54 protein-coding genes (2 of these 54 only partly in view) are annotated in these 57234 nt (G+C 58.3%); 31 read left to right on the forward strand and 23 right to left on the reverse strand.

The window, feature by feature from the left end; translation table 11 throughout:
• On the forward strand, positions 1-247 hold the 3' end of the coding sequence (gene acnB / locus BUE09_RS06935; RefSeq protein ID WP_073299953.1) for a bifunctional aconitate hydratase 2/2-methylisocitrate dehydratase. Its footprint begins 2363 nt before the window's first position; the window shows 247 of its 2610 coding nt (coding positions 2364-2610); the start codon falls outside the window, past its left edge; the stop codon is at positions 245-247.
• Between the two features lie 323 nt (positions 248-570).
• On the forward strand, positions 571-2157 hold the full coding sequence (locus BUE09_RS06940) for an ABC-F family ATPase (RefSeq protein WP_073299954.1): 1587 nt from the start codon (positions 571-573) through the stop codon (positions 2155-2157).
• A 72-nt stretch (positions 2158-2229) separates the two neighbouring features.
• Here the strand turns inward: BUE09_RS06940 and BUE09_RS06945 are convergent, their stop codons facing one another.
• From BUE09_RS06945 to BUE09_RS06955, 3 genes are all read right to left on the reverse strand, one after another.
• Positions 2230-2937 (reverse strand): DUF1294 domain-containing protein, encoded by a 708-nt coding sequence (locus BUE09_RS06945; RefSeq protein ID WP_073299955.1) that lies wholly within the window; start codon positions 2935-2937, stop codon positions 2230-2232.
• Positions 2938-3005: 68 nt separating this feature from the next.
• Positions 3006-3980 (reverse strand): alpha/beta fold hydrolase, encoded by a 975-nt coding sequence (locus BUE09_RS06950; RefSeq protein ID WP_073299956.1) that lies wholly within the window; start codon positions 3978-3980, stop codon positions 3006-3008.
• A gap of 33 nt (positions 3981-4013) precedes the next feature.
• A complete protein-coding gene (locus BUE09_RS06955) occupies positions 4014-4844 on the reverse strand; it encodes an undecaprenyl-diphosphate phosphatase (protein ID WP_073299957.1) in 831 nt (276 codons plus the stop codon).
• 277 nt (positions 4845-5121) lie between these two features.
• Between BUE09_RS06955 and BUE09_RS06960 the strand changes: the two genes are divergently transcribed.
• The 6 genes from BUE09_RS06960 (at position 5122) to BUE09_RS06980 (ending at position 9702) form a co-directional block, all read left to right on the forward strand.
• Positions 5122-6756, forward strand: a complete 1635-nt coding sequence (locus BUE09_RS06960; RefSeq protein WP_073299958.1) for a methyl-accepting chemotaxis protein — start codon at positions 5122-5124, stop codon at positions 6754-6756.
• Between the two features lie 371 nt (positions 6757-7127).
• Positions 7128-7397 carry a hypothetical protein gene (locus BUE09_RS06965; RefSeq protein WP_073299959.1) on the forward strand — a complete coding sequence of 90 codons (270 nt, stop codon included), beginning with the start codon at positions 7128-7130 and terminating at the stop codon, positions 7395-7397.
• Positions 7398-7549: 152 nt separating this feature from the next.
• Positions 7550-7831 (forward strand): hypothetical protein, encoded by a 282-nt coding sequence (locus tag BUE09_RS06970; protein ID WP_073299960.1) that lies wholly within the window; start codon positions 7550-7552, stop codon positions 7829-7831.
• A 25-nt stretch (positions 7832-7856) separates the two neighbouring features.
• Positions 7857-8144 (forward strand): hypothetical protein, encoded by a 288-nt coding sequence (locus BUE09_RS06975; RefSeq protein ID WP_073299961.1) that lies wholly within the window; start codon positions 7857-7859, stop codon positions 8142-8144.
• 154 nt (positions 8145-8298) lie between these two features.
• The gene (locus BUE09_RS20340) at positions 8299-8463 is read left to right on the forward strand and encodes a hypothetical protein (protein WP_019339186.1); all 165 of its coding nucleotides are present in this window, start codon (positions 8299-8301) and stop codon (positions 8461-8463) included.
• Between the two features lie 111 nt (positions 8464-8574).
• The gene (locus tag BUE09_RS06980) at positions 8575-9702 is read left to right on the forward strand and encodes a DNA topoisomerase IB (protein WP_073299962.1); all 1128 of its coding nucleotides are present in this window, start codon (positions 8575-8577) and stop codon (positions 9700-9702) included.
• On the opposite strand, the gene BUE09_RS06985 is transcribed toward BUE09_RS06980, so the two are convergent.
• From BUE09_RS06985 to nfuA, 3 genes are all read right to left on the reverse strand, one after another.
• Positions 9686-10639, reverse strand: a complete 954-nt coding sequence (locus tag BUE09_RS06985) for a sensor domain-containing diguanylate cyclase (RefSeq protein WP_073299963.1) — start codon at positions 10637-10639, stop codon at positions 9686-9688. The two genes, BUE09_RS06980 and BUE09_RS06985, sit on opposite strands and share 17 nt — an antisense overlap.
• Positions 10640-10641: 2 nt before the next feature.
• On the reverse strand, positions 10642-11625 hold the full coding sequence (locus BUE09_RS06990; protein WP_073299964.1) for a response regulator: 984 nt from the start codon (positions 11623-11625) through the stop codon (positions 10642-10644).
• Between the two features lie 141 nt (positions 11626-11766).
• Positions 11767-12351, reverse strand: a complete 585-nt coding sequence (gene nfuA, locus BUE09_RS06995; RefSeq protein ID WP_073299965.1) for a Fe-S biogenesis protein NfuA — start codon at positions 12349-12351, stop codon at positions 11767-11769.
• A 312-nt stretch (positions 12352-12663) separates the two neighbouring features.
• Here nfuA and metH point away from each other — a divergent pair, with 312 nt between their 5' ends.
• Both metH and BUE09_RS07005 read left to right on the forward strand, forming a co-directional pair.
• Positions 12664-16356 carry a methionine synthase gene (gene metH, locus BUE09_RS07000; RefSeq protein WP_073299966.1) on the forward strand — a complete coding sequence of 1231 codons (3693 nt, stop codon included), beginning with the start codon at positions 12664-12666 and terminating at the stop codon, positions 16354-16356.
• Positions 16357-16440: 84 nt separating this feature from the next.
• Complete coding sequence (locus tag BUE09_RS07005) at positions 16441-16773, forward strand: DUF5629 family protein (RefSeq protein ID WP_073299967.1); 333 nt, start codon at positions 16441-16443, stop codon at positions 16771-16773.
• Positions 16774-16779: 6 nt separating this feature from the next.
• On the opposite strand, the gene BUE09_RS07010 is transcribed toward BUE09_RS07005, so the two are convergent.
• From BUE09_RS07010 to BUE09_RS07020, 3 genes are all read right to left on the reverse strand, one after another.
• The gene (locus tag BUE09_RS07010) at positions 16780-17691 is read right to left on the reverse strand and encodes a DMT family transporter (RefSeq protein ID WP_073299968.1); all 912 of its coding nucleotides are present in this window, start codon (positions 17689-17691) and stop codon (positions 16780-16782) included.
• Positions 17684-18199, reverse strand: coding sequence for a MarR family winged helix-turn-helix transcriptional regulator (locus BUE09_RS07015; RefSeq protein WP_073299969.1), 516 nt, complete (start codon positions 18197-18199; stop codon positions 17684-17686). The genes BUE09_RS07010 and BUE09_RS07015 overlap by 8 nt, the downstream gene beginning before the upstream one ends.
• 154 nt (positions 18200-18353) lie before the next feature.
• On the reverse strand, positions 18354-18656 hold the full coding sequence (locus BUE09_RS07020; protein ID WP_019339196.1) for a DUF1883 domain-containing protein: 303 nt from the start codon (positions 18654-18656) through the stop codon (positions 18354-18356).
• A gap of 180 nt (positions 18657-18836) precedes the next feature.
• Between BUE09_RS07020 and BUE09_RS07025 the strand changes: the two genes are divergently transcribed.
• The 8 genes from BUE09_RS07025 to BUE09_RS07060 all read left to right on the forward strand — a co-directional run bounded on the left by BUE09_RS07025 (position 18837) and on the right by BUE09_RS07060 (position 27014).
• A complete protein-coding gene (locus BUE09_RS07025) occupies positions 18837-19598 on the forward strand; it encodes an SDR family NAD(P)-dependent oxidoreductase (protein WP_073299970.1) in 762 nt (253 codons plus the stop codon).
• A gap of 128 nt (positions 19599-19726) precedes the next feature.
• Positions 19727-20875 carry an MFS transporter gene (locus BUE09_RS07030; protein WP_073299971.1) on the forward strand — a complete coding sequence of 383 codons (1149 nt, stop codon included), beginning with the start codon at positions 19727-19729 and terminating at the stop codon, positions 20873-20875.
• A 78-nt stretch (positions 20876-20953) separates the two neighbouring features.
• The gene (locus tag BUE09_RS07035; protein WP_073299972.1) at positions 20954-22012 is read left to right on the forward strand and encodes an RNA methyltransferase; all 1059 of its coding nucleotides are present in this window, start codon (positions 20954-20956) and stop codon (positions 22010-22012) included.
• 114 nt (positions 22013-22126) lie between these two features.
• Positions 22127-23470 carry a leucine-rich repeat-containing protein kinase family protein gene (locus BUE09_RS07040; protein ID WP_073299973.1) on the forward strand — a complete coding sequence of 448 codons (1344 nt, stop codon included), beginning with the start codon at positions 22127-22129 and terminating at the stop codon, positions 23468-23470.
• 39 nt (positions 23471-23509) lie between these two features.
• Positions 23510-23944: a 3-phosphoshikimate 1-carboxyvinyltransferase gene (locus BUE09_RS07045; RefSeq protein WP_073299974.1), complete on the forward strand. Its 435-nt coding sequence runs from the start codon at positions 23510-23512 to the stop codon at positions 23942-23944.
• Positions 23945-24289: 345 nt separating this feature from the next.
• Entirely contained in the window at positions 24290-24508 is a 219-nt protein-coding gene (locus BUE09_RS07050) for a DUF2970 domain-containing protein (RefSeq protein ID WP_073299975.1), read from the forward strand.
• 363 nt (positions 24509-24871) lie between these two features.
• Positions 24872-26530, forward strand: a complete 1659-nt coding sequence (locus BUE09_RS07055; protein ID WP_073299976.1) for a nitrite/sulfite reductase — start codon at positions 24872-24874, stop codon at positions 26528-26530.
• Complete coding sequence (locus BUE09_RS07060) at positions 26514-27014, forward strand: DUF934 domain-containing protein (RefSeq protein ID WP_073299978.1); 501 nt, start codon at positions 26514-26516, stop codon at positions 27012-27014. The genes BUE09_RS07055 and BUE09_RS07060 overlap by 17 nt, the downstream gene beginning before the upstream one ends.
• A gap of 390 nt (positions 27015-27404) precedes the next feature.
• Here the strand turns inward: BUE09_RS07060 and BUE09_RS20230 are convergent, their stop codons facing one another.
• From BUE09_RS20230 to sohB, 3 genes are all read right to left on the reverse strand, one after another.
• Positions 27405-27542, reverse strand: a complete 138-nt coding sequence (locus tag BUE09_RS20230) for a hypothetical protein (RefSeq protein ID WP_156889449.1) — start codon at positions 27540-27542, stop codon at positions 27405-27407.
• Between the two features lie 118 nt (positions 27543-27660).
• Positions 27661-28650: a YhdH/YhfP family quinone oxidoreductase gene (locus BUE09_RS07065; protein ID WP_073299980.1), complete on the reverse strand. Its 990-nt coding sequence runs from the start codon at positions 28648-28650 to the stop codon at positions 27661-27663.
• Positions 28651-28661: 11 nt separating this feature from the next.
• The gene (gene sohB, locus BUE09_RS07070; protein ID WP_073299982.1) at positions 28662-29687 is read right to left on the reverse strand and encodes a protease SohB; all 1026 of its coding nucleotides are present in this window, start codon (positions 29685-29687) and stop codon (positions 28662-28664) included.
• Positions 29688-29868: 181 nt separating this feature from the next.
• On the opposite strand from sohB, the gene BUE09_RS07075 reads away from it, so the two are divergent.
• From BUE09_RS07075 to BUE09_RS07090, 4 genes are all read left to right on the forward strand, one after another.
• On the forward strand, positions 29869-30582 hold the full coding sequence (locus tag BUE09_RS07075; RefSeq protein WP_073299986.1) for a histidine phosphatase family protein: 714 nt from the start codon (positions 29869-29871) through the stop codon (positions 30580-30582).
• A gap of 59 nt (positions 30583-30641) precedes the next feature.
• Entirely contained in the window at positions 30642-30956 is a 315-nt protein-coding gene (locus tag BUE09_RS07080; RefSeq protein ID WP_045427587.1) for an SCP2 sterol-binding domain-containing protein, read from the forward strand.
• A 238-nt stretch (positions 30957-31194) separates the two neighbouring features.
• The gene (locus BUE09_RS07085; RefSeq protein WP_073299988.1) at positions 31195-32262 is read left to right on the forward strand and encodes a phosphotransferase family protein; all 1068 of its coding nucleotides are present in this window, start codon (positions 31195-31197) and stop codon (positions 32260-32262) included.
• A 27-nt stretch (positions 32263-32289) separates the two neighbouring features.
• Complete coding sequence (locus BUE09_RS07090) at positions 32290-33057, forward strand: SDR family oxidoreductase (protein ID WP_073299991.1); 768 nt, start codon at positions 32290-32292, stop codon at positions 33055-33057.
• Positions 33058-33119: 62 nt separating this feature from the next.
• Here BUE09_RS07090 and BUE09_RS07095 read toward each other — a convergent pair whose 3' ends face one another.
• A complete protein-coding gene (locus BUE09_RS07095) occupies positions 33120-33767 on the reverse strand; it encodes a hypothetical protein (RefSeq protein WP_073299994.1) in 648 nt (215 codons plus the stop codon).
• A gap of 215 nt (positions 33768-33982) precedes the next feature.
• Here BUE09_RS07095 and BUE09_RS07100 point away from each other — a divergent pair, with 215 nt between their 5' ends.
• Positions 33983-34765: a TSUP family transporter gene (locus tag BUE09_RS07100; protein ID WP_073299996.1), complete on the forward strand. Its 783-nt coding sequence runs from the start codon at positions 33983-33985 to the stop codon at positions 34763-34765.
• On the opposite strand, the gene nudC is transcribed toward BUE09_RS07100, so the two are convergent.
• The 7 genes from nudC to BUE09_RS07135 form a co-directional block, all read right to left on the reverse strand.
• Positions 34733-35566, reverse strand: a complete 834-nt coding sequence (gene nudC / locus BUE09_RS07105) for an NAD(+) diphosphatase (protein WP_073299999.1) — start codon at positions 35564-35566, stop codon at positions 34733-34735. The two genes, BUE09_RS07100 and nudC, sit on opposite strands and share 33 nt — an antisense overlap.
• On the reverse strand, positions 35566-37248 hold the full coding sequence (locus BUE09_RS07110) for a FimL-related protein (RefSeq protein WP_073300002.1): 1683 nt from the start codon (positions 37246-37248) through the stop codon (positions 35566-35568). The genes nudC and BUE09_RS07110 overlap by 1 nt, the downstream gene beginning before the upstream one ends.
• A 37-nt stretch (positions 37249-37285) precedes the next feature.
• Positions 37286-38098 carry a crotonase/enoyl-CoA hydratase family protein gene (locus BUE09_RS07115; RefSeq protein ID WP_073300315.1) on the reverse strand — a complete coding sequence of 271 codons (813 nt, stop codon included), beginning with the start codon at positions 38096-38098 and terminating at the stop codon, positions 37286-37288.
• 197 nt (positions 38099-38295) lie between these two features.
• Positions 38296-40548 carry an arginine/lysine/ornithine decarboxylase gene (locus BUE09_RS07120; RefSeq protein WP_073300005.1) on the reverse strand — a complete coding sequence of 751 codons (2253 nt, stop codon included), beginning with the start codon at positions 40546-40548 and terminating at the stop codon, positions 38296-38298.
• Between the two features lie 113 nt (positions 40549-40661).
• On the reverse strand, positions 40662-41423 hold the full coding sequence (gene dnaQ / locus BUE09_RS07125) for a DNA polymerase III subunit epsilon (protein ID WP_073300007.1): 762 nt from the start codon (positions 41421-41423) through the stop codon (positions 40662-40664).
• Positions 41424-41435: 12 nt separating this feature from the next.
• Positions 41436-41888, reverse strand: coding sequence for a ribonuclease HI (gene rnhA, locus BUE09_RS07130; protein WP_073300009.1), 453 nt, complete (start codon positions 41886-41888; stop codon positions 41436-41438).
• Between the two features lie 17 nt (positions 41889-41905).
• The gene (locus tag BUE09_RS07135) at positions 41906-42661 is read right to left on the reverse strand and encodes a class I SAM-dependent methyltransferase (protein ID WP_073300011.1); all 756 of its coding nucleotides are present in this window, start codon (positions 42659-42661) and stop codon (positions 41906-41908) included.
• 112 nt (positions 42662-42773) lie between these two features.
• Here BUE09_RS07135 and gloB point away from each other — a divergent pair, with 112 nt between their 5' ends.
• Positions 42774-43553: a hydroxyacylglutathione hydrolase gene (gene gloB / locus BUE09_RS07140; RefSeq protein WP_073300013.1), complete on the forward strand. Its 780-nt coding sequence runs from the start codon at positions 42774-42776 to the stop codon at positions 43551-43553.
• Positions 43554-43653: 100 nt separating this feature from the next.
• Positions 43654-45204, forward strand: coding sequence for a lytic transglycosylase domain-containing protein (locus tag BUE09_RS07145; protein ID WP_167369774.1), 1551 nt, complete (start codon positions 43654-43656; stop codon positions 45202-45204).
• Positions 45205-45236: 32 nt separating this feature from the next.
• Here BUE09_RS07145 and BUE09_RS07150 read toward each other — a convergent pair whose 3' ends face one another.
• Positions 45237-46679, reverse strand: a complete 1443-nt coding sequence (locus BUE09_RS07150) for an HDOD domain-containing protein (protein WP_231975523.1) — start codon at positions 46677-46679, stop codon at positions 45237-45239.
• Between the two features lie 141 nt (positions 46680-46820).
• Between BUE09_RS07150 and BUE09_RS07155 the strand changes: the two genes are divergently transcribed.
• The 6 genes from BUE09_RS07155 to fabI are packed head-to-tail and all read left to right on the forward strand — an operon-like array spanning position 46821 to position 55049.
• Complete coding sequence (locus tag BUE09_RS07155) at positions 46821-48650, forward strand: extracellular solute-binding protein (RefSeq protein ID WP_073300316.1); 1830 nt, start codon at positions 46821-46823, stop codon at positions 48648-48650.
• Complete coding sequence (locus BUE09_RS07160; RefSeq protein ID WP_073300017.1) at positions 48647-50524, forward strand: extracellular solute-binding protein; 1878 nt, start codon at positions 48647-48649, stop codon at positions 50522-50524. The genes BUE09_RS07155 and BUE09_RS07160 overlap by 4 nt, the downstream gene beginning before the upstream one ends.
• Positions 50525-50526: 2 nt before the next feature.
• A complete protein-coding gene (locus BUE09_RS07165) occupies positions 50527-51600 on the forward strand; it encodes a microcin C ABC transporter permease YejB (protein ID WP_073300019.1) in 1074 nt (357 codons plus the stop codon).
• A gap of 3 nt (positions 51601-51603) precedes the next feature.
• Positions 51604-52623: an ABC transporter permease gene (locus BUE09_RS07170; protein WP_073300021.1), complete on the forward strand. Its 1020-nt coding sequence runs from the start codon at positions 51604-51606 to the stop codon at positions 52621-52623.
• Between the two features lies 1 nt (position 52624).
• The gene (locus tag BUE09_RS07175) at positions 52625-54274 is read left to right on the forward strand and encodes an ABC transporter ATP-binding protein (protein ID WP_073300023.1); all 1650 of its coding nucleotides are present in this window, start codon (positions 52625-52627) and stop codon (positions 54272-54274) included.
• Positions 54255-55049 carry an enoyl-ACP reductase FabI gene (gene fabI, locus BUE09_RS07180; RefSeq protein WP_073300024.1) on the forward strand — a complete coding sequence of 265 codons (795 nt, stop codon included), beginning with the start codon at positions 54255-54257 and terminating at the stop codon, positions 55047-55049. Before BUE09_RS07175 ends, fabI begins: the two co-directional genes overlap by 20 nt.
• Positions 55050-55110: 61 nt before the next feature.
• Here the strand turns inward: fabI and BUE09_RS07185 are convergent, their stop codons facing one another.
• Positions 55111-56961 (reverse strand): SurA N-terminal domain-containing protein, encoded by a 1851-nt coding sequence (locus BUE09_RS07185; RefSeq protein ID WP_073300318.1) that lies wholly within the window; start codon positions 56959-56961, stop codon positions 55111-55113.
• Positions 56962-57168: 207 nt separating this feature from the next.
• Positions 57169-57234, reverse strand: the end of a protein-coding gene (hupB, locus tag BUE09_RS07190; protein ID WP_019339231.1) for a nucleoid-associated protein HU-beta. The gene runs 207 nt beyond the window's last position; only the last 66 of its 273 coding nucleotides appear in the window; its start codon lies beyond the right edge, outside the window; the stop codon is at positions 57169-57171.

A 57234-nucleotide genomic window follows, 5' to 3' on the forward strand; every position in this document is an offset into this window, starting at 1 on the left:
GGTCTCCACCTCGACTCGTAACTTCCCCAACCGTCTGGGCGACGCGACCAACGTGTACCTGGCTTCTGCAGAACTGGCAGCTGTCGCTTCGATTCTCGGCCGCCTGCCGACTGTCGAGGAGTACATGGTCTATGCCGCTCAGATCGACACCATGGCGGCTGACGTCTACCGTTACCTGAGCTTCGATCAGATTGCCGAGTTCCGCGAATCTGCGGCCAAAGCAAAGATCGACGTGGCTGCTGTTTGATGCACCAGTGACAATGCTCGCTTCGCAGGTTGGATAAACGGCCTGACGACGCAGCAGCAGATAAGCAAACGCCCCGACTGGTTCGGGGCGTTTGCTTTTGCGGACCTCATACAACTGCCGGCGCAGCTATGCGACAATAGCGACCCTGTCTGGCATGAACCCCTACCTTGGTCCCAACAGCTCGGCCCCTGCGCACGAATGCTGCTGCCAACCTACGCCCGCCGGATCAACGCTGTGGGGCTTTGGGCAAACGAGCAACGACGTTTGCACCAAACATGCACAAGCCGAAAACTAACACTCTGAAACCCGCGAGATAGAGCTTCTTGATTTCTACAGCTAACATCACCATGCAGTTTGGCGCCAAGCCACTGTTTGAAAACGTCTCCGTCAAGTTTGGCAATGGCAATCGCTACGGCCTGATCGGCGCCAACGGGTCTGGCAAGTCGACGTTCATGAAAATCCTCGGCGGCGATCTGGAGCCGTCTGCAGGCCAGGTCATGCTCGAACCCAATGTGCGCCTGGGCAAGTTGCGCCAGGACCAGTTCGCCTATGAAGACTTCAACGTCATCGACACGGTGATCATGGGCCACGAGGAGCTGTGGGAGGTCAAGGCCGAGCGCGAGCGTATCTACTCGCTGCCAGGAATGAGCGAAGAAGACGGCATGGCAGTGGCGGAGCTGGAAACCGAGTTCGCGGAGATGGATGGCTATACCGCCGAGTCTCGCGCTGGTGAGTTGCTGCTGGGCCTGGGCATTCCACTGGAACAACATTTCGGGCCGATGAGCGAAGTCGCGCCTGGCTGGAAATTGCGCGTTCTGCTGGCTCAGGCTCTGTTTTCGGATCCCGAAGTACTGCTGCTCGACGAGCCAACCAACCACCTGGACATTCACACTATCCGCTGGCTGGAAAACGTACTCACGGCGCGCAACAGCACCATGATCATCATCTCCCACGACCGCCACTTCCTGAACAGCGTGTGCACGCACATGGCGGACCTGGATTACTGCGAGTTGCGCCTGTTCCCCGGCAACTATGACGAGTACATGACCGCAGCAACGCAGTCACGCGAACAGCTGCTGTCGGATAATGCAAAGAAGAAGGCGCAGATCGCCGAACTGCAGACCTTCGTCAGTCGCTTCTCGGCCAACGCCTCCAAAGCCAAGCAGGCGACTTCACGGGCCAAGCAGATCGACAAGATCCAGCTGGCCGAGGTCAAGCCATCCAGCCGTGTCAGCCCCTTCATCCGTTTCGAGCAAACCAAGAAGCTGCACCGCCAGGCAGTCACTGTGGAGCACGTCGCGAAGGGCTTCGACGGCAAAACGCTGTTCAAGAACTTCAGCTTTACCGTCGAGGCCGGCGAGCGCGTAGCCATCATCGGCCCCAACGGCATCGGCAAGACTACCCTGCTGCGCACGCTAGTTGGTGAGCTGCAACCCGATGCGGGTTCGGTCAAGTGGACCGAAAGCGCTGAGCTGGGCTACTACGCCCAGGATCACGCCGATGACTTCGAAGACGATGTCACGCTGTTCGACTGGATGAGTCAATGGACGCAAGGTGGCGAACAGGTCGTGCGCGGCACACTCGGTCGCATGTTGTTCTCCAACGACGAAATCCTGAAATCCGTCCGCGTGATATCCGGTGGCGAGCAGGGTCGCATGCTGTTCGGCAAACTGATCCTGAAAAAGCCCAACGTGCTGCTGATGGACGAACCGACCAACCACCTCGACATGGAATCGATCGAGGCGCTCAACCTTGCACTGGAGAACTATCCCGGCACTCTTATCTTCGTCAGCCATGACCGGGAATTTGTCGGGTCGCTAGCGACCCGCATTATCGAGCTGTCGGCTTCGGGCGTGACTGACTTCAGCGGCACTTACGATGACTACCTGCGCAGCCTCGGCGTAATCTAAGGTTTCGCAACACATGAAAGCGCCCCGCTGAGCCGGGGCGTTTTTGTATCTGGTGTCGTTGCCTTTATGTGCTCAGATCTGCGGGAGGAGTTGATACATCCTCTGGAAATACAGATAGTCCAACCACGCGGCCTGATGAACGATAACGATCAGCCAGAACACCAGCTGAAATGACAATTTACGCGTCTTGTGGCGCAATGCCTGCTGAGCGATCAACGCGCCCGGCCAGCCACCCAGCAACTCAACCAGATGCAGGCGGGCCTCAGGTGTACGCCAGCCGCTACGCAGTGCGCTGCGCTTGTCGTGCACGTAGAGCCCAAAGGCCAACACGCTACCCAAGAGATAGGCGTAGAGCGGCCAGTAGCTACCGTGGCCCGCCATACGAAAAAGCCCGAGCGCCGGTAACAGACAGAGCAGGGTCAGCCCAAAGAGCTTTGGTAGCGGCCACCTTATCGCCTCGTTGCGCCGGGGCCTCGCTTTGGGCTTGGGCCGTGATTGGAAGCTTTTATTGTGCGCGGACTGAATCGCTACCGCAGGCGGCTTTCGTCGAATGGCCGGCTCGTCTAGAGATAACCCTGCATCCAGGCGGATATGCGTGGCGCGCAGGCGCCCGTCCTCGTCCCGTTCGCTGATGTAGAGTACCCGGTCGTTTTGCACCGGGCGGCGAGTGCCGCGCATGGCCGAGATATGCGCGAAGATTTCCTCGCTACCCTGTTCCGGCCGAATGAAACCGAATCCCTTCTGATCGTTCCAGCTTTTCAGCTGACCGCGTGATTCCATGGCAATTGAGCCCGCCGAAAAACCGGGGATTCTAGCGGCTTACCTTTGGCGCTACGAGCGGCTAGCCGCTATCGGGCTTGGGCGTAGCGGCGCTCAAGAAAACTCAGAAGCAGCCTGTTGACCTGCTCAGGCTGCTCGCTCTGTATCCAATGGCCACAGTCTTCGACGATGTACTGCTCAAGGTCTGATACCCAGCTGGGCATCTTCTGTAGCGTATGGGCTTCCAGCGTGCCGACCGGGTCCTTGTCGCCCAGCAGGAAAAGCGCGGGCTGCTCGATCTTGCGCTCGGCCAACGGCGCGGTGCGCTGCCAGTTACGCTCGAAATTGCGATACCAGTTCAGTGCGCCGTGAAAGCCGCGTCCCTCGAACGTAGCGAGGTAGACGGCGAACGCGTCAGAATCGCACCAGGCTGGCGGCGCGCCGGGATCTCGCATGCCTTGATAGAGCGAGCTGCCGACCGGTTTGTCCTGTAGAAAGAAATCCTTGGGGACTGCTGCCGAGGTGTTGTGCATCATCATCCGCAATGTCCGCGGGATGTCCTGATCAAGCTCGGCCTCGGCAACACCGGGCTGCTGAAAGTAAAGGATGTAGTTGAACCGATCCGCGAACTGGCTGCGGATGATCTCTATAGCAGGTCTTTTCGGACGACCACCGTAGGGAACGGCCATGGCGGCGATCACTTTGATTCGCTGCGGCTCGAGCAAGGCCAAATGCCAGGCGACCGGTGCGCCCCAGTCGTGCCCCACCACTGCTACCGAGCGCTGGCCAAGCAGATTCATTGCTGCCTGGATGTCTGCGCAGACGGTCATCAGGTCGTAGCTGGAGACATCATCCGGAGCGCTGGTCTGCCCGTAGCCGCGCATTTCAGGGACTAGCACCCGATACCCGGCCTCTGCCAGCATCCGTATCTGGTGGCGCCACGAATACCAACTTTCAGGAAACCCGTGCAGCAACCAGACTACAGGCCCATCCGCGGGACCCGCGCTGTAGATGCTGAGTGTGATGCCGTTGACTGATAGAAGCTGGTGTTCGAACGAGTGCACGTAAGCGCTCCTTGGCTATCTGTTCAAGCGTACTCAGCCAGCCGCGGTACTCCAGTCGATCAGGCTGAACTGCCAGGTTCCAAGGATGATGATGCCGAAGATGATTCGATACCAGGCAAATGCCGCATAGCTATGGTTGCCTATAAATTTCAGCAAGGCTCTGACAGCCAGCATCGCGAAGATGAAGGACGTAACGAAACCGATCGCAAACACCGGCAAGTCGGCCGGCTGAAAAAGATCTCGATACTTGTAACCCGAATACACGGCAGCACCGACCATGGTTGGCATGGCCAGGAAGAACGAAAACTCAGTGGCGGCCTTACGCGATAGCCCAAACAATAGCCCTCCGATAATGGTAGCGCCGGAACGCGATGTGCCCGGGATCAGGGCGAGGCATTGGGCGAAACCGACCTTCAGGGCCTGAGTCCAGTGCATGTCGTCGACCGTTTCGGCCTGCACCGCATGCTGTCGTTTTTCTGCCCAGAGCATTACCACACCGCCGATCACCAGCGCTGTTGCAACCGTAATCGGATTGAACAGGTATTCGTGGATAAGGTTGGCGAACGCAACGCCAAGCACTACCGCAGGAAAGAACGCGACCAGCAGATTCCCGGTGAATTTCTGGGCCTGCTTCTCCTTCGGCAGACCGACCACCACGTCAAATATCTTGCCTCGATATTCCCATACGACAGCCAGGATGGCGCCTAGCTGAATAATGATATTGAAAGCCAATGCTCTTTCGCCGCCGAAGCCGATCAGGTCGGCGACGATGATCTGGTGTCCGGTGCTGGAAATCGGCAGAAATTCCGTAATGCCTTCCACCACCCCGAGAAGCAACGCCTGAAAGGCAAGCCAAAGGTCCATTCGATCCCCCGTTAGCGGCGCAACTCACCGCGACTGAATATGCAACAAAGGTATATGTCAGATAGCCATCTGAGCGCTGTTCTGACTCGCTTGAGACAAGTAAATTCATTGGGCAGACACGGGCACCCTCATCTTTTTCCAACAACTGCCGAAACGCTATTCATGAGTCATAGCCAACAGCCACTGCCGTAGCTGGTTTTGCAAGGAAGACCATGTCGCCGCGCTCCACTGCCTATTTGAATAAGAACACAACGCATCAACAGGAGCTTACAACCCCATGAATCTGCTAAGAAACTTCCCAATCAGTAAGCGCCTCTGGCTGATTCCCCTGGTAGCAGTTGCCATGCTATTTGTGCTTGGCCTGTTGATGATTCAGCAGGTTCGTATCGACCTGTACAAAGGCAAGCAGATCATGACCCAGAACATCGTCGAGACGGCGCGCGGAGTGCTGACCTACTATCAGCAGCTCGAAGCCAGCGGAAGCATGACGACCGCTGAGGCGCAGAAAGCCGCAATGGACCAGGTTCGTTTGATTCGCTATGGCCAGAACGATTATTTCTGGATCAACGACATGCAGCCGGTCATGGTTATGCATCCTATGAAGCCGGAGCTTGAAGGTCAGGACCTTTCCAAGGTCAAAGATCCGAACGGCAAAGCGCTGTTCAATGAAATGGTCAAGGTTGCTCAACTCAAAGGTGCCGGCCTGGTTGACTATCAATGGGCGAAGCCCGGCGAAAAAGACCCCGTGCCGAAGATTTCCTATGTCGAGCTATTCAAACCCTGGGGCTGGATCATCGGTTCAGGCATCTACGTCGACGATGTCGAGGCGGAATTTCAGAATTATCTGGTACGTTTTTCGCTCATCGGTTTGGCCATAGCTGCACTGATGGCTGCCCTGGTCGCGATCCTCATCCGCAGCATTACCCATCCGCTGCGTCACTCCATGCAGGCCATGGCCAACATCGCCAGCGGCGAAGCTGACCTGACGCGTAACCTCGACGTGTCGGGCAACGACGAGCTGACCACGCTTAGCCGCGACTTCAACACATTCACCCAAAAACTACGCACAGTGATCGGGCAACTGTTCGAGACCTCTGGCGCTCTGGAAACCTCATCTAGCGCGCTCGGTGCGCTGGCCGGACAGGCGCACAAGCAAAGTCAGCAGCAGTCACAGCAGATGGAGCTGGTTGCCACCGCCGTCAACGAGGTGACCTACGCGGTGCAGGAAGTGGCAAAGAACGCCGAGCATGCTTCGAACGAAGTCGGCGATGCGGAGCAACAGGCCGGCTTGGGCCAACGGAATATTGAAGCCAGCTTGCAGCAGATCGATCAACTCTCAACCACCATCAACGAAGCTGTGGGGGTCATCCAGTCGTTAGCGGACGAGACCACGAAGATCGGATCGGTGCTCGAGGTTATCGGATCCATCGCCGATCAAACCAACCTCCTCGCACTAAACGCCGCGATCGAGGCAGCCCGCGCAGGTGAGCAAGGTCGAGGCTTCGCAGTGGTGGCCGACGAGGTTCGCCTGCTTGCGCAACGCACCCAGACCTCAACGGCCGAGATTCATACAATGATCGAGCGCCTGCAGAAAAACTCAGGTGCAGCCGTCACGGTGATCATGGAAAGCAGCCGAGCTTCCCAGGCCACGGTGGAGCAAGCGAGTCAGGCCGGGGCAAGCCTTGGCCAAATTGCCCAGGCGCTGCGCAACCTGTCGGGATTAAACGCGTCGATAGCCAGTGCCACATTGCAACAAACGCACGTGGTTGAAGACATTAACCAAAACGTCACCCAGGCAGCTGGATTGGCGCAGCAAAGTACCCAGGCAGCGGAACAGTCCAGCGCGGCGGGAGAGCGGCTCGGCGAGCTAGCCGAACAATTGAATCGTCTGCTCAAGCAATTCAAAGTCTAGCCAAGCTCTGCAGGCAAACGTTGGACATAACGGCCAGGCCCAAATCGGGTCTGGCCGTTTTTCTTTTCCGCACCGGCTGCGGCTTTTCGCCACAGTTCAACGGGCACAACGTGGTGAGTTCTGGCAGCGATTGCACCGTACTCATTCCGAAAATTCTGCAAAAACAGATAGTTAACTTGAGGTTAAGCCGAGCATCGAAGCTGTACCTAATGCTAGACCTTTGGCTAATTGCAAAAAAACCTACAAAACAAGAAACAACCCTGTGACTTAACAGTCCTCTGTGTACATCAATGGATATGTAAGGCCAACGCCGGCAGCCTGGCGGCAGGCTCAAATCCGATTTTTGGTTATCACACAGAGAGACATGCCTGATGAACAGCCCGCTTCGCTTTAACGACGCCCTCCTTATCACTGACCGCGCATTCAAGCCGTTCCAGTGCGTCGCCTGGACGCTGCTCGAAGGCAATGGCGAACTCAGCATAACGGTCCTGGATGGCAGCGAATCGCGCACAGTAGGCCATTGCAAATTGGCGAGCAATGTCTACTCCGACCCGGTCAAGCTCGGTCAGTCCCTGGAACAGGCGCGCGCCGACCTGAGTCGTCAGGGTATGCATCTCGCCCCTTGGCAGATGCCTGAGTAACACACTCCTTCTAGATAAGGCCCGGTTGCGCAAGCGCCGGGCCTTTTTCTTTGTGTTTCGCTTCGCCACCAAGCTGGCTCTGCTAGCAAAACGGACCCATTCGGTTGTTTAACGGTCCCAGCAATAAGCGAATAAACAGAAGGAGCGCTCCCATGAAAGGTGCAGAAGCCTACGTCAACGATCAATGGTACAGCAGCGGATTGGCCGATTTGCCCGAGGGCGCCCAGAGCCACTGCATTACGTTGAAGTTCATCATTGCTCGAGACACGCAGTCCACCGGGCTGATCACGCATGTCTGCGAAGTGGCGCAGCGGCGACTGAGCGATTTCTACAAAGGCCGTCAGGTGACTCATAGACCCGTTCAGGGCTCAGTTATCGGAGACGGCAGCGGCGATGGAATCAACCTTGTTTTCGAGGTCGCAGCTGAGAAATAAACAATCTTCACGGCGGAGCATGATGATGACTGCACAACGCCTTTCAATAGATGAAGCCAGGCACATCAGCGAGATGGCTTTCTTGCCTTTGCACGCAACTACTCAGGCTGATCGCGACGACAGCAGCTTCTCGCTACGCGTTCTCAACACAGCGGGTACCGAAGCCCTGTCGGTTGCGCACATTGCTCGATCCCAGTATGCAGACCCTAAGCACCTTGCTGGCTTGCTGGAGAACGCCCGGCTCCAGCTGAGCAATGATGGCGTGCAGTTAAGTGCATGGTCCCTGCCCGCGCAGCCAGGCATTACCGGCTGACCTCCAGTTCGTACACGCGACAATAGGTGACTGAGCCGGACTAAAAAAACATGCAGCCCGAACCCCTCTCGTTTGCACCGGTCTCTTATTGAGACAGGCACTGTGGCTGTGTCAGCACAATTCGTCCTGTTCCATCAAACCCAGGAGCGATTACATGATCGGTGACTATTCCTCGATAAATGACCATCTGGACACTGCGCGACGGCATGCTGATCACGCCGAAAAAAAGGCGGACCCAGCCATCTACCGCGAAGCTATTGACGAGCTGGTAGCCGCAATAAGGCTGTTGATGCGTAATAGCAAGGAAAGCGATGACTGAATCCGCGTCCGCGCCTCCCGCGAGACGCTACAGTCACTCGAGACCGGCCTGGCTGTACGTCGATGCAGCCAGGCCTCGCTGGGTTGCGCTGTGGTTCGGTGAGAAGCGCGTATGTTGATCGATCAGGGCTGTGAGACGGTTGTGCGGTTAGCGGAGGGTAGTCGCCCGCTACCGGCGGATGAGCAGCCGGATACCGGCACCGCCCTGTGCCCCGAGCTTCCAGCCGATCTTCACTATGTGGACGATCACGAGCCGGGGATCAGTCGCCGAAAAATTGGAGGCAAATTCGCCTATTTCCTGCCGTCTGGCGAGCGTATTCGCGACACACAGGAAATAGCGCGGATCAACAGACTAGCCATTCCGCCCGCTTATACAAAGGTCTGGATCTGTCCGGATCCGCAAGGCCATATGCAGGCAACGGGACGAGATGCCCGCGGCCGCAAGCAATATCGCTACCACCCTCGCTGGCGGGAAATCTGCGACAACAACAAGTACGAACGTGTTCTGGCGTTCGGCACGGCCCTGCCGCGTATGCGCGAGCGCTTACAGCAGCGACTGGTCCTGCGCGGCATGCCAAGGGAAAAAGTCATGGCGCTGCTGGTGCAGTTGCTCGAATCGACACTGATTCGTGTTGGTAACTCGCGCTATGCAAAGGAAAACCGTTCCTACGGGCTGACCACACTACGAACCCGGCATGTCGATGTCCGGGGCGCCTCGATCCGCTTTCAGTTCCGCGGCAAAAGCGGTGTAGAGCACCGCGTGACGCTCAGGAACCAGCGGCTAGCACGCATCGTCCGCCGCTGTATGGAGCTGCCCGGCCAGCATCTGTTTCAATATCTGGATGAAAAAGGTGTGCGTCACCCAGTGAGCTCCAGCGACGTCAATGAGTTCATCCAGGAGATGACCGGGGGCGACTTCACCGCCAAGGACTATCGAACCTGGGCAGGCAGCGCCCTGGCGCTGGACTATCTGCGCAAACTTGAATGGCAGCCGGAGACCGTGGCGCGACGCAACCTGGCCGAAGTGGTCGCGCAGGTGTCTCGCCAGCTCGGCAATACACCCGCCGTGTGCCGACAGTGCTACGTCCATCCCGACGTACTTGACGCCTTCGCCGCTGGCGAGCTGGCGAAACTGGGCAAGGCAAGAAAGCGAAAGTGGATGAGCAGCGAGGAAGCTACCTTACTGAAGTTCCTGAGCGCCCGCACTGCATCTCCGCATCTTCCTAGCGGTACAGGGTGACCTGATTTCGGCCAGCAGCTTTCGATGAGTACAGGGCGTTGTCGGCGCGCTCGATCAGTTGCGCATAGCCGCTGGTGGGCTCGCTAAGGTCCGCAATCCCCAAACTGACGGTGAAGCGAATGCTGTGTCCGTCGTAGACGACCTCATGTGCTTCGATGGATTGCCGCAACCGTTCGGCAAAAGTCAAAGCACCCTCGCTATCAGTGTCCGGCAGCAGCACCACGAACTCTTCGCCGCCGTAACGTCCGGCAATATCTGCGTCGCGCATGCTCTGCCGAACGAGTTCGGCAGTCTGCTGGATCACGGCATCACCGGCCTGATGGCCGTAGCTGTCGTTGATCTTCTTGAAGTGGTCAATGTCGAACATCACCAGCGCTGCGTTGCGCTCATAGCGACGATGCCGTGCATAGTCCTGACGCAGCATCTCCTCCCAATGCCCCCGATTGAACAAGCCAGTCAGTCGGTCGGTGCTGGAAAGACGCTGCAGTTCCTGATTCGCCGCCTGCAACTGACGACGGTTGGTCGCCACATCGGTGACGTCATAGATGATCAGGCAGACTTGCTCGATACTGCCGTTGAGGGCCTTCAATGGCATCAACGTGGTGTTCTGGTACATGAAATCTTCCAGCCCGGTTATCGGCTGGTAGTTCTTGAACTGCAACAGGTAGGGCCGCTGCTCCCAGATGGTGAACGACGGCGTCCCGAGCGTTGCGACATTTTCCACCTTGCGCCGAAACCAGTGCTCATCGACTTCGGGAAACAGCTCGAAGAAGGATTTCTTGCGCGCTTCTTCCGGCAGCCGTCCGGAGCGGTTTTCCATGAAGGTGTTCCATACATCGATGCGGTACTCGCGATCGAGCACCACCACACCCACGTCGATGCTCTGGACGATTGCCAGCAGCCAGTGAAGTTCGCTTAGATTGATTGAGTCGGACATGCTCAGTTCATCAGGTGGGCAAGTTTGCGAGACAGCAGCTCAACCGAGTCTTCAGTGAACAGCAAGAGCAGGTCGAAATGAACATCATGACCTTCCAGGCTGTAGCTGATTTCCACCGCCAGAGTGTTTTTCCAGCGTTTTCGGTTCACACGAATAAGCTCGTCGATCGAGGCATGCTGGCCCAGCACCTGTGGATGCCCCTGGGAAAAAACCACGTCGATCTGGTCTGCAATGCCGCTCAGGCATGCGCTGATCAGCAGGCTGGATAGGTCCAGCAGCATTTCCAATTCGAGGTAATCATCGGCGCGCATCAGACGCGCCATATCGGCAATCTCCGAATCATGGAAAATCAGCAGTGCCTCGCCGGCAATGCCGCCGCCGATATAACCCTGGCACACCGCCGACAGTTTGTCGCCTTGAGCCGCATCTGCCAGGGCCATGTGCAGCTCGCCGACTTCGAGAATATTCACATTCGGGATGGGCAGCTGCACAAATACGCCGAGCACTTTGGCAAGCAATGCTGCCGCGCGCCCCATCGCAACGTTGACCACCTCGCGAAAGGCGTCACGAAACGCGACCGGCCCTGCGTTTCGTTCTCCGAACACTGGCAGTTGGCTGCCGACCACCCCGAGGCCCGCCAGGGTCTGTTGCAAATGCGCGGGATCGGCAGGCTTGCGAATGAACGCCAGCGCTCCCAGCCCCAGCACCCGGCGCACTGCCTCTTCCTGGACGTCCGCCGAAATCACGATGACCTTGCACGCCAGCTGCTCATCGCGAAGGACAGCCAGAAGCTCGTAGCCGTCCATGTCTGGCATGGTCAGATCGAGCAGCAAGAGGTCGATGCCGCCTTCGCGAATTCTTTCAAGCGCCTCGCAACCGCTGGCAGCCTGAGAAATCTCCAGTGGCCATTCAGCCGGTAGCGCGCGCAGCAATTGCTTGCGCGCCAGGCTGGAATCATCGCAAATCAAAAGGGAAACGGCAGACATGCAGCGCTCGCTCACTTGGCCAGGCCTCTGGAACCTGGACAGCTTATCTCAGCTAACGAGCGCCGTGGGGAGGATGCGGGAAGATAGTGGCGTTATGCCACTTAACTGACCGAAACAACCATCGTTTAGGCTATTACCTCCTCAATAGTAGGCGTTGTCCCGATTGGTGTGATCGGTCACGTCGCGCACGCCCTTCAACTCTGGGATCCGTGCCAGCAAGGTTTTTTCAATCCCCTCCTTGAGGGTCACATCAGCCTGACCACAGCCTTGGCAACCACCACCGAACTGCAGCACTGCCACCCCTTCGTCCACGACATCGATCAATGTCACCTGCCCGCCGTGGCTGGCAAGGCCAGGATTGATTTCAGTCTGCAGGTAATAATTGATGCGCTCATTGAGGGGACTGTCATCGTTGACCATCGGCACCTTGGCGTTCGGCGCCTTGATTGTGAGCTGCCCGCCCATACGATCGGTGGCATAGTCAACCAGTGCGTCTTCCAAAAAGGGTTCGCTGATACCGTCGATCCAGGCAGTGAAGCTCTTGAGGGCAATCGCGACGTCGTCCGGCTTTTCCTCGCCCGGTTTGCAATAGGCGATGCAGGTTTCCGCGTACGGTGTACCTGGCTGAGTGATAAAGACCCGAATACCAATCCCGTTAGTGTTCTGCTTTTCAAGCAGATCGGCCAGGTAGTCGTGTGCAGCTTCGGTAATGGTAATGGCGCTCATGGGAACTCCTCTCATACATGTTTGGCAGTGTACGCCAACCACCGGCCCGGATAAAGTCCTAGCATTTTAGTCGGAAATAGAGAAATTGAAGAACCCCGCTGATACGCCGTGCGGGCTCAGCCCCGCTGCCGTTTTTTCTGTCCAGTCGCCGCTAATCAGCGGGCACACCGCCTGGGATTAAATGAATCGCTGCCTTCCACATCTTCCGCCAGCCTTTAACATGAATAAAATTCATGAAAAGTGGGCAGCGATCAAAAAACATGCAGCTTTGCTATCATTCGCTGTTCTCGTAAACAGCTTCAGGTAGTACTCATGCTCGACCGAAACGCGCGCCTCCAGGCACTCCAGCAAGCCCTCCAGCAGCGAATCCTGATTCTCGACGGCGGCATGGGCACCATGATCCAGAGCTATAAGCTGGAAGAGTCCGACTATCGCGGCGAGCGCTTCGCCGATTGGCCGCAGGATCTCAAGGGTAACAACGACCTGTTGATTCTCACTCGTCCGGACGCCATCAGCGCCATCGAAAAAGCCTATTTCGACGCCGGCGCCGACATCGTCGAGACCAACACCTTCAACGCCACACGCGTGTCCCAGGCCGATTACGGCATGGAGGAACTGGTCTACGAACTCAACGTCGAGGGCGCCCGCCTCGCCCGCCAGGCCGCAGATACCAAGACCGCCGAGACACCGGACCGCCCACGCTTCGTCGCTGGCGTACTCGGCCCGACCAGCCGCACCTGCTCGCTGTCACCCGATGTGAATAATCCCGGCTACCGCAACGTGACCTTCGACGAGCTGGTGGAGAATTACAGCGAAGCCACTCGTGGTCTGATAGAAGGCGGCTCGGACCTGATTCTGATCGAGACCATCTTCGACACCCTCAATGCCAAGGCTGCGATCTTCGCAGTACAGGGCGTGTTTGAAGAGATCGGCTTCGAGCTGCCGATCATGATCTCTGGCACCATCACCGATGCCTCCGGCCGTACATTGTCGGGACAGACGACCGAAGCCTTCTGGAACTCAGTACGTCACGCCAAGCCGATTTCCGTTGGCCTGAACTGCGCGCTTGGCGCCAAAGAGCTGCGTCCGTATCTGGAAGAGCTTTCGAATAAGGCCGAAACCCACGTCTCGGCACACCCCAACGCCGGATTGCCGAACGCGTTCGGCGAGTACGATGAAAGCCCGGCGGAAATGGCACGAGTGGTCGAGGAATTCGCCGCCAGTGGCTTCCTTAATATCGTCGGCGGCTGCTGCGGTACGACACCGGCGCATATCGAGGCGATCGCCCAGGCCGTGGCCCAGTACGCACCACGCGTCATTCCTGACATTCCCAAGGCCTGCCGTTTGTCGGGTCTTGAGCCGTTCACCATCGACCGCAGCTCGTTGTTCGTCAACGTTGGCGAGCGCACCAATATCACCGGCTCAGCCAGGTTCGCCCGGCTGATTCGCGAAGACAACTACACCGAGGCGCTGGAAGTCGCCTTGCAGCAGGTCGAAGCCGGCGCCCAGGTCATCGACATCAACATGGACGAAGGCATGCTGGACTCGAAGAAGGCCATGGTGACCTTCCTCAACCTGATCGCCGGCGAGCCGGACATTTCGCGCGTGCCGATCATGATCGACTCGTCCAAATGGGAAGTGATCGAAGCGGGCCTCAAGTGCATCCAGGGCAAGGGCATCGTCAACTCGATCTCCATGAAGGAAGGCGTCGAGGCATTCAAGCATCATGCGCGTCTCTGCAAGCGCTACGGTGCCGCCGTGGTGGTCATGGCCTTCGACGAAGCCGGGCAGGCCGATACCGCCGCGCGCAAGCGTGAGATCTGCAAGCGCTCCTACGACATCCTGGTCAACGAGGTCGGCTTCTCGCCGGAAGACATCATCTTCGACCCGAACATCTTCGCGATCGCTACCGGTATTGAAGAGCACAACAACTACGCGGTGGACTTCATCGAAGCCTGCGCTTACATCCGCGATCACCTCCCCTACGCCTTGACATCGGGCGGCGTGTCCAACGTGTCGTTCTCGTTCCGCGGTAACAATCCGGTGCGTGAGGCGATCCATTCGGTCTTCCTCTATTACGCGATCCAGAACGGCCTGACGATGGGCATCGTCAACGCCGGCCAGCTGGAAATCTACGACGAGATTCCCAAAAAACTGCGCGATGCGGTCGAAGACGTCGTACTGAACCGCACGCCCAACGGCACCGAGGCACTGCTCGCGATCGCCGACGAATACAAGGGCGATGGCAGCGTCAAGGAAGCCGAAACCGAGGAATGGCGCGGTTTCAGCGTCGAAAAACGGCTGGAACATGCGCTGGTCAAGGGCATCACCACCCATATCGTTCAAGACACCGAGGAGTTCCGCCTACAGTGCGCGCGGCCCATCGAGGTCATCGAAGGCCCGCTGATGTCCGGCATGAACGTGGTCGGCGACCTGTTTGGCTCAGGCAAGATGTTTTTGCCACAGGTGGTCAAATCCGCTCGCGTGATGAAGCAGGCGGTGGCGCATTTGATCCCCTTCATCGAAGCGGAGAAAGGCGACAAGCCGGAAGCCAAGGGCAAGATCCTCATGGCCACGGTCAAGGGCGACGTCCACGACATCGGCAAGAACATCGTCGGCGTGGTGCTCGGCTGCAACGGCTATGACGTGGTGGACATGGGCGTCATGGTCCCTGCCGAGAAGATCCTGCAAACCGCGATTGCCGAGAAGTGCGACATCATCGGCCTGTCCGGCCTGATCACGCCCTCGCTGGATGAAATGGTACATGTGGCCCGCGAGATGCAGCGCCAGGACTTCCGGCTGCCGCTGATGATTGGCGGCGCGACGACCTCCAAAGCGCACACCGCGGTGAAGATCGATCAGCACTACAAGAATGACGCGGTGGTCTACGTCACCGACGCCTCGCGCGCTGTCGGGGTCGCCACGACCTTGCTGTCGAAAGAGCTCAAGCCGGCTTTCGCGCAAAAGACCCGTGAAGAGTACGCGATGATCCGCGAGCGCACCGCCAACCGCAGCGCCCGCACCGAGCGCCTCACTTACGAACAAGCCATCGCGGTCAAACCCACGTTCGACTGGAGCGATTACGCACCGGTCAAGCCGACCTTCACCGGCCGCAAGGTGCTGGAAGACATCGACCTGCGAACACTGGTGGATTACGTCGACTGGACGCCGTTCTTTATCGCTTGGGATCTTGCCGGCAAGTACCCACGCATTCTGGAAGACGAGGTTGTCGGCGAAGCCGCCACGTCGTTGTTCAACGATGCGCAAGCGATTCTGAACAAACTGATCGATGAAAAGCTGATCAAGGCCCGTGCGGTGTTTGGCTTCTGGCCGGCGAATCAGGTCGACGAAGACGATATCCAGGTCTATGGCGACAATGGCGAAGCACTTGCGACGCTGCACCACTTGCGCCAGCAAACGGTGAAGACCGATGGCAAACCGAACTTCTCGCTGGCTGATTTCGTCGCACCGAAGGACAGCGGCGTGACCGATTACGTGGGCGGTTTCATCACCACCGCAGGCATCGGTGCCGAGGAGGTGGCCAAGGTCTATCGGGACGCCGGCGACGACTACAACTCGATCATGGTCAAGGCTCTGACGGATCGCCTAGCGGAAGCCTGCGCCGAGTGGCTGCATCAGCAAGTGCGCAAGCAATGGTGGGGTTACGAACCGGCGGAACAGCTGAGCAACGAGGAGCTGATCAAGGAGCAGTACAAAGGCATCCGCCCTGCCCCCGGATATCCGGCGTGCCCCGACCACACGGAAAAAGCCACACTGTTCAAGTTGCTGGACAGCGACGGAGCCAGCCAGGTCACCCTCACCGAGCACTTCGCAATGTTTCCGACTGCAGCTGTCAGCGGTTGGTACTTCGCCCATCCTAAGGCGCAGTACTTTGCGGTAGGCAAGATCGACAAGGACCAGGCCGAGAGCTACAGCAAGCGCAAAGGGCAGGATCTTGCCGTAACCGAGCGCTGGTTGATGCCCAACCTTGGCTACGATAGCTGAACAGAAACGAACATGGCCGCGCCCGCCTGACTGGCGTCGCGGCCATGACCGTCAATCAACGCCAAACTCTATGCGAAGCACGCAATGCCTACCGAAACCCGCTACCTGCTCGATGAACTGGAAACCGCCGACATGCTTGAGGTCGACGGCCTGCATGCCTGGCAATTCACCCTCAACGACGAACTGCTCGATCGCGCAGAGGCCGCCGCGATCGCCAGTGAACCCTTCTCTAGCGATGACATCGTGGTGCGCATCGAGTCGCTCGACGGCCGCGAGCGGCGCCACTGGGCGTTCAGTTACAACAGCGTGATGGAAGCGCAGCTGAACGAAGACGAACAGTACTGGGCTATCGGAGAAGCACCGCAGACACGCCTACGGTGCCTTGGCGCGATCATTGCGAGTGGTGACGACGACTGACCGCCCTCATTGCGTGCTGTCGCCACGCCGTAGCAAGAGCACGATGGCGAGCACGACCATCAAGCTACCCGGTAGCCAATGCCAGCCGATTCGCTGCGGTTGGGCAATAAACAACAACACCATTGACACGAAAGGGACCAGATAGCTATACGCGGTGACGGCGCCAGGAGTCAGCACCGCCGTGGCCCGCTGCTGCAGGAAGAAGGTCATGCCGCTGGAGAACACGCCCAGATAGATCACCAGCGCGATATCACCCAGGTTCATCCGGGCCAGTGCCGTCGGCTGTTCCCAGACCAGCCCGAGCGCGCCGATCAGCATCGCGCCCGTCAGCAGACTCCAGAACGTGCGCAAACCTGCCTGTGGCGCCAGTACGCCACGGTGCAGCCCCCACTTGCTCAACACGGGGTACAACGCCGAGGCGATGCAGCCGAAGAAGAACGCCAGCTCACCAAAGCCGAACTTCAACTGCGCGAGGTCTCCGTTGCTTTCGGCCACGGCCAGCCCCAGCGCACCCAACGCACCCAGCGCCAGAATCGCCAGCAGCCGGCCCGCAGGCTGCTCAACGCCCAAGCCGCGGCCGATGCAATAGGCCAGCAGCGGCACACTGACAAAAAGCGTGGCCATGGACAGCGCGCTGATACGGTGCGCCGCCCAGAACATGGTGCCGAAGAAACCGGCCAGACTCAGACCCATCAACGCATACAGCAGCAGGCCGGGTAGGCTCGGCCAACGATTACCTTGACGCAACAGCAGCGGCAGCAATGCCAAGGCAGCGATGCTGAAACGGATGGCAGTCAGTAGCAACGGCGGCAAGCCTTCGCTCATCAACCCCACCGCGGGAAAGGACAGGCCAACGAACAACGCCCAGAGCAGCATGCCCAGATGCGCACCTGTGGTGCCACGCTTCGCCTCAGTCATCGCCCTGCTCCTCCAATGTCCGCAGTAGTACGCGCAGACCGCTCGCCAAGGCCTGTCTTTGCTCTTTATCGAGCGGCGCCTGCACGCCATCCAGGGTCGCCAGATACTCATCAAGGCAGCCAAGCAATACGGTCTGCCCTTGAACAGTGAGGCGTATCAACAGGCTGCGCCGATCGTCCGGGTTGGGAACGCGCTGAATCAGCCCGGCCGCCTCCAGCCGATCGAGCCGGTTAGTCATGGCACCTGAACTGAGCACGGCGGCGTGTCGCAACGCGTTCGGTGTAAGCCCTTGCGGCTGACCGCTGCGATATAGCGTCGCGAGCAGATCGAACTCGCCGTCATGCAGCCCGTGCTTGCGAAATACATCGGCGATGCGCCTATTAAGGTATTTGGACAGCCGATACACGCGCGTGAAGATCGCCATCGGCGACGCATCGCCTTCAGGGCGAACGTTTTGCCATTGAGCGAGCACGTCATCGACGTGATCGCCACCTTTGGGCTTACGCATAATTATCTCCACGAAAAGAATCTTTACGTGAAGCTAATTATATAGAAAACCAAAGGCAAGCGATTACGACCCAGACGGAGTGACGAGTGACGAGTGACGTTTGATCAACCTGGAACCGAGCGGCAGCCGAAACTGCGCGGCCGGATGGACGGAGTTACTTCAGCTCGGACGGCGAATTACGGACGATCTTGATCGAGTGTGTGAGCGTCGGCTTACGCGTAACACTGATGGCCTTGCGTGTCACCGTATCGATGGTGATGTTCCAGAAGCCGGTGTTGGGCACCTTGATCTTCGCTGGAAACTTGTCGAAGGCGCCGCCGTGATAGGCATGCCGGCCGCCATTCTTGAAGCTGCGGAAATTCTTGTCGTTCATCAAACGGATATTGCAGGGCTGCGAACACTCGATGATCACGAAGTCATCTTCGTTGAGGTGTTCGCGCTGGTGAATGAACTTCATGTACCGCTCCGGACCGCATTGCTGGCAAACACGAACATTAACATGAGCACCGCAGGGTTGGATGCGCCGAGATGAAGCCCGCTGGTAATCCGGCGATGATTCGCGTCGTACCATGGCAGTGACTAGGCTTGCCGATCGACCGCAACGTTTTCCTTTCATCCTGCGACAAGAGGAAAAGACATGTGCAGCACGAGCGAATTCAGCAAGCGAACCGCCATCGTTACGGGAGCCGGCACTGGCCTCGGCGAAGCAATCGCCGAGCGACTGTTTGCCGCCGGTGCGAACGTGGTTCTTGCCAACCGACATTTTGAGCCAGCACGCGACGTGGCGGCACATCTAGACCCTACGGGTGAACGAACCCTGGCGATTGCAGCCGATGTACGCGATCACACCAGCGTGCGCGATATGGTCAAGATGACGCAGGACCGTTTTGGCGGGCTGCACTTCGCCGTGAACAATGCGGGCATTACCGGGCCGCATGAAACATCCGTGTCGGAACCGGATATCGACACCTGGCATGACGTCATAGAAACCGACCTGAGCGGCGTATTCTATGGGCTCAAGTATCAGGTGCCCGCCATTGTCGCCAGCGGCGGCGGCGCGATCGTCAACATGTCTTCCGCCAATGGCGTCGTCGGGATTGCCGGGCTTTGCGCCTATACCGCGGCCAAGCACGGCATCATTGGCCTGACGAAATCGGTCGCCCTCGAAACTGCTACGCAAGGCGTGCGCGTCTGCGCCGTTGCACCTGGCTATGTCGAGACTCCGCGTATTCGCGAGGCTGGCGACGAATTACTGCATACGATGGCAACGGCCCATCCGTTGGGACGGACCGCAACGCGGGCGGAAGTTGCCGATCTTGTCGCGTACCTGCTTTCTGACCGTGCCGCTTTTATCACTGGCAGCGTTCACCTCATCGATGGCGGCTACACCGCACGCTAGTCAGTTCAACACCAGTAGCACCATTAGGCGCGGGCAGGCAGTTTCTGCGCGTAATGTTCACAATGCGCCAGCATACTCTCGCTCCGCGGCTTAGCGCCCCTGCAACTTTCGGTCAAGGACACCCGCAAATGTCGGCGGCGCCCCACTCAATTGATGCCACATCACCCGTAGTGCGCCGCGCAACTCGGGTCGGATTCTTCATGGCCGGATTCGGTCTGTCCGTATGGGCGCCGCTGGTGCCTTATGTGCGCGAACGCATCGAGATGAGCGATGCTCTGTTCGGCACACTGTTGCTGTGCGTCGGTATCGGCTCGTTGAGCTGGATGCCGTTATCCGGATTGCTGGTGACCCGCTGCGGCATTCGTCCAGTGGTGCTGTCTAGCGTGGCGCTATTGCTTTTGGCACTGACCGGAATGGCGCTGACCGAATCGGTCTGGATTCTCGCCTTGGCGTTGTTCTGCTTCGGTGGCAGCCTGGGTGTCATCGATGTGGTGCTGAATATCCAGGGCGTGCTCGTCGAACGCGGCACCGGCAAGCGACACATGTCGAACTTCCACGGCATGTTCAGCCTGGGATCGATCTGTGGCGCGCTGGCCCTCACCGGCGCGTTGACCCTGGGCCTCGCACCGGCAACCGGCACGCTGTTGATGATCACTGCAATCGCTTTGGCCAATCTTGCCGTCGCATCTGGTTTCCTCCGAGACAGGGCACCAGGCGGCGGGATCGCTTTTATCCGCCCTACCGGCATGGTGCTGTGGGTGGGTGCCCTGTGTTTCGTTGTCTACCTGGCCGAAGGTGCAGTGCTGGACTGGAGCGCCCTCTACCTCACCGAGCACAAGGCCCTGGAAACCGCCAAGGGCGGGCTGGGTTATGCAAGCTTCGCCTTGATGGTAACCATCGGCCGCTTCGCCGGAGCGCCTGTGGTAAACAGCCTGGGGACCTCACGGGTAATCGGCTTTGGCGGCCTCTTGGCTGGAATCGGCATCGGCCTGAGCATCCTGACCGAGCACTGGGGACTCGCCCTCCTCGGTTACGGCTTGTGTGGCCTGGGCTGCGCCAACGTCTCACCGGTGTTGATTTCTTCCTTGAGCCGGCAGCACGACATGCCGGTGCATCAAGCCATCACCGCGGCGACTACCATTGGCTTTGCCGGTGTGCTTGCCGGCCCGGCCGTGATTGGCGTGATCGCTCACTATGGTTCGCTGACGCTCGCTTTTAGCCTGCTCGCGATACTGTTGTTCGGACTCGCCCTGGGCAGTCGCCGCTTTAAAGAATGAATGCCGTAGGGGCGGAGCCTGGCATTCTTCACCTCCACTACAGACCGGGCCTCGGCCTTTGGCTAGAATGCGCGCCCTATGCGTATCCAAGACCTTCATCAGCAGCTCACCGAGATCGGCGCCAAGCCCGTCCACATCGGTCGGGTCACGCGCGCCTGGCTCAACGGGCAGGCGCTGGATGTCGGAACTCGCCACCAGAAAACCGAAGACTTTCTGCCTCTGTCAGTGCGCAACGGCCTGCCTGCGGTCAGCGACGCCTTAGATAGCCTGGTACGGCTCCGCTCCGAGCATCCGGGCGCCGATGGCTCCGCCCGCTTGTTGGTGGAGCTGGTGGACGGTCAGATGGTCGAGAGCGTGCTCTTACCTCGCGATGGGCTTTGCGTGTCAAGCCAAGTCGGCTGCGCAGTCGGTTGCGTATTTTGCATGACCGGCAAGAGCGGTTTGCTGCGCCAACTCGGCAGTTCCGAGATCGTCGCCCAGGTCGCACTGGCGCGGCGTTTTCGCCCGGTTAAGAAAGTGGTGTTCATGGGCATGGGCGAGCCCGCGCACAACCTCGACAACGTGCTTGAAGCGATCGACCTGCTCGGCACCGATGGCGGCATCGGCCACAAGAATCTGGTGTTTTCCACTGTTGGCGATGCACGCGTATTCGAACGCCTCCCCTTACAGCGCGTACAGCCAGCCCTGGCATTGTCGCTGCACAGTACCGATGCTGTGCTACGTCGTGCGCTGTTACCGCGAGCCCCGGTGTTCGACCCCGGCGACCTGGTCGAACTCGGCGAGCGCTACGCCCGGCTGGTCGGCTATCCAATCCAGTACCAATGGACGTTGCTGCAGGGCATCAACGACAGTCAGGATGAGATGGACGGCATCATCCGTCTGTTGCGCGGCAGGTTCGCGATCATGAACGTCATCCCTTACAACAGCCTGGACGACGATGAGTTCCAACGCCCTGCAGCCGAGCGGATTCGCCAGATCATGCGTTATCTGCACGAAAACGGGGTGCTGACCAAAGTGCGCAATTCAGCCGGCCAGGATATCGATGGCGGTTGCGGACAACTGCGTGCGCGCGCCGAACGCATCGTGCGCGACCGCCGCCAGCCCCCGCAAACATCCAGGCCAGAGCCGTTGCGCTGAACCAGTCACGCGTGCCGTTGTCCTAGCGCGACCCAGTCGAACCAAGCCCTCGACGGGCCGATACAGGCGGCGGCGATCGCGCAACCATGCCCCGCGGCGGGCAACGAGAACAGCATGCATACAGTGGAACAATTGAAGCGCGGCGAGCTGGCGGGCATCATCCGTCTCGACCTGTCTGAAGAGCTCGACACTTTCCCACGAGAAATCTTCGACCTGGCCGACAGCCTGGAAGTGCTCAACCTGTCCGGCAACAGGCTGAGCAGCCTGCCTGATGACCTGCCGCGCTTGCACAGACTGCGCATCCTGTTCTGCTCCGATAACGCCTTTACCGCAGTGCCCACTGTGCTTGGCCGCTGCACGCAGCTGGAAATGGTAGGTTTCAAAGCCAACCGCATCCGCACATTGCCGGCCGAAGCGCTCCCTCTTCGGCTGCGCTGGCTGATTCTCACCGACAACCAGCTCGAAGCGTTGCCCGGCCAGATCGGCCAGTGCGAACACCTGCAGAAACTGATGCTGGCAGGTAACCGGCTGCGCGGGCTTCCCGAATCGCTTGCCGGCTGCCGGCGCCTGGAGTTGCTGCGAATTGCCGCCAACCAGCTCTCGGCTCTTCCCGCCTGGCTGCTGCATATGCCCCGACTGACCTGGCTGGCATTCGCCGGCAATCCGTTCAGTGACAGGATGGAGGGCGAGATTCTGGCCCAGCATCCGTTGCCGCCCATCGACCGTGCTCAGGTGTCGTTAGACGGAGTGCTTGGGCAGGGCGCATCCGGGATCGTCCATCGTGCCGAATGGCAGCGGCCGGGAAGCAGCGGGCAAGCCATGGCGGCCAAACTGTTCAAAGGCAGCCTGACCAGCGATGGACTGCCACACAGCGAGATGGCAGCCTGTATAGCCGCTGGCGAACACCCCAACCTGATAGCCGTTGCTGGACCACTGGCCGAGCGCACCGATGCGCTACCGGGCTTGTTGATGGCACTCATCGATCCGTCATACCAGGTGCTCGCCGGCCCACCGTCATTGGTGAGCTGCACTCGGGACTGCTACGCACCGGCGCAACGGTTTTCCATAGACCAATTGCTGCGGATCGCGACAGGTGCCGCTTCGGCGGCCAGTCATCTGCATGCGCTAGGCATCCTGCACGGCGACCTCTACGCGCACAACCTGCTGGTCGATTCGCGTGGCCAAACGCTGCTTAGCGACTTCGGTGCGGCCTCGTTCTTCGACCCAGACACCCCTGAGGGCCAAGCGCTGCAGCGCCTCGAAACCCGAGCGTTCGGCTGTTTACTCGAGGAACTACTGGCACGCCGCGACGCCCGCGGCCAAGCGGATTGCCTTGCATCCCTTGAGACCCTGCAGCGTCAATGCATGCAGGAAGACCCGAGCCAACGACCCAGCTTCACCCAATTGGTCGAACGGTTAGAAGAACTGACGGAGCGTTTCGGCCGGGTAGTTGCATAAGCCACCGTCCATCTCGCTTTCCGACGGCAACCTGACGCTATGCTCGCTCACGAACCCACACCCGATGACTCACCTGTACATCAAGCCAGTGCCCTGGATCAGGACCCGTTCGTGGTCGGGCTTAAGCAACGGCTTCCTGCCGAACTGCAGGAGAGTTTCACACCGCAACAGCTGGCTGCGTTACGCAATGCCTTCGCGACCCGCTCGTGGGCCAGGCACAAGCTCGATTGGCGCGGCACCTTCAGCCTATGGAGCAACCAGTACTATTTCGTATTGGTTGGCGGGCGAAACAAACGCAGCCTAAGCCGAGCCCAGCGGAGTGTTTCATTGGCGGCCAAAGCGGGCGCGGTCACCATATTTCTGTTCTTTTCTCTACTGGTTGGCCTGGTTGCGTTGTACTTGCTGAAGTCGGCACTCGGAATCAATCTGCTGCCGAACTACTCGCTGGGCTTGTGGGACTGGTTCAAGGGTTGATAACCGCTGCAAGGCCCGACGGATGTGCGATTGCAGCGGGTCTCAGTCGCCGATCAGAATCAGCTCGCCGTTAGCCGGGTCACGGTACACCTGACCGACGCCTCTCAACCCTTGGCCGCCGTCACCGTCAACGTATAGCCAGCCTCGCCTGTGACTGTGGTCGGGCCACCACGCACTTCTGTTGTCTAACCGTGGAGGGCCAAGGCCTGCCCTTTCGCGCCAGCCTGGGCACGATCAGTAACAATCTGCCTGACGACCTCATTGATGTCCCGACAACTGGATCGTTCTCTGCAGAAGCAGGAATGCTGACTAAACTTTAGAGCAGCCAGCCTTACGGAGACAGTTATGAACGAAGACAGGCAACCCAAATCGCTCACGCTACGACAGATGCTTCAAAGCATGCTGGCCGGCGCTTTAGGCGTGCAAAGCGGGAAAAACCGCGAACGGGACTTCAGCCACGGCAAACCCAGTCACTTCATTCTTCTCGGCGTCGGGTTTACCGTAGCGTTCATCTTGGTGATTCTGGGCGTCGTCAAGCTGGTGCTCTACCTCGGCGGCGTTTAATCCGGTTCGCCGAGGCCGCCTGTTACTGGTGACTCACCCAGAATACCGCTGTCGAGACCGCCAGCAGGATCAGAAAGAAGATCGCGGCGGCATCTACACGGCTGTCACTGTCATGGCGTTTAAAATGGTCGGACACAGCGGTATACCTTCTTGTTGTGGATTGCATTGATTGCAGTTAAGTCCATACGCGCCGGTCACTCAAGACTGCGTTTGAAATGCACTAAAAGCAGCGTTTCGTTCTAAACATATTCCCAAACATCACTTTTGCGCATAAACGCTAGCTGGTATCGTGCCGGCCTCCCATGAACGGGTGCGCGGCCGTGCGCGCAGAAGCTGTAGACAGCCTGAAATAACAGGACATTTATGTACGTATACGACCAGTATGACCAACACATCATCGAGGATCGCGTGCGTCAGTTCCGTGACCAGATTCGCCGCTATCTGGCCGGTGAACTGACTGACGCGGAACTGTTGCCTCTTCGCCTGCAGAACGGTCTGTACATCCAGCGCTATGCGCCGATGCTGCGCATGGCTGTGCCGTACGGGCTGTTGTCGTCTACCCAGATTCGCAAGCTGGCGGATATCACGCGCAAGTACGATAAGGGCTATGCCCATATCAGTACACGGACCAACGTTCAGCTCAACTGGCCCGAGCTGGAGGATGTTCCTGACATCCTCGCCGAACTGGCAACCGTGCAGATGCACTCCATCCAGACCAGCGGCAACTGCATCCGCAACACCACCACCGACCAGTTCGCCGGTGTGGCCAAGGACGAACTGATCGACCCGCGCCCTTGGTGCGAGATCATTCGCCAATGGTCGACCTTCCATCCGGAATTCGCGTTTCTTCCGCGCAAGTTCAAGATTGCGGTCAACGGCGCCGTAAGCGACCGCGCTGCCATCGAAGTGCACGATATCGGTCTCGAAGCCGTCAAGAACGATGCTGGAGAGCTGGGCTTCCGCGTGTCGGTCGGAGGAGGTCTCGGTCGTACGCCGATCGTCGGCAGCTTTATCAATGAATTCCTGCCGTGGCAGCATCTGCTGACCTATCTCGACGCGATCCTGCGCGTTTACAACCGCTATGGCCGTCGTGACAACAAGTTCAAGGCGCGGATCAAGATTCTGGTCAAAGCGCTTACTCCCGAAGTGTTCGCCGAGCGTGTGGAAGCCGAGTGGTCCTATCTAAAGGACGGCGCAAATACACTGACCGAGGCCGAGGTCGCACGGATCAGCAAATTCTTCGTCGATCCGGCCTACAAGACAATTGAAGATCAGGATGAGGCGCTTGCTCAGCTAGAAGCCGAGCACCCCGGTTTCGCCCGTTGGCGCCAGCGTAACGTGGTCGCTCACAAGAAGCCTGGATACGCCGCTGTTACTCTGTCGCTTAAAAGCACAGGCGTAGCTCCCGGTGATGTCACCGACAAGCAGCTCGACGCCATCGCCGACTTGGCCGATCGCTACAGTTTCGGTGAAGTGCGTAACTCCCACGAGCAGAACATGATCCTCGCGGACGTTGAGCAATCGCATCTGTTCGAATTGTGGAACGAGCTACGCGAGCTTGGCGTTGCAACGCCTAACATCGGTCTGCTTACCGATATCATTTGCTGCCCCGGCGGCGACTTCTGCTCGCTGGCCAATGCCAAGTCGATACCTATTGCCGAAGCCATCCAGCGCCGCTTCGACGACCTGGATTACTTGTTCGACATTGGCGATATCGACCTGAACATCTCTGGCTGCATGAACGCGTGCGGGCATCACCACGTAGGCAATATCGGCATTCTCGGGGTGGATAAGAAGGGCGCAGAGTTTTACCAGGTTTCGCTCGGTGGCAGCTCGGGCCGCAACGCGAGCCTCGGCCAGATACTCGGCCCGTCATTCGCGCAGGACGTCATGCCCGACGTGATCGAAAAGGTCATCAGCGTCTATGTGGAGCAGCGTACAGAAGATGAACAGTTTCTCGACACCTTCCGCCGTATCGGCATCGACCCCTTTAAGGAGCGCGTCTATGCAGCGAATCATTAAGGACGGCCAGGTCATCGATGAGACCTGGCACCTGCTGCCCAAGGACGTGACTCTCGACGGTTTGTCCAACTGTGATGATTTGATCGTGCCGTTTCAGCTGTGGCTTGATCATGCCCACGCGTTGAAAGCACGCGATGGCGGTCTTGGTATCTGGCTAGATTCTGACGAAGCCGTCGAGGAAATCGCTGACGACCTCGAGCATTTTCAGGTAATCGCGCTTAATTTCCCGGCGTTTACCGATGGCCGTCATTATTCCAGCGCCCGCCTGCTCCGCGAGCGTTACGGTTATACGGGCGAAATACGGGCGATCGGCGACGTGCTGCGCGACCAGTTGTTTTATATGCGCCGCTGCGGCTTCGACGCCTTTGCCATTCGCCCGGATCGCGACCCTTATGACGCATTGGAAAGCCTGAAGGATTTCTCCGTCACGTACCAGTCTGCCGCTGACGAGCCGCTACCACTATTTCGCCGTCGACAAGGCTGATTCAGCTGGTGTTGCAGTAAAAAAACGTACTTTTGTAGAAGTGAAAAATCTCGCCGCTCGGTGCCTAGCGGAAGACGATGCCCCACATGTATGGGGCATCCTCGTTTATGGATACATCCAGGCGAAGGGCGCGAGCAGAGCGGCCGGTCCCGCCGACACTCGATGAGTTGGCTCAGAAGTCGATCTGGTGCGAATGATCGAGGCTTAGGTGGCCAAGCTGGACCTGCGCGCGTGATTTCAGCAACGCTCAGCCCCAGCCGCAAATGCCGTCCGAGCTATGATCCGGTTGGCAAGCTCAACCGCGGAGTGCGTTTTTCGGCTTCATACACAAACAAGCGCCCCTATAAATCGGGGCGTCTGTTTGTCAGCGCGGTGTATGCAGGGAGATTTTCAAACAGCCTGTTTTCGGTGGGTCTTTGTACTTTGATACATCCAAAAGTTGGGATGCTCTACCACCTCTAGCTGTTCCATTGCGGTGATCGGGTGCCTACCAAAGGCGGCCTTGATTTTTTCTGCCAGCATTTTCATGAGCGACTCCTGCTGCGTTGAAGTAGCGTTAGCTTCACTCAATCGATACCCGTACAGAAATCGGTTTTGGCTATGATTAACAAGCAAAACGCTAATCGCCGAGAACAAGCAGACGCGGTCAGTCGAGTCGAACCAACATCCTTCCCGTCTGTTGACCAGCCAAGATTCGCTCGATCGCTTCAGGTAATTGCCCCAGCGAGACTTCCTGCGCCAAGTCGTCCAGATTAGGCAGCTTCCACTGCACCGAAAGCTTGTCCCACATAGAAGCCTTGACGACCAGAGGGATCTCAACCGAATCGACCCCCAGCAGATTCACCCCACGCAAGATGAACGGCAGCACATTAGCCTGAAAATTCGTTCCGGCAGTCAAGCCGCAACATGCCACGCTTCCACCACGCTGTAACGACTTCACCACATTGAACAAAATGTCCCCACCCACCGTATCGACCGCTGCTGCCCATTGCTCCTTGAGCAGCGGCTTCTCGGTACCAGCCTGCAGCGCGCTACGCTCGATGATTTGCGTTGCGCCAAGTTTACGAAGGTAGTCGCCTTGTTCAGCCTTGCCCGTTACCGCCGCAACCTTGTATCCAAGACGGGATAACAGGGCTATCGCAATGCTTCCAACCCCGCCGGTCGCACCCGTCACCAGAATCGGTGAGTCGGTCGGTTCTAAACCTGCCTGTTCAAGTTTGTCTATGCATAGTGCTGCGGTCAGGCCAGCCGTGCCGAGCGCCATGGATTCACGTAGCGAAAGCCCAACCGGACGCTTGATCACCCACCCGGCCGGAACACGAATGTATTGGCCAAAACCGCCCGGCGTATTCATTCCAAGGTCATAACCGGTGACGATAACTTCGTCGCCAACCGCAAAGTCGGCAACGGTTGATTCAGCAACCGTTCCAGCCGCATCGATGCCAGGCGTATGTGGGAAATTGCGGGTGACGCCGCGATTGCCGCTCGCTGACAAGGCGTCCTTGTAGTTGAGCGACGAGTAGCGGACGCGAATCAGCACCTCTCCAGCCGGCAACTCGCTTGTGTCTCGCTCGATCAGCCTTGTCTCGAAACGCTCGCCGGTCTCGTCGGTTTGCAGTGCTTTAAAGCTAGCCATCAGTAACCCCCTTATTGCCAGAAACGTTGTTCATTGAGGCGGGTCCAGCCCTTCAGCACACCGCTCTCGACGGCAACGCTTGCGGCCATACCGAATCGCTCGGGCAGACTTTTCTTTTCTGCATAATGCAGCTGGAACAAATCAGCCTCACGGGCGCGAGAAGCCAGGTATTGATCGCTCGTCTGCAGCTCATCAACCAGTTGCTTGCCGAGCGCCGCGATCCCGAGCCAAACCTCGCCGGTAGCAACATCATCAATGCACAGCTGCTGCCGATACTGAGCGACAAAGTTCTTGAACAGCTCATGGGTGGTTTCCAGATCGTCCTGGAATTTCTCCCGGCCCTTTTCAGTATTTTCACCGAAGATCGTCAGGGTGCGTTTGTATTCGCCCGCGGTCAGCACTTCGACATCAATGTCGTGCTTCTTCATCAGTCGATGGAGGTTAGGCAATTGAGCAACGACACCGATGGAACCGAGAATCGCAAAAGGTGCGCTGAGAATTTTCTGACCGATACAGGCCATCATATAACCACCGCTCGCAGCCACCTTGTCGACACATACCGTCAGTGGTACGCCGGCATCGCGAATACGCACTAGCTGCGAGGCCGCGAGCCCATAGCTGTGGACCATGCCTCCGCCGCTTTCAAGGCGCAAGACAACCTCATCCTCAGGTGTGGCCATGGTCAGCAGAGCGGTAATTTCGTGACGAAGACTCTCGACCGCCGAAGCCTTGATATCTCCATCGAAATCGAGCACGAAGATTCGAGGACGACTTTCCGGGTTTTTCCTGGCCAGTTTGGCAGCCTTCGCCTCCTGCTTGCGCTGTAATTTCAGTTGGTCCTTCTCGACGATCGATTGCTCGAGACGCTCGCGCATCGATTTATAGAAATCGTTGAGTTTGTGTACTTCGAGATGGCCACCGGTCTGTTTGGACCGGCCACGGCGAAGCGAGGCAAGCGCGATAAGCACCACCAGTACAGCCGCTACCAGCGTTACCGTCTTCGCTAAAAAGCTTGCATAGTCAGCAAGAAACTCCACAGATCCTCCTCATGATCCACCAGCGCCGCCAGCAGAACTCTGAATGGCGAAAATCACTCAAGCATACCGATTAGGACGCCGCCTCAGCCAGCAGAAGCAGATTCAAACGAACGTATGATTTATCGTTGACACTCCGGGGCGATGCCCCTACGCTCGCGAAAACTCGGTCCCGGAGCAGCGCATGGGCAGTATCTACCTGATCAGACATGGCCAGGCGTCGTTCGGCGCAGAAAACTATGATGTTCTGTCTCCACTCGGCTTTCAGCAGTCCGCAGCGCTCGGTGACTATCTGAATCAAATGGGTATTCGCTTCGACCGCTGCGTAAGTGGGGAGTTGAATCGCCAACAGGACACCGCCCGCGCAACCCTCCAGCAAATGGCTCCTTGCGGTGAAAGCCGGCTACCGCCTTTGGAGATTGACGCGGCCTTCAATGAGTTTCGCGCCGATGAAGTGATTCGTGCACATATGGATGATCTTTTAGCCATTGAGCCAAACGCCATGCTCGTTTTTGCCAATGCGGCCAATCATCGTGCCGAGTTTCAGCGACTGTTCAAATATGTCATTCAGCGATGGGTATCCGGCGACCACGAAAAACAGGACCTCGAAAGCTGGCAGAGTTTCGTAGACCGTGTACAGGCTGGACTGAGCCGGTTGCTCGAGCGGGCAGACAGAAAGGATCACATCGCAGTTTTCACATCTGGCGGCACCATTACCGCGCTACTTCAATTGATCATCGGCGTATCGCCCATAAAGGCGTTCGAACTGAACTGGCAGATCGTCAACACCTCAATCAGCCGCCTGAAGTACCGCGACCAGGACGTAGCGCTGGCTTCGTTCAATGGTCACGCACACTTGGAAGTACTGAAGAATCCGGAGCTCGTCACCTATCGATAAGCTCCAGTCACCGCGGCTCAAGCCGCACGTTTTTCCCACGACAATAAAGGGTACATCCGATGAGCAACGTCGACGAAACCATCCAGGGCATGAAGGCCAAGTTCAATCCTAGCGCTGCGGCCGGCCTGGATCTGGTTTTTCAGTTCAATATCACCGATGCCGAAAACTACTACCTGGTCGTGAAAGACGGCACCTGTGATTTTCATAAAGGCGAATCGGCCGATGCCAACGTCACGCTGATCATGGATAGCGAAACCATGCAGGGCGTCATCAGTGGTGAAACCGATGGTATGCAGGCTTTCATGGCCGGCAAGCTGCGCGCCGAAGGCGACATGATGCTCGCGCTGAAGCTGAGCGAACTTTTCCCAGCCTGATCCGCCGGGATAAAAAGCCGAAGTCTTATGACTTCGGCTTTTTTATGCGCTTTTCTTGGCTTTTTACACGCATCAGGCACCTTGATTACCCGGCAACACCCCGACCAATAACGACTGACTTCCCTTGGTTATGCCAGTTGGCCGCATTAGATTACGACGGTCGGATGGTCAGTGGCGCCGAGGTAAGACGGCGACCATAGCTGGTCATCGAGGCATCGATTACAGAAAAGGGAAAAGCATGGCGCTTACCGATCAGACCAGCCGCATTCGCGAAGGCGAAGAACTGCCCACCGAAACAATCGACCAGTACCTGAAAGCCCATATTCCCGAGCTTGAGGGTGTGCCGAATATTTCGCAGTTCCCAGGGGGTGCGTCCAACCTGACCTATCTGCTGGAATATCCAAAGCAGGAATTCGTGCTCCGCCGCCCTCCCTTTGGGCACAAAGCCAAGTCGGCACACGATATGGGCCGCGAATACCGAATTCTCAACCAGCTAAACGCTGGCTTTCCGTACTGTCCGAAGGCCTACGCTTACTGCACCGACGTGTCACTTATCGGGGCTGAGTTCTATGTCATGGAGCGGGTCAAGGGCATCATTCTTCGCGAGGACATGCCCGCCGAGCTCGGATTCACGCCAGAGCAAACCACCGCGTTGTGCAAGAGCTTCATCGACAAGTTCGTCGACCTGCACAACATCGACTACAACGCCTGCGGCCTTGGTGATCTGGGCAAGCCAGAAGGTTACGTCCAGCGACAGATAAATGGCTGGATCGACCGGTACGAGCGCGCAATCACGGCTGACGCGCCCGCTTGGGAGCCAGTCAAGGCTTGGCTGCGGGACAAGATGCCAGCCGATCATCCCAAACCGGGCATCATCCACAACGATTACCGCTTCGATAATGTAATCCTCAATCCAAACAACCCGATGGAGATCATTGGCGTTCTGGACTGGGAGATGACAACGCTTGGGGATCCGCTGATGGATCTGGGCAATACGCTTGCCTACTGGATCGAAGCCACGGACCCGCAACCGATGCAGCTGATTCGCAAACAGCCGAGCAATGCGCCAGGCATGCTGACTCGCCAGCAGTTTGTCGATTACTACGCTGAGCGTGCCGGCATTCGCATCGACAACTTCGAGTATTACTACACCTATGGCCTGTTCCGCTTGGCGGCCATCGTGCAACAAATTTACTACCGCTATTTCCACGGTCAGACGCAGGACAAGCGATTCGCTAAATTCGTACAAATGAACGCCCTGCTCGAGCAAGTGAGCCTGCAGGTTATTAACAACTCGAAGCTGTAACACAGCTCACCAAGAGGAAATCGACTCATGAGCAAGACCACCCTGTTCGACCTGGACGGCAAAGTTGCCTTCGTATCTGGCGCCAGTCGTGGCATTGGCGAAGCCATCGCCAAACTGCTGGCCCAGCAAGGGGCCCACGTTATCGTTTCCAGCCGCAAGATCGATGGCTGCCAGGCGGTTGCCGATGCGATCAACGCCGATGGCGGCAAGGCTACTGCACTCGCCTGCCATATCGGTGAGCTCGAACAGATTCAGGCCGTCTTCGCTCAGATCCGCGAGCAGTTCGGTCGACTGGACATTCTGGTTAACAACGCGGCTACCAATCCGCAGTTCTGCCATATCCTCGACACGGACGTATCGGCTTTCCAGAAGACAGTTGACGTGAATATCCGCGGCTATTTCTTCATGTCTGTCGAAGCCGGCAAGTTGATGCGTGAGCATGGAGGCGGCAGCATCATCAACGTGGCCTCTATCAATGGCGTCACACCAGGCAACTTCCAAGGCATCTATTCAGTTACCAAGGCAGCGGTTATCAACATGACCAAAGCCTTCGCCAAGGAGTGCGCCCCGCAGGGCATTCGCTGCAACGCCCTGCTGCCCGGCCTCACCGATACCAAGTTCGCCTCGGCCCTGGTCAAGAACGATTCGATCCGCGAAGAGGCACTGCGTCACATTCCGCTGCATCGCGTCGCAGACCCCAGCGAAATGGCCGGCGCTGTGCTTTATCTCGCCAGCGACGCGTCGAGCTACACCACCGGTCTGTCGCTCAACGTGGACGGCGGATACCTCGCTTGATTGGCAGAACAACATGAAAAAGGGAACCTTCGGGTTCCCTTTTGCTTTTACAAATCCAACCGCTACCAGTCTTTCATCGCCTGCTCTGCTGCCACGTTTGCCGGTATCGCCAATAGCCCGGTAGGCGCCATCTCGACTGTATAAACGGCTCCATCTGCGATCGGCAAATAGCTAACTCTGCGGGGTTGCGCCTCAAGCATCAGCGGAGCGCACTGGCAACGATGCAACCACGCCCAGAAATCTACGCCTGCCCGGCTGTGCCCCAGCTGCACATAGGGACGGCGCGCCTGATCCTGTTGCTCGACGGCAAGGTAGCGGCCGGAAAGCCGCTCCAGTCGATAACCAGGCTCCAACCCAATGAGCGCTGCAAGCCCCTTCCAGTGAAGCGCTCGCAGATCAAGCTGCCAGAGATCGCCTTCCAATGTAACGAAGCGAGTGTTTTGCCGCTCTTGCACCTTCACCTGATAACGCTGCTGGCCATCGGCCTTGAAGGTCAGCGAAGCCAGCGGAGTGCCGTGATCCAGCGGATGATAGGTGGTGACATCCCAGGCAACCAGGCCAATAAGCCCAGCCATTGAAAGTACCAGCATCCCGACGGTGCCACGTAACCAGCCCAGCAACCAATGACCACCGGCGAGCATTCTCGCCGCGATCAGTGTAGTAACGATCGCGAGCAACGCGACAACCACCGCAAGCCCTAAATATTGCATTGCACGCCATTCCCAGCGAAATTCGACGGAGCATTATCGATATGGCCGATCCCCGCAGCCAGCACCAGGGCGGCACGCTGGAGACGAGTCGACATTCTCCGTCGGACATTTCTTAAGCAATCCGTTCCGCAGCCTTACGAGCCGCTTGGCGTTGGAACGGCGCAACCGGCATCATGGTCCACCTGCCCAGCCGATTTTGCTTATGAGTGTTTCAGATGCTGACGTTTGAGCTCGCTACGGACCCCATAGTATTGGCCGCCCTTATGGTCGTCGCTTTCCTTGCGGGCTTTATCGACGCCATTGCTGGCGGTGGCGGCCTACTGACGCTACCGGCACTGCTCACCGCCGGCTTGCCGCCGCATCTGGTTCTAGGCACCAACAAACTGTGCGCAACCTTTGGCTCCGCTACGGCAAGCTTCACCTTCTATCGCAGAAAGCTGTTCCATCCGCGGCAATGGCGATCCGCGCTCTTGGCCACTGCTGTTGGGGCGGCCCTGGGCGCGGGATTGGCACATATGATCCCGGCGCGCTGGCTAAATCAGGCATTGCCGTTGGTGGTATTTGGTTGCGGGCTCTATCTGCTTTTCGGGCGGATGCCGACCACGCCTCGAACAGACGCCGCGTCATTAGCCGAAGGTAGGCAATGGCCACAAGGCCTGACCCTGGGCTTTTATGACGGCATAGCCGGGCCCGGCACGGGAGCGTTCTGGACCGTCAGCAACATGCTGCTCTACCCGCTCGATTTGCTAAAAGCCAGCGGTGTGGCTCGCAGCATGAACTTCGTCAGCAATGGTGTCGCACTTGCGGTTTTCATCGTTGGCGGGCAGGTCGCGTGGGCGCTAGGCATCGGCATGGGACTCGCCTTGATGGTCGGCGCATACCTGGGGGCACGCACGGCAATCCAGGGCGGGTCGAAATTTATCCGCCCGATCTTTATTGCGGTAGTACTGGTACTGAGTCTGCGGCTAGCTTGGCAGCACTGGTTCGGGGTGGCCTAGCCGCCGAGCCAGATACAGATCGATCAAGTAACGGGCGATGGATTTTGAAGCCGGCAGCGCGGGCAAGTCGTGAATGGAAAACCAGCCCGCATCCTCGATCTCTTCAGGCTGCATCACGATTTCTCCCGATGCATATTCGGCGTGAAAGCCGAGCATCAACGAGTGCGGAAACGGCCAACCCTGACTGCAGATATAGCTGGGCTCAGCAATCGATACACCAACCTCCTCGTGCACCTCCCGCCTGACACACTGTTCGACAGATTCACCGGGCTCAACGAACCCAGCAAGCGTGCTGTATACACCTGGAGCAAAGCGCGGTGAGCGTGCCAGTAGCAGCTCGTCGCCACGGGTTACCAAGACGATCATGCTCGGCGAGATACGAGGGTAGTGATGAATGCCGCAACTCTCACACTGCATTGCACGCTCGGTAGCATGCTGGCGCATCGGGTTGCCGCAGCTGCCGCAAAAGCGATGATGGTTCGCCCAGGTGCCAATCTGCGCAGCGAAACCGAGCATCCGAAACCTTTCGGTATCGTCATCCTGCATCATGAATTGACGCAGCCCCTGCCAATTCGCGTCAGGCACTTCGACAGGGTGCGCCAACTCCATTAGGAACACCTGGTCGCCATCGAAATAACCCAACCCCTGCTCGCTGAGCAACGGCAGGTCGAGGCGCTTCAGCCAATCTCTGGGAAACAGCACGCCATTGGCGTCACGAAGAAATCCTTGCTGGCAATGCACGACGGCCCAACCACCACCGGCTGCTGGATCGAGCAGCGCCGGCTGCCATCGCAAACTCATCAGGCAGCCACCGGCAGGCCTAATGCCCGCACACTTTCAGTCGCGAGATCCAACACGCTAATGCGCGATTCATCGCGCCGCAGTAACGCTCCGCCGTCGAGGTAGTACTCGAGGCTGGTCAACGCATCAGCCAGGGTTTCAAGCATTTGCTCTGGGGGCATTTGCACGCCTTCGAGCATCTGTTTCTGAATAAAGTCGGCACATGCTCCAATCAACTCAGCGGCGCGGTCCTGCTCGAGAAAACGTAGGCCGCCACGAACAGCCATCAAGCTGAAAGGGACGTTGGCCAAATGCAATTTCTCACCATTGGATTCCAGATAGGCTGTGATGGCGCGCTTAGCCAAGGCCAGGCCAGCAGTTGCCTCGCCGATAACGACAATACAGGCTTCGGTGAGCTGATGGTTGGCGAAAGCTTCAGCCTCTTGGCCCGGCTGCGCTATTTGAGGCCGCGAATCATAACGCTCGCCGCGCTCCAGGCTAGCAACCATGCTCTCGACATAGAGCACCGCATCAGCCAGTTTCAGCAACGCCTGAGGCTCAGGCAGCCGCTCAACGCTCCAGCCTGAAACCACTGACAGCTGAGCATGTAGGGTGCTCGATGCGGAGGACAAACCCACCATTCCCAATGTCTTTGCCAGCTTGCCAAGCAGGCTATGCAGATTTGAATAAGACTCAGCCGGTGCGGTCTGGCGCTCGATCAGGTCCAGCAAGTCTTTGAGACTTGCCAGCTCTTCGCGGATTGCCGACGAAAGGGAGCGCATCACAGCCTGCCCAGGGCCGGCCAAACGCTGTGACTCTTCCTCGAGAAGATGGTCGGTGAAGGGTAACGAACCAAGCGAGAACGTTTCCCGGACCTGGCTTGCTAACGGCCCACTGCTTTCGGCCAATGCGACGAGGTAAAGCAGTTCCTTGAGCAGAACCCTAGGCGGCTCATAGGCATCATGACCGCTGAGCTGTCGAAGCTCTCGGTCAAGCCTGGAAAACAATTGCTTGCGTGCTTGGCGCGGCAACAGTTGGCCATCCAGCTGGGCCTCCAACGCCGCGCTCCCTAGCCAACACAGGCGACCGCCGGGCGAGTTGGCAAACAGAAGATCCAAACGACCTAGCGCTCGAGCCATAAGCTTGAGGCTGGCCGAGGCATTGTCTTCCCGAATAAAGCCGAGCAAGCCAACCTGATACATCTGGCGCAACCGGCGTGCTTCGGCCGCACGCGCAACCGGCTGACGCACCGCGGCCTCAATCGGCGGACGCGCATGATCGAGGCGGGCGCTAAAAAAGAAGCTCTCAGGTAGCGGCGACTGCCCACTAACCACCCGCAAAGCATTGATCGGCGGAAGTAGCAGTTCAGGCATTTCCTGGCGACTGGCGTCGACGCTTTCCAGGTACCGTCCGAGTACATACAGCGCGTTGCTCAGCGAGGCCAGTTGACTGTCGCGGTCCTCCCCCGCTCCGACTGGGATATCTGTCGACAGCTGAAGTATTTCCTGCGCGAGCAGTTCGGCGCCGGTCAGTTCGATGAGGCGCAGGGTGCCGCGAACCTGCTTGAGATTTTCGACAGCCTGCTGCAGCAGTCCGCCGTTGTTTCTGTCGATGATGAAATGCTCGAGGCTCTGCTCGGCTTCCTCCATGGTGGCGAACAACTCATCGCGAACCAGACTGAGTGAAGTAGCTCCGGTAACCATGCCTAGCGCGCCTCCCGCGCAACGTTTGGATGATGCATCAGTCAGCGAAATCCGGTTTCTGCTTGCTCATATGCGCAGCCATGGCGACCTTCAGGTCGGCCGACTGAAGCATCGCTGCATTCCAGGTGGCGATGTATTCGAGGCCGTCATCGACACGATGGTCACGCATGTAACGGATCATCTCTTTGGTTCCGCGGATGGCAATCGGCGATTTCGCCGCGATATCCGCCGCCAGAGCGAACACACCCGCCATAAGCGACGGCTGGTCGGGGTAGGTTCGATTGACCAGGCCGATGGACTTCGCTTCCTGCCCATCAACGGTACGTCCGGTGTATGCCAGCTCGCGCATCATGCCATCGCCAACGATTCGCGGGAGTCGCTGCAGCGTGCCGACATCCGCCGCCATGCCCATATCGATTTCCTTGATCGAGAACTGCGCATCAAGCGTGCTGTACCGCATATCGCAGGCGGCGATCAGATCGATCGCACCGCCGATGCAGTATCCCTGGATCGCCGCTATGACCGGCTTACGGCAATTGTCCACCGCATTGAACGAACTCTGGAGCTTGAGGATCTGGCGACGCAGACGTTCGGCGTTGCGGCCGACATCACTGCCCATCTGGGACGCGGCTTGCGCCAGCAGTTGAAGATCGATGCCGGCCGAAAAATGCTTGCCCTCGCCGGACAACACCACCACCCGAATGTCGTCCGTATCGTCGACCCACTGGAAGATATCAACAATTTCGCTCCAGAATGCGGCATTCATGGCGTTGACCTTGTCAGGCCGGTTAATCGCTACATGGGCGATCTTGTCCTTCAATTCGACACGGAAGGCTTGGTAGTCGGTCACGCTATCATCCTCGACAGCCGAGGCACTCAGTGCCTGGATGGGTTCGACAGTCCATAGAAGAAGGACTGTTCTCAGCCGGGCAACTATAACAACAGCCAACTGAAAGTCGATGCGGGACGATGTGAAGCAGCCCACGCCCTCGCACATGATCTTCTTTGGCAACCCGCGATAGCCGCCAGGATTGGTTGAATCCTGCACTAACTTTCGAGGATGCAGTCGACCGTGTACCTGGCCCCGTCAGGATGCTCTTCGTGCTGCAGCCCATGCACGTCAGCATCGAAACCAGGGAATTGCGCGGCGAACCGCTGAGCGAAGGCGAGGTAGTCGAGTATCGATCGGGTTTCAGACGTGAAGCGCTCACCAGGCATGATCAGGGGAATTCCTGGCGGGTACGGCACCAGCATGACCGCGGCGATGCGGCCCTCCAACGCCTCGATGGAGACTGCCTCAACCTCGCCCCGCACCAGCTTGTCGTATGCATCCGCCGGTTTCATTGCCAGCGCCGGTAGAGCCGTATACATCCGTTTCATGGCTTTCGCGGTGGCGTTGTCGCGATAGCAATCATGGAGCGAGTCGCAGAGGTCTCTCAGCCCCATGCCGAGGTACTGATTGCCGCCTGCCTGCACCACGGTTGGCAATGCATCACATAACGGCACGTTGTCGTCGTAGTGTCTCTTGAACTCGAGCAGCTCGGTCAGCAGCGTGCTCCACTTACCCTTGGTGATACCCATGGAAAACAACACCAGGATCGAATAGAGACCGGTTTTCTCGACAACCAGCCCACGCTCCCAGAGAAACTTGCTCACAACTGCTGCCGGAATGCCCCGCTCGCTCAACTTGCCACCGGCGGTGAGTCCGGGCGTCACCAGGGTGACCTTGATCGGATCGAGCAGCACGTAGTCATCGGCGACATCCCCGAAACCATGCCAATCCGCTTCTGGCTGCAGCACCCAGTCGCGGGTGACCAGCTCGTCCGCCCCATCGGCCGCGGATGGCTGCCATATGCTGAACCACCAGTCATCGGGCGCCAGATGTTGCCTGAGGTTTGCCAATGCCCGACGAAAGCTCAACGCCTCATCAAAGGTTTCCTGAATCAGTGAGCGGCCTGCGGGACCCTCCATCATCGCTGAGGCAACATCTAGGGAAGCAAGGATGCCGTACTGCGGTGAGGTGGAGATATGCATCATGAAGGCCTCATTGAAGCGATCACGATCCAGCTGCCGCTGCTCACTGTCGAGCACATGGATCATCGACGCCTGGCTGAATGCGGCGAGCACCTTATGCGTCGAGTGAGTGGTGAATACCAGTGGTCCCTGTTCGCGGGTGTCCATCCCGTAACGCCCGTCGTAGAACTCATGGAACGCGGCATAGGCGTACCAGGCCTCGTCAAAATGTAGAACCTCGACGCTGTTGGCGAGCGTCCGTTTGATCAAGTTTGCGTTGTAGCAGAGGCCGTCGTAGGTGGAGTTGGTCACGACCGCCAGCTTTACTCTTGGCGAGCGTCCGCGCGTAAGCGGGTTGGCGTCGATCTTGGACTGGATCGATTCCGGCGAGAACTCATCGAGCGGAATCGGACCGATAATGCCAAGTTCGTTGCGTGACGGCGTCAGGTAAAGGGGAATCGCGCCAGTCATGATGATCGAGTGCAGTATCGACTTATGGCAGTTGCGATCCACCAGCACCAGGTCATCTCGGGCCACCATCGAGTGCCAAACGATCTTGTTGGCGGTCGAGGTGCCATTGATTACGAAGAAGGTGTGATCTGCACCGAAGTTGCGGGCCGCTCGGGCTTCGGCCGCGGCTAGCGGGCCGGTGTGATCGAGCAGCGAACCAAGTTCAGGCACCGACACTGACAGATCAGAGCGCAGCGTGTTTTCACCAAAGAACTGATGAAAGGCTTGTCCAACGGGGCTCTTGCGAAAGGCGACACCGCCTCCATGGCCCGGTGTATGCCAGGAGTAGTTGGACTCACCCGTATGCTGCACCAGCGCGCGGAAAAAGGGTGGCAACAGACCGTCCAGATAGCTTCGAGCCGCCCGAGCGACCTGCCGAGCCAGGAACGGAACGGTGTCCTCAAACAGATAGAGCAACCCACGCAGCTCATTCAGATCCGCCATGGCCTCGGCTGGCGCATTCTCGATGGTAATCTGCTCGCCAAGTGCAAAGATCGGCAGCTGAGGTGCACGCCGCCGAGCAACTCTTATCAGCCCAACCACGTCTTGCAATAGCCGTTGGTTCTCGCCGGCACCTTCAGCAGCAACCAGAATGCAAGCTAACCCGTGATGGGTGGATGCGACAATCCGGCCTTCTGCGGCACTTCCTGTGGGAAGAATGTGGAAGCCGTCCCGCTCAAGCTCGGCCGCTATTTCACGCACCCGCTCACCGGCAACGGTATCGGCTTTGATGTCGCGATGAACAATAAGGACGGGGAATTTGAGGTCTTTATACATGGGGGCTTCCTGGAGGCATTCCTCTCCAGCGTAGAGGCTCCGCCCCCCAAGCACCAAGCGAGAATTGTCACATGGTGCCCGACGCGCCCGATCCGCGCGTCGACATCACCCCGTCAGGCAGGCAGTGCTTCAGCGTCGTTGTCGGCAGATTGCTCCAACTGAAGCCAGAGCGGCGTTGCTCCTGCGGCCTTCTCGATAGCGCGCATGCGGACCTCATGTGCAGCAACTTCTTCCGCATTGGCGCGGATCACCAAGGTACTGGCACGGCCGGCTGGCAACCGGCGGATCGGCGCAGCCTGCTGACGCCCACCGCTCTCGGAGTCGGCACCCTCCCCCGCAAGAGACAGGTTGGTTTGCCCGCCTGTCATCGTCAGGTAGACGTCGGCAAGAATTTCCGCATCGAGCAGGGCGCCGTGCAGATCGCGACCCGAGTTGTCGACACCATAACGTTTGCATAACGCATCAAGGCTGTTGCGCTGGCCCGGGTGGCGTTCACGGGCCATCAGCAGGGTATCGAGGATGCTGCAGTGATCGCTCAGCTCGGCGCGGTCTTGCTGACCAAGCAGCGCGAACTCGTTATTGATAAAGCCCACGTCAAACGCAGCGTTATGAATGATTAGCTGCGCGCCCTTTATGAATTCGAAGAACTCATTGGCGACTTCCCTGAACCGCGGCTTGTCGGTCAGAAATTCATCGGTAATTCCGTGAACGGCGATTGCACCCTCATCAACCTCACGATCCGGCTGCAGATAGACATGATAATGCCGGCCAGTAAGGCGGCGGCCGATGACCTCGACACAGCCGATCTCGATAATCCGGTGACCATCGGTCACTGGCATGCCAGTGGTTTCGGTATCGAGTACTACGCTACGCATGTTTCAACTCACTCAAGCAGGTTGTCGTTTGGCTTGCACTACGCCGCGATTGGCCAGGAGATCGGCACGCTCGTTTCCAGGGTGACCGGTATGCCCACGAACCCACTGCCAGCTCACTTGATGACGGCCAACCTGTTCATCCAGCAACCGCCAGAGATCGGCGTTCTTGACAGGTTGCTTGGCGGCGGTCTTCCAGCCACGCTTCTTCCAGTTAGGCATCCAGTCATTGATACCCTGCATGACGTATTGTGAGTCGGTCACCAGCTTGACCTGACATGGCCGCTTCAGCTCTTCGAGTGCACGGATAGCAGCCATCAGTTCCATGCGGTTGTTGGTGGTTTCCGCCTCGCCACCCCAGAGCTCTCGCTCCACACCTTTGTAGATCAGCAGCGCGCCCCAGCCACCGGGGCCCGGATTGCCCTTACAGGCACCGTCCGTATATATCTCGACCGTTTCGTCACTCATGAGTAATTCTTTGCCTATTACTGTTCGGCATCGCGGCGGCTGACCTTCGCCACGGGCATCGGCAGCAACTGGCCCATGCGCTCGCGACGACTTTGGCGCACGGGTCGGAGGCCTACCATTAGCTTTCGCGCCACCAGCAGGTAGAACCCCCCAATAGGCAATTGCGACCGTTGCCCTGCGGTCTCAAGACCGGACAACCGCAGCCGCCACTGGCTCGACGAAAGCGGCGGACAATAGCATCCGAACTGCCGTTTCTCCAGCGAGAATCCAAGCAGGTTCAACCAGTCACCCACTCGCGTCGGACGAATGCAACGAGCATGGCGAAACGCCTTGCGTGACAGTAGACGAGTCGCGCCCCAGGCACTCCATGGATTGATCCCGACAATCAACAAATGCCCGCCGGGCCTTACGCTACGGGCGGCCTCGCGCAGCAGCGCGTGCGGCGACAGACTGAAGTCCAGGCCATGCTGAAGCACAACGACGTCGGCCGCATGCTCGCCGATCGGCCAGGATTGCTCCTCGCATACGATTTCAACACCCGGCAGCGGTGGCCCTACGCGAACGCTGCGCTTGATCTTCTGCGGCTCGATCGGAATATTGGCGAATGGCCCGTAATGCACCAGATAGCTGCCGAAACACCGCGAAAGTTGCTGGTTGATCACGCGCTGTTCATGCTCAAGCAGCTGTCGCCCGGATGGGCCGTCAAACCAGGCACTGGCCTTGTCCATCAGCAGCAGCCAGCGCTCGTCCGATTTGGTACAAGACTCACTCATGGCTAGCCTCCGTTCGTCGGTTTGGCCGAGCCAATCAATGCCCCCGATCGGCTCAACTCTCCAGTTCGGCTGTTAGGATGCGCTTTTGCTATTGAATTGGCGACCCGTGCATATGTTGAAAATAGACGCTCTGCCCGCCTTCACTGACAACTACATCTGGATGCTGCAGGATCCACAACGCCGGCTCTGCGCTGCGGTGGATCCGGGTGAGGCTGCCCCTGTTGAGAAATGGCTGGACACTCGCCCCGACTGGCATCTGACCGACATTCTGGTCACCCATCATCACCATGACCATGTAGGTGGCGTTGAGCAACTCAAGGCCAGGTACGGCGCAAGGGTCCACGGCCCTGCAGGGGAAAAGATCCCGGCCAGAGATGATGCGCTGGTCGATGGGCAGCGCATTCGCATTCTCGACCATGAGCTCGAGGTATTCGAGGTGCCGGGACATACCAGCGGCCACATCGCCTATTTCCATGACGATACCCAAGCCCCGTGGCTGTTGAGTGGCGATACGCTGTTTGCCGCAGGTTGTGGCCGCCTATTCGAGGGCACTGCCAGCCAGATGTTCGGATCACTGCAACGGCTTGCCGCGCTGCCGGCGTCTACCAAGGTGTATTGCACGCATGAGTACACTTTGAGCAACCTGCGCTTTGCCAAGGCAGTCGAACCGGACAACCCGGATATCGCCGAGCGCCTCGAACAGGTCATCCGCTTGCGCGAGGCAAAGCGCATTACTCTTCCCTCTGACCTCCGCATCGAACGCGCCACCAACCCCTTCCTTCGTTGCAGCGAGCCCCGAGTGGTAGCCGCAGCGAGCCGACATGCAGATCGCCCACTGGACACAGCGGAAGTCGTGTTCGCAGCTCTTCGAGCGTGGAAAGACTGCTTTTAATGAAGATCGACCAGTAGCCAAAAACCGAGACGCCGGGTTGACCCGCCGGAACGGCATTCCTACACTCCCTCGAATTTGCGCGTAGGGAGCCCACCAGCCAATGCCGTCTGACTCTTCGAACAGCCCACAGCCGGACGCCTTGGCAGCCTCCGGTCGGGCCCTGGCGCTGGCAATCTGTCTCGCTATAACGGGCTGCCAGAGCACATCCCCCCAAGCCCCAATGGACAGCAATGCGCAGGTCCGAGCCGTGCCAACAGTGCAGGACACCCTGTGGCTAACGGACAAAGCCCCGGTTGAAGCAACCTACGCGGACATATGGGATCGCATCAGGCAGGGATTCAAGCTGCAGGACCATCTGGACAGCAATCCGCGCATCGAGCAACAGCGCCTGCTTTTTTCCAGTCGCCCGAACTCCATCGAGATGGCAAGCGAGCGCGGCAGCCCCTACATCCATTACATCGTAGAGCAACTCGAAGAGCGCGACATGCCGCTTGAGCTGGCGCTGCTGCCAATCATCGAAAGTGCGTACAACCCCTTTGCCTACTCGCCGGCTCAGGCAGTCGGCCTCTGGCAGTTCATCCCTTCGACGGGCCGTCATTTCAATCTGCAACAGACCAGTTGGTATGACGGCAGGCGCGACATTACCGCGTCCACGGCCGCAGCGCTGCGTTACCTTACCTATCTCCACGGCTTGTTCAGCGACGACTGGCTGCTTGCCCTGGCGGCGTATAACGCGGGAGAAGGGACCGTGAGTCGCGCCATCGAGCGCAACCAGAAGCTCGGTCTGCCGACGGATTACTGGAATCTGCCCCTGCCCAGAGAAACACGCGATTACGTGCCCAAACTGCTGGCGCTCTCCCAAATGGTGCAAAGCCCCGAGGCATACGGGCTGAATCTGAATCCGATCGCCGACGAGCCCTATTTTGAAGTGGTTGCACTGAAGCAACGTATGGATCTTGCTCGGGTCGCCGATATGGTGGACCTGGATGAAGACGAGATCTATCAGCTGAACCCTGCATTCACCCGGCGCATTACGCTGGACGGCCCCCAGCACTTGCTGGTCCCAACCGACAAAGCCGAGATGTTTGCCGCCAACCTTGCGCTGATGAAGCCACAGGATCTGGTTGACTGGCAGCAGTACAAGGTACGCCCTGGCGACACCCTTGGCGCAATCGCCAACAAGTATCGGCTGTCCGTCAATATCATTCGTGATATCAATCGTCTTCGCAGCGATCGCCTGCAGATCGGGCAGGTCCTCAGCATTCCCCAGTCGGCCGGCGCAGCTCAATCCAAGGAGCTTCTGCATGCCGTTGCGCGAAGCCAACCGGCACCGCGCAGCTACCGGGTCCGCCAGGGTGACAACCTCTGGGACATTGCCAAAAAACAGAAGATCTCAGTGCGTGATCTGCAGCGCTGGAACAACCTCTCTGGCAGCAACCTTAAGGTAGGTCAGGCCCTGTTTCTCCAAGCTGCAGGCACTAACCAGCAGGCCAAACCCGCGCCAACTTATTACAAGGTGAAGAAAGGTGATTCGCTTTATGTGATCGCCAAGCGCTTCAACGTTCAGATCAATAACCTGAAGACCTGGAACCCCAGAGACAGCGCGATGCTCAAGCCGGGCCAGACCCTAACGCTCTATATCCCGCGCTGACGTGTAGCGGGCGAAACGTCGAGGTCGCCCGCTCAATTGCGCTTGCCGAATGCGTCCAGGCAGCGCCCCGCCAGTTGAGTAAATCGCTGGAACGCGATGAATTGTTCGTGCTTCAGTGCTCGACCGGATATTCGATTGTCGGCGTAGAGGACACCGATTTCTCGCGTGCCTGCCATTAATGGCGCAATAAAAAACATCCCTTTTCCAAGCTGCTGGCGAAGCGGCAAGGTAACCAGCTCGTCGAGGTTATTGCTTGCCGGTACACCCATCCACAGCGGCTGACGTTGGCGCAGCACATAACTGAAAATATGCGACTGGCCTGACGGATCAACGGGCAACACGAATTGCTCAAGCCAGGCCTGGGTTTGCTCACCCGCTACGCACTTGACGCGGAACGAGCGCTGCTGATCGGCCAGAACGGTCAGCATTACGCGCTCCAGCCCCGCGCCTTGGTGCAGACCCTTGAGCAACGCATCGAGAATCAAACCAACGTCGCCCCGACTAGCAGCCATCATGCCGAGGTCTTGCATGGCCTGCTGCATAACCAGTAGGTCGGGCTGCAAGAGGCTTGCAGCGCGCTGCGCCTGCTGCAATTGAACTTGCTCCGGGTCAGTGGACGGGATCAGCTTGCACAGTCGACTGGCTCCAAATGTCGTCGCTACGCTGACAGCCTCGTCAGCACTGGCGAGGATCTGCTGCATCGCATCCGCTTCAGAAATGCCGCCGAAATCGGCCAACTCCCTGACCAAGTCACCCATTTCCGGGCAGCCCCACCCGTTCAGCGCCGCCGCACCGATGCGGACCCCGAGGTTGACGGAGTGCGCGGCGGGGTCTCGCAGGTTGCCCGATCCATGAGCGAAACTCGCCAGCTCACCGATATTCCAGCTTTTGATCAGCCCGAGGTTAAGCTGGCGAAAACTGGTACCAAGCACTTGCTCGACCGCTTCGTCATGATCCGTACCGCCCGCCAGCTCCTCACCGAGCTCATCGGCCTGCCGACCACCGCAGCCCCAGAACGCAAGCTCGCCAACTTCATGGAGCAAGGCGGCAATGAAGACCTCTTCTTCATGCTTGGTCAGAACGTAGCCCGCAATGTTGCGTGCCTGCACCGCCGCATGAAATGACCGCGCCAGCAATTCCTGTAGTTGCTGGCGCGGCGTACGATCCAGCAGTCCGTCGATCAGGCTGACCGAGAGACTGATCAACCGCACGTTATCGAAACCGATCATGACGATGGCCCGGGAGATGGTCTTGATCGTTTCCTGCGAGGGGTTGTAATAGCTGCTATTACCGACTCGAAGCACCTTTGAGGTCAGGGCAGCGTCGCGCAGGAGCACGTCGGCAAGCTGTTGAACGGAGGCATGCTCCTGCTCGGTGAGGCGTTGCAGGTCCTGCACAACCGCCGCCAATGCGGGCAGTTCGGATTGGTTCAGGCGGTCTATCCATGACTGCAGACCATAGCTGGTTTCACGCAAATTAAGCGACCTCACCCAACGATCGGGCGGCTGAAGGGAAAGGCAGTTTGCCCAGATAGCCGGCCTTTTTCCAGCGGATACAAGCTGTTACTGTACCCGGCCGAAAAGACCGAAAGCGCCATGGATCGCATTCACTGTTTGATGCGACCCATCCTATTACTGCTGAGCTGCCTGGGACTGAGCTTTCCGTCGTTCGCCACCATCAGCGAAAGCCACGGTTACGCGCAGTTTGGCACTCTTAAATATGCTGAAGACTTTACTCATTTCGACTGGGTGAACCCCGATGCGCCCAAGGGTGGCCGCGTGCGACTGATGGCGTCCGGCACTTTCGACACGCTCAACCCCTACACTTTCAAGGGAACCAGCCCAACCGCAACGCCTGGCTTTTTTCAGTACGGCATCTCTGAACTGAACGAACCGCTGATGGTTGGCACCGGTGTTTACGACCCATCCGGCGACGAACCCGCTTCCGCCTACGGGCTTATCGCCGAGACCATCGAATACAGCGATAATCATAGCTGGGTGGTTTTCAACCTGCGCGACTCGGCTCGATTTCATGACGGGCAGCCGATCACGGCCTACGACGTAGCCTTTTCCTATCGCTTGCTCATCAAGGATGGCCATCCTCGCTACCGCACCGATCTGCAGGGTGTCGAGCGCGTCGACATACTTAACCGTCAACGGATTCGTTTCGTTTTCGACAAACCTGATCAGCCCTTGCTGATCATGCGTCTCGGTGAACTGCCGGTACTGCCTCAACACTACTGGAAAGACCGCGATTTCCGAGCCACCACGTTTGAGCCTCCACTGGGCAGTGGCCCGTACCGAATCAGTGATGTTCAGCCAGGTCGCCGAGTCACCTTCGAGCGAGTGAAGACATGGTGGGGAGCGGACCTGCCAGCCAATCGCGGCAAGTACAACTTTAGCCAGGTCGACGTCGAGTTCTATCGCGATACCACGGTTGCCTTCGAAGCATTCAAGGTCGGCGAATTCGATTTTTATATCGAGCATCAGGCAAAAAACTGGGCCAACGGCTATCAGTTTCCGGCGGTTCTGCGCGGCGATGTCATTCGCGCAGAGATTCCGCACGAGATTCCCACCCAGACCCAGGCACTGTTCATGAACGCGCGCCGCTCGGCCTTTGCTGATATTCGGGTACGCCAGGCGCTGGGCTTGCTGTTCGATTTCGAGTGGACCAACCGCGCCCTGTTCTATGGTGCCTACCAGCGCAGCGAAAGCTACTATCCGAACAGCGAATTTTCCGCGACCGGGACGCCGGAAGGCGGGGAGTGGCTGCTGCTGTCACCGTTTCGAGAGCAACTCCCGGCGCAGCTCTTCACGGAGCCATTCAAACTACCGAAAACCGACGGGCGAGGGATTCCTCGCGATACGTTGCGCAAGGCCCTGGCTCTTCTCAAGGATGCTGGCTGGAAGCTCACCCCTGAAGGTCTTCGCAACAAGGCCGGGCGTACTTTCAGATTCGAAATCCTGCTCGTCAATCCTGGCCTCGAGCGGATACTTCAGCCCTATGTCGAAAATCTTTCACGGATTGGCATATCAGCCCGTTTGCGCACTGTCGACGGCGCGCAGTACAAACAACGGCTTGACCAATACGATTACGACATGATTTTGACGACACTGGGGCAGAGCCTCAGCCCGGGACTGGAGCAGTGGCTGTATTTCCATTCCAGCCAGGTGGATGTAAAAGGCGGTCGCAACTATGCCGGTATCGCCAACCCGATCGTCGACACGCTGATCGAGAAGCTGCTTGCGGCCAAGACGCGCGAAGAGCAGATTGCCGCCGCGCGCGCCATCGACCGCGTTCTGCTGTGGAATCACTACACCATCCCCAACTGGTACATCAGTTACCACCGTCTGGCATACCGCAATCGGTTCGCCCACATCACCACACCGCCCTACACCCTGGGGTTGCGAGCGTGGTGGTTGAAGGACCTGGAGAAGGCTCAATGACAAGCAACACACGACGGTTGTTTCTACAAGCGGGCACGTTCGCCCTCCTCCTGCTCACAGGCCTGGCCGAAGCGGCACCGCAACATGCACTGACGCTATACGATGAGCAGCCCAAGTATCCGTCTGGCTTTTCGCATTTCGACTACGTCAACCCCGATGCGCCCAAAGGCGGCACACTGCGCCAGGCAGGCTTCGGCAGCTTTGACTCGCTCAACCCCTTTATCAACAAAGGGGTAGCCGCCGACGACATCGGCCTCGTATATGACACCCTGACAACCAACAGCCTGGACGAGCCTTTCACGGTCTACGGCCTGCTGGCAGAAAAGATCGAGAAGGGACCTGACAACAAATGGGTACGCTTCTACCTGCGCCCAGAGGCGCGGTTTCATGACGGCGAGCCGGTAGAAGCTGAGGATGTTGTGTTCACCTTCGAAACGCTGATCAGCAAGGGCGCGCCGCATTACCGTGGGTACTACGCTGATGTCGAAAAAGTCGTGATCGAAAGTCCGCGCCGCGTCCGATTTGATTTCAAGCACGCCGGCAACCGCGAGCTACCACTCATTCTCGGACAACTGCCCGTCCTGCCCAAGCACTGGTGGAAAAGCAGGGACTTTGCCACTGGCAGCATGGAAGCCCCCCTGGGCAGCGGCCCCTATCGCATCGAACGTGCAGAAGCGGGGCGCTCAGTTCGTTATGCCCGCGTCGAACATTACTGGGGCAAGGACCTGGCGGTAAATCGAGGTTTCTATAACTTCGATCACGTCAACGTCGATTACTACCGCGACAACACCGTGGCGCTCCAGGCTTTCAAGGCGGGACACTTTGATTATTGGCTGGAAACCAGCGCGAAAAACTGGGCCACTGCCTATGATATTGCCGCCGTCAAAGATGGACGGATCCTCAAAGAGGAAATTGCCAACCACAATCCGCAAGGCATGCAGGGGTTTATCTTCAACATCCGTAGGGGCCGGCTGCAAGATGCCCGTGTCCGCGAAGCCCTCGCGTTGCTCTTCGACTTCGAGTGGACAAACCGTCAGCTCTTCAACGGCGCCTACACACGCACCACCAGCTATTTCGATAACTCCGAGCTCGCCGCCTCGGGCCTGCCCAGCCAGCAGGAGCTGAATATTCTCGAACCGTTGCGCGGCAAGATCCCCGATCAGGTTTTCGAAACACCTTTCGAACTTCCACAGACCAATGCCGATGGCATCATTCGGGCGCAGCAGCGCCGGGCCTACGAGCTGCTGACCGCAGCGGGCTGGAAGATTGAAAACGACCAGATGGTCGACGCCGAGGGCAAGCCGGTCAAACTCGAGTTTCTCTTGGTGCAAGCCGACTTCGAGCGCGTGCTGCTGCCCTACAAGCGAAACCTTGCCAGCCTGGGTATCGAATTGGAGCTCCGCCGCGTCGACGTATCGCAATACATAAATCGATTACGTTCGCGCGACTATGACATGATTGTCAGCGGCTTTGGCCAGTCCAGCTCTCCAGGCAATGAGCAGCGTGAGTACTGGCACTCGGCGAGCGCCGACAATCCGGGAAGCCGCAACTACATCGGACTGAAGGACCCCGCCATCGATGTGTTGGTAGAAAAGCTGATTGCCGCGGACTCACGGGAAGAGCTGATTACACGCACTCGCGCGCTCGATCGTGTGTTGCTCTCAGGCCACTACGTGATTCCCAACTGGCATATCAAAACCTGGCGCGTCGCATACTGGAGTCATCTGGCCCATCCCGAGATTACGCCCCGTTACGATGTCGGCCTGATGACCTGGTGGAACAAGCCAGATGTAAGCCAACCTGAGCCGAAACAGATAGATGACGAGTCGGCGACTGAAACAGAGACCAGTAAACTCAGTGTGACGGAGCAATAAGCATGCTCGCGTATGTATTCCGGCGCCTGTTGCTCATCATCCCCACTCTGTTCGGCATCCTGCTGATCAATTTCATCATCATTCAGGCCGCGCCCGGCGGGCCTGTAGAACAGGCGATCGCCAAGCTGGAGGGCTTCGACGGCGCAACGAGCCGGATTGCCGGCGGCGGATCAGAAGTCGCTACTGGCAGCAACAGCTACCGGGGCGGGCAAGGTCTGGACCCCGATTTAATTGCTGAAATCGAACGTCTGTACGGCTTCGACAAACCGGCGCCGGAACGCTTCTGGATCATGCTCAGCAACTACCTGCGGCTGGATTTCGGCGAAAGCTTTTTCCGCGATGCCAGCGTGACTGATCTGATTATCGAAAAGATGCCGGTGTCGATCTCGCTGGGGTTATGGAGCACGCTCATCATGTACCTGGCGTCGATTCCTTTGGGGATCGCCAAGGCAACCCGGCATGGCAGTGCGTTCGACGTCTGGACCAGTTCGGCGATCATCATCGGCTATGCGATTCCGGCGTTTCTGTTCGCCATTCTGCTGATCGTGCTGTTCGCGGGTGGCAGTTACTGGAACTGGTTTCCGCTGCGGGGACTCACTTCGGGAAACTTCGATGAATTGTCGCTCACGGGCAAGATCATCGATTATTTCTGGCACCTTGCGCTTCCCGTTACTGCATTGGTGATCGGCAATTTCGCGACGCTCACTCTGCTGACGAAAAACAGTTTTCTCGACGAGATCAACAAGCAGTACGTGATCACAGCGCGCGCCAAAGGCCTGAGCAAAAATCGCGTGCTGTACGGGCATGTGTTCCGCAACGCAATGCTGATCATCATAGCCGGCTTCCCATCGGCCTTCATCGGCATGTTTTTTACAGGTTCGTTGCTGATCGAAGTGATTTTCTCGCTCGACGGCCTTGGCCTGCTCAGTTTCGAGGCTGCCATCAATCGTGACTATCCCGTCGTGTTCGGCACCCTCTTTCTCTTCACCTTGCTTGGACTGGTGGTCAAGCTGATCGGCGACCTGACCTACACGTTTGTCGACCCGCGAATCGACTTCGAAAGCAGGGAGGCCTGACATATGAAGCTGTCGCCGCTGAACCAGCGCCGCTTCGCCCTGTTCAAGGCTCACAAGCGCGGCTGGTGGTCGCTGTGGGTGTTTCTGGCCTTGTTCATCCTTAGCCTCGGCGCCGAACTGATTGCCAACGACAAGCCAATCCTGGTCCGTTTCGATGGCGACTGGTATGTCCCGGTGTTCAAACGTTATCCAGAGACTGTCTTCGGCGGCGAGTTTCCCCTGCAGGCAAACTACAAAGGTCCCTACATTCAGGAACTGATCGAGAAGAAGGACGGCTGGATGATCTGGCCACCGATTCCTTTTCATCACTCCAGTATCAACTACGACCTGCAGGTACCTGCGCCCGCTCCGCCATCCTGGGAAAACTGGCTGGGTACCGATGACCAAGGGCGCGACGTGCTTGCGAGAGTCATCTACGGGTTCCGGATTTCGGTGTTGTTTGCGTTGACCCTGACCTTGATCAGCTCGGTTATCGGTGTAATTGCCGGCGCTCTGCAAGGATTCTACGGCGGTTGGGTCGACCTTGTTGGTCAGCGCGTGCTGGAAATATGGTCCGGCCTGCCGGTGCTCTATCTGCTGATTATTCTCGCCAGCTTTGTGCAGCCCAACTTCTGGTGGCTGCTCGGCATCATGCTGCTATTTTCCTGGATGAGCCTGGTCGATGTCGTTCGGGCGGAGTTCCTGCGCGGCCGTAACCTCGAGTACGTGCGAGCTGCGCGCGCATTGGGCATGCGCAACGGCGCGATTATGTTCCGCCACATCCTACCCAACGCCATGGTGTCGACCATGACCTTCATGCCATTCATCCTCACCGGAGCGATAGGCACATTGACGGCCTTGGACTTTCTCGGCTTTGGCCTACCGCCCGGCGCACCTTCGCTGGGCGAACTTGTGGCACAAGGCAAGGCGAACCTGCAGGCGCCGTGGCTGGGAATCAGCGCATTCATGGTCCTGGCGATCATGCTGACCCTGCTGGTATTTATCGGCGAGGCTGCTCGCGACGCTTTCGACCCAAGGAAATAGCATGTCCGAGAACCTTATCGAGGTCCGCGATCTGGCGGTCGAGTTCGTCACCAATGGCCAGACCCAGCGCGTAGTAACGGGCGTGAGCTTCGATATCCGCAAGGGCCAGACGTTGGCACTGGTTGGTGAGAGCGGTTCGGGCAAGTCCGTCACAGCGCACTCAATCCTGCGTCTGCTGCCCTACCCCCTCGCGCAGCACCCGGCGGGCGAAATTCGCTATGCAGGCGAGGATTTACTCCAGGCGTCCGAGAAACGCATGCGCGGTATACGCGGAGACCGGATAGCCATGGTGTTTCAGGAGCCGATGACCTCGCTCAACCCGCTGCATACCATCGGCAAGCAGATCAACGAAGTGCTGCAGATCCACAAGGGCCTCAACGGTAAGGCCGCCACCGCGCGCACCCTCGAATTGCTTGAGCTGGTTGGGATACCCGAGCCCACCAAGCGGATCCGGGCCTATCCTCATGAACTCTCCGGCGGTCAGCGCCAGCGGGTGGTAATCGCCATGGCGCTGGCGAACGAACCCGAGCTGCTGATTGCCGACGAACCGACAACGGCGCTGGACGTAACAGTGCAGTTGAAAATACTCGAGCTGCTCAAGGAGCTCCAAGCCCGCCTGGGCATGGCCCTGCTGCTGATCAGCCACGACCTGAACCTCGTCCGCCGAATCGCTCACCATGTATGTGTCATGAAGAGTGGTTCTGTCGTCGAACAAGCACCTTGCGAGGAATTGTTCCGATCACCGCAGCATCCCTATACACGGGAACTGCTTGGGGCAGAGCCTAGCGGCGGGCCGGTACCGGTTGAGGCGTCTTCGCCGACACTGCTAGAAGTGAATGATCTGCGGGTCTGGTTTCCTATCAAGAAGGGACTTTTCAGACACACCGTCGACCATATCAAGGCAGTCGACGGCGTCACGTTCAACCTGCCAAAAGGTCAGACGCTGGGCATTGTCGGTGAAAGCGGCTCGGGAAAATCGACGCTGGGTTTGGCCATTCTGCGTCTGATTTCGAGCAGCGGCGGAATCCGTTTTCACAACCAGGCGCTTGAGACCATGTCGCAACGGGCGGTGCGTCCATTGCGTCGGCAAATGCAAGTCGTTTTTCAGGATCCTTTCGGCAGCCTGAGCCCCCGTATGTCGGTGGGGCAGATCATCGGAGAAGGGCTTAGTATCCATGGCATGGGCTCCGCGAAGGAACAAGCACAAGCAATCATCGATGCGCTGGTCGAGGTTGGGCTCGACCCGGATAGCCGGCACCGCTATCCCCACGAGTTTTCCGGAGGCCAGCGGCAGCGAATCGCCATAGCCCGGGCGCTGGTCCTCAAGCCTGATCTGATTCTGCTTGATGAACCGACCTCGGCACTGGATCGAACTGTACAGCGGCAAGTAGTGGAGCTACTGCGCTCACTCCAGGCCAAGTACAACCTGACCTACCTGTTCATCAGCCATGACCTGGCGGTGGTTCGGGCGTTGAGCCATCAGATGATGGTGGTCAAGCAAGGCAAAGTCGTAGAACAAGGAATGGCGGAGGCTATCTTCGCCGCTCCGCAACATCCATACACACAGCAGTTGCTGGAATCGGCCTTCATGATCCCAGCCACTGATGAACAACCAGAAGAGGGAAAAGCACATGGGTTTTCTTACCGGTAAGCGCATATTGATCGTCGGCGTCGCCAGCAAATTGTCGATTGCCTCCGGGATCGCCGCGGCCATGCACCGTGAAGGCGCCGAACTGGCTTTCACCTATCAGAACGAGAAGCTCAAGGGCCGCGTCGAGGAGTTCGCCGCAGGTTGGGGCTCGGGCCCTGAGCTGTGCTTCCCCTGCGACGTCGCCAGCGACGACGAGATCGTCAAGGTTTTCGAGGCGCTCGGCAAGAAGTGGGACGGTTTGGACGGTATCGTCCACTCGGTAGGTTTCGCCCCGGGTGATCAACTCGACGGCGACTTCACTGAAGTTACCACCCGTGAAGGCTTCCGCATCGCTCATGACATCAGCGCATACAGCCTCGTTGCGCTGGCCAAGGCCGGGCGCCCGATGATGAAGGGCCGTAATGGAAGCATCCTGACGCTTTCCTATCTCGGTGCTGAGCGCACCATGCCCAACTACAACGTTATGGGTATGGCCAAGGCCAGTCTCGAGGCAGGCGTTCGCTATCTCGCCGGCAGCCTGGGCGCTGAGGGTACTCGCGTCAACGCGGTGTCTGCTGGCCCTATCCGTACGCTGGCAGCCTCCGGGATCAAGAGCTTCCGCAAGATGCTGGCGGCCAACGAGAAGCAAACGCCGCTGCGCCGCAATGTGACCATTGACGAGGTCGGCAATGCTGGCGCCTTCCTTTGCTCAGATCTGGCATCCGGTATCAGCGGCGAGATTCTCTACGTCGATGGCGGCTTTAACACTACCGCGATGGGTGCGATAGAAGACTGATTCGCCAGTAAAGAAAAAACCCGCACATGAGGCGGGTTTTTTTTGCGCTAGAGCAGATCGGTCAAAAGGTCTCGATCTCAGCGTTTTCATGCAGCATCTGGCGGTAGGCAGCAAAATCCTGCTGACCACTGCGTGAAGCCAGGAAGCGACGATAGTTCTGCTTATCTTCCGCCGATAGATCGGCTTTTGGCTCACTTACGCCGCTTAGGCGAACCACGACGAAATCGCCGTCGGCCAGACGAACACTGCCGTAACTCGGCTTGTCACTAGTCTCCGGCTTCGGCATCCGAAACACTTGTTGTAGCACCGCCGGTTCAACCCCTTCCTGATTGCGCGAGGCGGCCTCGATCGGCTGCCACTGCTGTTCGATCTGCCCGCCATCACGCAGCGTAGCGATCAGCTGCGTGCCTGCTTCCAGCGCTTGCTCTGCCGCTTTGCTGCCCTTGAGCTGAGCAACGATGTCGCCCTTCACCGTATCGAAAGGCAACACTTCAGGTTGTAGGTGCTCTTTCACGCGTACCGCAACGACGGTGTCCGGATCCAGTTCGATTACGCTGCTATTAGCGCCATCGACCAGAACCTCGTCACTGAACGCAGCCTGGATAACCTGCCGATTCGATGCGACGCCAGCCCCACCCTCACGTCCGAATGCCTCGGTCGTTTGCACTGACAGACCCAGCTCCTGTGCCGGCTGAAGAAGGTCGGATGACTCGAATGCGGTGTCCTCAAGCTGCTTGCTGGCTTCGACAAAACGCTGCTCGACCTGTTGCGCCTTGAGTTCGCGCACCAGCTCCGGTTTCAGGCTCTCCATGGTCGGGATCTCTGGCGACTGCACGTCGAGCAGCTTGATCAGATGCCAGCCGAAGTCGGAGCGAACCGGTGCAGAGACCTGACCCTCGTCCAGGGCGTACAGCGCCTCCTCAAATGCCGGGTCATAAACGCCCGGACCGGCAAAGCCGAGATCGCCGCCTTCGTTCGCCGAACCTGGATCTTGGGAAAGCTCCTTGGCCAACGCCGAGAAATCCTCGCCAGAGGCCAAACGCTTGGCGACCTCGTCGATCTTTTCCTTGGCAGCTGCATCGTCGCTACCGTCGGTTTCGATCAGAATATGCGCCGCACGACGTTGCTCTGCCAGAGCAGCGATGCGCTGCTGATACAAGTCCTGCAGCTCCTCCTCCGAGACCTCGACCTGATCAAAGAAGGACTCCTTTTTCAGCTCGACATACTCGACGATAACTTGCTCGGGCGAACGAAAGCGGTCCGTATTTTTTTCGTAATATTCGCGCGCCTCGTCATCGCTCACGTCAACCGCGGCCGTTTCAGCCGGCACGGTAACAGTTGCGAAATCACGCGTCTGCTGTTCCAACCGAGCAAATGCTTCGATCTGCTCATCCGTGACGAAACCTGAACCGGATATGCCTGCACGGAGTTGGCCGATCAACATTTCCTGTTTCAACAGCTCGCGGAACTGCAGCCGGGTATAGCCCATTTGCTGAATTACCTGATCGAACCGCGCAGCATTAAACGCACCGTCCACTGCAAATTCAGGCGTCTGCAGGATCAGTTGATCAAGCGCTGCTTCGGAAAACGCGAAATCTGCAGCACGGGCCCCTTGCAGCAACAGCGCTCGGTCAATGAGCGCACGCAGCGATGATTCACGTACCAGCTTGTCGTCCAGCATTGATGGGTCGAAGTTTCCTCCGAGCTGCTGAGCCAGTTGCCGACGTTGCATGTTCATAGCCTGGTTGAGCTCATCCAGTGATATCTCTTCACCGTTGACCTCTGCGGCATTGCGGCTGCTGCTGGCATTGAAGATGGCGTCGAAGCCAGTCAACGCCAACAGCACCACGATGATGCCGATGATGGTTTTGGCAATCCAGCCTTGTGAATTGTCCCTGATATTCTGAAGCATGCGTCCCCCAGGAGTCAGCTGCGCAGTCAACGCTGCAGCGCGGGAATCCGGATAAAAAGAAAGGCGCATCCAGGGATGCGCCTTCTCGGAGCTTTTGGAGCAGCTGGGCCTAATCCCCCAAGCCCGAACGCAACAAGCAATGCCTGTTCGAATAACCGCCCCAAGCTAGGGCCAGCGGTAGCTGACAGCCGGCCGGATCGAAGACGCTTAGTTAACGGCGTCTTTCAGGGCCTTGCCGGCCTTGAAGCCAGGGATCTTGGCTGCCGCGATGTC

Source organism: Stutzerimonas xanthomarina DSM 18231, assembly GCF_900129835.1.
In the GTDB taxonomy this organism is placed as follows: Bacteria; Pseudomonadota; Gammaproteobacteria; order Pseudomonadales; family Pseudomonadaceae; genus Stutzerimonas; species Stutzerimonas xanthomarina.

Excerpts from the sequence above, each read along its gene's own strand:
- BUE09_RS06975 (WP_073299961.1), top strand. The coding sequence starts at position 7,857 with ATGACTGCACAACGCCTTTCAATAGATGAAGCCAGGCACATCAGCGAG.
- BUE09_RS07080 (WP_045427587.1), top strand. The coding sequence starts at position 30,642 with ATGAGCAACGTCGACGAAACCATCCAGGGCATGAAGGCCAAGTTCAAT.
- BUE09_RS07030 (WP_073299971.1), top strand. The coding sequence starts at position 19,727 with ATGTCGGCGGCGCCCCACTCAATTGATGCCACATCACCCGTAGTGCGC.
- BUE09_RS07185 (WP_073300318.1), bottom strand. The coding sequence starts at position 56,961 with ATGCTTCAGAATATCAGGGACAATTCACAAGGCTGGATTGCCAAAACC.
- BUE09_RS07075 (WP_073299986.1), top strand. The coding sequence starts at position 29,869 with ATGGGCAGTATCTACCTGATCAGACATGGCCAGGCGTCGTTCGGCGCA.
- BUE09_RS06955 (WP_073299957.1), bottom strand. The coding sequence starts at position 4,844 with ATGGACCTTTGGCTTGCCTTTCAGGCGTTGCTTCTCGGGGTGGTGGAA.
- BUE09_RS07035 (WP_073299972.1), top strand. The coding sequence starts at position 20,954 with ATGCGTATCCAAGACCTTCATCAGCAGCTCACCGAGATCGGCGCCAAG.
- BUE09_RS06960 (WP_073299958.1), top strand. The coding sequence starts at position 5,122 with ATGAATCTGCTAAGAAACTTCCCAATCAGTAAGCGCCTCTGGCTGATT.
- rnhA (WP_073300009.1), bottom strand. The coding sequence starts at position 41,888 with ATGAGTGACGAAACGGTCGAGATATATACGGACGGTGCCTGTAAGGGC.
- BUE09_RS07015 (WP_073299969.1), bottom strand. The coding sequence starts at position 18,199 with ATGCGTAAGCCCAAAGGTGGCGATCACGTCGATGACGTGCTCGCTCAA.
- BUE09_RS07060 (WP_073299978.1), top strand. The coding sequence starts at position 26,514 with ATGCAGCGAATCATTAAGGACGGCCAGGTCATCGATGAGACCTGGCAC.
- BUE09_RS20340 (WP_019339186.1), top strand. The coding sequence starts at position 8,299 with ATGATCGGTGACTATTCCTCGATAAATGACCATCTGGACACTGCGCGA.
- BUE09_RS07040 (WP_073299973.1), top strand. The coding sequence starts at position 22,127 with ATGCATACAGTGGAACAATTGAAGCGCGGCGAGCTGGCGGGCATCATC.
- BUE09_RS07045 (WP_073299974.1), top strand. The coding sequence starts at position 23,510 with ATGCTCGCTCACGAACCCACACCCGATGACTCACCTGTACATCAAGCC.
- BUE09_RS06945 (WP_073299955.1), bottom strand. The coding sequence starts at position 2,937 with ATGGAATCACGCGGTCAGCTGAAAAGCTGGAACGATCAGAAGGGATTC.
- BUE09_RS07110 (WP_073300002.1), bottom strand. The coding sequence starts at position 37,248 with ATGGTTACCGGAGCTACTTCACTCAGTCTGGTTCGCGATGAGTTGTTC.
- BUE09_RS07145 (WP_167369774.1), top strand. The coding sequence starts at position 43,654 with ATGCCGTCTGACTCTTCGAACAGCCCACAGCCGGACGCCTTGGCAGCC.
- BUE09_RS06990 (WP_073299964.1), bottom strand. The coding sequence starts at position 11,625 with ATGTCTGCCGTTTCCCTTTTGATTTGCGATGATTCCAGCCTGGCGCGC.
- nudC (WP_073299999.1), bottom strand. The coding sequence starts at position 35,566 with ATGAGTTTGCGATGGCAGCCGGCGCTGCTCGATCCAGCAGCCGGTGGT.
- BUE09_RS07090 (WP_073299991.1), top strand. The coding sequence starts at position 32,290 with ATGAGCAAGACCACCCTGTTCGACCTGGACGGCAAAGTTGCCTTCGTA.
- BUE09_RS07085 (WP_073299988.1), top strand. The coding sequence starts at position 31,195 with ATGGCGCTTACCGATCAGACCAGCCGCATTCGCGAAGGCGAAGAACTG.
- BUE09_RS07010 (WP_073299968.1), bottom strand. The coding sequence starts at position 17,691 with ATGACTGAGGCGAAGCGTGGCACCACAGGTGCGCATCTGGGCATGCTG.
- BUE09_RS07050 (WP_073299975.1), top strand. The coding sequence starts at position 24,290 with ATGAACGAAGACAGGCAACCCAAATCGCTCACGCTACGACAGATGCTT.
- BUE09_RS06985 (WP_073299963.1), bottom strand. The coding sequence starts at position 10,639 with ATGTCCGACTCAATCAATCTAAGCGAACTTCACTGGCTGCTGGCAATC.
- BUE09_RS06970 (WP_073299960.1), top strand. The coding sequence starts at position 7,550 with ATGAAAGGTGCAGAAGCCTACGTCAACGATCAATGGTACAGCAGCGGA.
- BUE09_RS07025 (WP_073299970.1), top strand. The coding sequence starts at position 18,837 with ATGTGCAGCACGAGCGAATTCAGCAAGCGAACCGCCATCGTTACGGGA.
- BUE09_RS07020 (WP_019339196.1), bottom strand. The coding sequence starts at position 18,656 with ATGAAGTTCATTCACCAGCGCGAACACCTCAACGAAGATGACTTCGTG.
- BUE09_RS07005 (WP_073299967.1), top strand. The coding sequence starts at position 16,441 with ATGCCTACCGAAACCCGCTACCTGCTCGATGAACTGGAAACCGCCGAC.
- BUE09_RS07175 (WP_073300023.1), top strand. The coding sequence starts at position 52,625 with ATGTCCGAGAACCTTATCGAGGTCCGCGATCTGGCGGTCGAGTTCGTC.
- BUE09_RS06980 (WP_073299962.1), top strand. The coding sequence starts at position 8,575 with ATGTTGATCGATCAGGGCTGTGAGACGGTTGTGCGGTTAGCGGAGGGT.
- BUE09_RS06965 (WP_073299959.1), top strand. The coding sequence starts at position 7,128 with ATGAACAGCCCGCTTCGCTTTAACGACGCCCTCCTTATCACTGACCGC.
- gloB (WP_073300013.1), top strand. The coding sequence starts at position 42,774 with ATGTTGAAAATAGACGCTCTGCCCGCCTTCACTGACAACTACATCTGG.
- BUE09_RS07135 (WP_073300011.1), bottom strand. The coding sequence starts at position 42,661 with ATGAGTGAGTCTTGTACCAAATCGGACGAGCGCTGGCTGCTGCTGATG.
- fabI (WP_073300024.1), top strand. The coding sequence starts at position 54,255 with ATGGGTTTTCTTACCGGTAAGCGCATATTGATCGTCGGCGTCGCCAGC.
- BUE09_RS07065 (WP_073299980.1), bottom strand. The coding sequence starts at position 28,650 with ATGGCTAGCTTTAAAGCACTGCAAACCGACGAGACCGGCGAGCGTTTC.
- BUE09_RS07120 (WP_073300005.1), bottom strand. The coding sequence starts at position 40,548 with ATGTATAAAGACCTCAAATTCCCCGTCCTTATTGTTCATCGCGACATC.
- BUE09_RS07095 (WP_073299994.1), bottom strand. The coding sequence starts at position 33,767 with ATGCAATATTTAGGGCTTGCGGTGGTTGTCGCGTTGCTCGCGATCGTT.
- BUE09_RS20230 (WP_156889449.1), bottom strand. The coding sequence starts at position 27,542 with ATGAAAATGCTGGCAGAAAAAATCAAGGCCGCCTTTGGTAGGCACCCG.
- BUE09_RS07100 (WP_073299996.1), top strand. The coding sequence starts at position 33,983 with ATGCTGACGTTTGAGCTCGCTACGGACCCCATAGTATTGGCCGCCCTT.
- BUE09_RS07160 (WP_073300017.1), top strand. The coding sequence starts at position 48,647 with ATGACAAGCAACACACGACGGTTGTTTCTACAAGCGGGCACGTTCGCC.
- BUE09_RS07170 (WP_073300021.1), top strand. The coding sequence starts at position 51,604 with ATGAAGCTGTCGCCGCTGAACCAGCGCCGCTTCGCCCTGTTCAAGGCT.
- metH (WP_073299966.1), top strand. The coding sequence starts at position 12,664 with ATGCTCGACCGAAACGCGCGCCTCCAGGCACTCCAGCAAGCCCTCCAG.
- dnaQ (WP_073300007.1), bottom strand. The coding sequence starts at position 41,423 with ATGCGTAGCGTAGTACTCGATACCGAAACCACTGGCATGCCAGTGACC.
- nfuA (WP_073299965.1), bottom strand. The coding sequence starts at position 12,351 with ATGAGCGCCATTACCATTACCGAAGCTGCACACGACTACCTGGCCGAT.
- BUE09_RS07055 (WP_073299976.1), top strand. The coding sequence starts at position 24,872 with ATGTACGTATACGACCAGTATGACCAACACATCATCGAGGATCGCGTG.
- BUE09_RS07165 (WP_073300019.1), top strand. The coding sequence starts at position 50,527 with ATGCTCGCGTATGTATTCCGGCGCCTGTTGCTCATCATCCCCACTCTG.
- BUE09_RS07155 (WP_073300316.1), top strand. The coding sequence starts at position 46,821 with ATGCGACCCATCCTATTACTGCTGAGCTGCCTGGGACTGAGCTTTCCG.